The sequence below is a fragment of the Flavobacterium sp. MEB061 genome (assembly GCF_000834715.1).
Lineage (GTDB): Bacteria > Bacteroidota > Bacteroidia > Flavobacteriales > Flavobacteriaceae > Flavobacterium > Flavobacterium pectinovorum.
The window spans coordinates 57,672-115,342 of the sequence record NZ_JXQR01000022.1; the positions used below are offsets into that span (position 1 = coordinate 57,672).

Annotated in this window: 43 protein-coding genes and 1 other RNA gene (2 of these 44 cut by a window edge); 17 read left to right on the forward strand and 27 right to left on the reverse strand. The window is 33.5% G+C overall.

Annotated features, from left to right (window positions below; translation table 11 throughout):
• Together RT99_RS12045 and RT99_RS12050 are read left to right on the forward strand one after the other, a co-directional pair.
• On the forward strand, nt 1–449 hold the end of the coding sequence (locus tag RT99_RS12045) for a type IX secretion system membrane protein PorP/SprF (RefSeq protein ID WP_042565009.1). It extends 469 nt beyond the left edge of the window; 449 of the gene's 918 nt are visible here — the last part of the coding sequence; its start codon lies beyond the left edge, outside the window; its stop codon occupies nt 447–449.
• 11 nt (nt 450–460) lie between these two features.
• Complete coding sequence (locus tag RT99_RS12050; protein ID WP_042565010.1) at nt 461–2,386, forward strand: OmpA family protein; 1,926 nt, start codon at nt 461–463, stop codon at nt 2,384–2,386.
• A 124-nt stretch (nt 2,387–2,510) separates the two neighbouring features.
• On the opposite strand, the gene RT99_RS12055 is transcribed toward RT99_RS12050, so the two are convergent.
• From RT99_RS12055 to pyrR, 7 genes are all read right to left on the reverse strand, one after another.
• Nucleotides 2,511–3,014, reverse strand: a complete 504-nt coding sequence (locus RT99_RS12055) for a CAP domain-containing protein (protein WP_042565011.1) — start codon at nt 3,012–3,014, stop codon at nt 2,511–2,513.
• Between the two features lie 168 nt (nt 3,015–3,182).
• Nucleotides 3,183–3,827, reverse strand: coding sequence for a pyridoxamine 5'-phosphate oxidase (gene pdxH / locus RT99_RS12060; RefSeq protein WP_042565012.1), 645 nt, complete (start codon nt 3,825–3,827; stop codon nt 3,183–3,185).
• Nucleotides 3,828–3,980: 153 nt separating this feature from the next.
• The gene (locus RT99_RS12065; protein WP_042565013.1) at nt 3,981–4,886 is read right to left on the reverse strand and encodes a ribonuclease Z; all 906 of its coding nucleotides are present in this window, start codon (nt 4,884–4,886) and stop codon (nt 3,981–3,983) included.
• 134 nt (nt 4,887–5,020) lie between these two features.
• Nucleotides 5,021–5,353, reverse strand: a complete 333-nt coding sequence (locus RT99_RS12070) for a hypothetical protein (RefSeq protein WP_042565014.1) — start codon at nt 5,351–5,353, stop codon at nt 5,021–5,023.
• A gap of 261 nt (nt 5,354–5,614) precedes the next feature.
• Nucleotides 5,615–6,541 (reverse strand): aspartate carbamoyltransferase catalytic subunit, encoded by a 927-nt coding sequence (locus RT99_RS12075; protein ID WP_029273654.1) that lies wholly within the window; start codon nt 6,539–6,541, stop codon nt 5,615–5,617.
• A 49-nt stretch (nt 6,542–6,590) separates the two neighbouring features.
• On the reverse strand, nt 6,591–7,232 hold the full coding sequence (locus tag RT99_RS12080; protein WP_042565015.1) for a hypothetical protein: 642 nt from the start codon (nt 7,230–7,232) through the stop codon (nt 6,591–6,593).
• Between the two features lie 153 nt (nt 7,233–7,385).
• Complete coding sequence (pyrR, locus tag RT99_RS12085; RefSeq protein WP_042565016.1) at nt 7,386–7,925, reverse strand: bifunctional pyr operon transcriptional regulator/uracil phosphoribosyltransferase PyrR; 540 nt, start codon at nt 7,923–7,925, stop codon at nt 7,386–7,388.
• A 352-nt stretch (nt 7,926–8,277) separates the two neighbouring features.
• On the opposite strand from pyrR, the gene RT99_RS12090 reads away from it, so the two are divergent.
• The 5 genes from RT99_RS12090 (at nt 8,278) to RT99_RS25340 (ending at nt 11,257) form a co-directional block, all read left to right on the forward strand.
• Nucleotides 8,278–8,916, forward strand: a complete 639-nt coding sequence (locus RT99_RS12090; RefSeq protein ID WP_042565017.1) for a hypothetical protein — start codon at nt 8,278–8,280, stop codon at nt 8,914–8,916.
• Nucleotides 8,917–8,948: 32 nt separating this feature from the next.
• Complete coding sequence (locus RT99_RS12095) at nt 8,949–10,094, forward strand: AAA family ATPase (RefSeq protein WP_371198028.1); 1,146 nt, start codon at nt 8,949–8,951, stop codon at nt 10,092–10,094.
• A 132-nt stretch (nt 10,095–10,226) separates the two neighbouring features.
• A complete protein-coding gene (locus RT99_RS12100) occupies nt 10,227–10,820 on the forward strand; it encodes a dihydrofolate reductase family protein (RefSeq protein ID WP_042565019.1) in 594 nt (197 codons plus the stop codon).
• 12 nt (nt 10,821–10,832) lie between these two features.
• Complete coding sequence (locus RT99_RS25150; RefSeq protein WP_117614818.1) at nt 10,833–10,952, forward strand: type II toxin-antitoxin system ParD family antitoxin; 120 nt, start codon at nt 10,833–10,835, stop codon at nt 10,950–10,952.
• Between the two features lie 134 nt (nt 10,953–11,086).
• Nucleotides 11,087–11,257 carry a hypothetical protein gene (locus tag RT99_RS25340; RefSeq protein ID WP_165587198.1) on the forward strand — a complete coding sequence of 57 codons (171 nt, stop codon included), beginning with the start codon at nt 11,087–11,089 and terminating at the stop codon, nt 11,255–11,257.
• 59 nt (nt 11,258–11,316) lie between these two features.
• Here RT99_RS25340 and RT99_RS12110 read toward each other — a convergent pair whose 3' ends face one another.
• The 10 genes from RT99_RS12110 to RT99_RS12155 form a co-directional block, all read right to left on the reverse strand.
• Nucleotides 11,317–12,936 (reverse strand): ABC-F family ATP-binding cassette domain-containing protein, encoded by a 1,620-nt coding sequence (locus RT99_RS12110; protein WP_042565020.1) that lies wholly within the window; start codon nt 12,934–12,936, stop codon nt 11,317–11,319.
• Nucleotides 12,937–13,180: 244 nt separating this feature from the next.
• Complete coding sequence (locus RT99_RS12115; protein ID WP_042565021.1) at nt 13,181–13,951, reverse strand: TlpA disulfide reductase family protein; 771 nt, start codon at nt 13,949–13,951, stop codon at nt 13,181–13,183.
• 589 nt (nt 13,952–14,540) lie between these two features.
• Complete coding sequence (gene chiA, locus RT99_RS12120; protein ID WP_042565022.1) at nt 14,541–19,289, reverse strand: T9SS-translocated chitinase ChiA; 4,749 nt, start codon at nt 19,287–19,289, stop codon at nt 14,541–14,543.
• A 506-nt stretch (nt 19,290–19,795) separates the two neighbouring features.
• A complete protein-coding gene (locus RT99_RS12125; protein ID WP_042565023.1) occupies nt 19,796–21,862 on the reverse strand; it encodes a beta-N-acetylhexosaminidase in 2,067 nt (688 codons plus the stop codon).
• 162 nt (nt 21,863–22,024) lie between these two features.
• Entirely contained in the window at nt 22,025–23,962 is a 1,938-nt protein-coding gene (gene nagB / locus RT99_RS12130; RefSeq protein WP_042565024.1) for a glucosamine-6-phosphate deaminase, read from the reverse strand.
• Between the two features lie 115 nt (nt 23,963–24,077).
• Nucleotides 24,078–25,667 (reverse strand): RagB/SusD family nutrient uptake outer membrane protein, encoded by a 1,590-nt coding sequence (locus tag RT99_RS12135; RefSeq protein WP_042565025.1) that lies wholly within the window; start codon nt 25,665–25,667, stop codon nt 24,078–24,080.
• Nucleotides 25,668–25,677: 10 nt separating this feature from the next.
• Nucleotides 25,678–28,695, reverse strand: coding sequence for a SusC/RagA family TonB-linked outer membrane protein (locus RT99_RS12140; RefSeq protein WP_042565026.1), 3,018 nt, complete (start codon nt 28,693–28,695; stop codon nt 25,678–25,680).
• A gap of 338 nt (nt 28,696–29,033) precedes the next feature.
• Nucleotides 29,034–30,059, reverse strand: a complete 1,026-nt coding sequence (locus tag RT99_RS12145) for a glycosyl hydrolase family 18 protein (RefSeq protein ID WP_042565027.1) — start codon at nt 30,057–30,059, stop codon at nt 29,034–29,036.
• An 85-nt stretch (nt 30,060–30,144) separates the two neighbouring features.
• Nucleotides 30,145–31,665, reverse strand: coding sequence for a SusD/RagB family nutrient-binding outer membrane lipoprotein (locus tag RT99_RS12150; RefSeq protein WP_042565028.1), 1,521 nt, complete (start codon nt 31,663–31,665; stop codon nt 30,145–30,147).
• A gap of 11 nt (nt 31,666–31,676) precedes the next feature.
• On the reverse strand, nt 31,677–34,865 hold the full coding sequence (locus RT99_RS12155; protein WP_042565108.1) for a SusC/RagA family TonB-linked outer membrane protein: 3,189 nt from the start codon (nt 34,863–34,865) through the stop codon (nt 31,677–31,679).
• Nucleotides 34,866–35,133: 268 nt separating this feature from the next.
• Between RT99_RS12155 and RT99_RS12160 the strand changes: the two genes are divergently transcribed.
• From RT99_RS12160 to RT99_RS12170, 3 genes are all read left to right on the forward strand, one after another.
• Nucleotides 35,134–36,186, forward strand: a complete 1,053-nt coding sequence (locus RT99_RS12160; protein ID WP_042565029.1) for a sensor histidine kinase — start codon at nt 35,134–35,136, stop codon at nt 36,184–36,186.
• Nucleotides 36,176–36,877, forward strand: a complete 702-nt coding sequence (locus RT99_RS12165; protein WP_042565030.1) for a LytTR family DNA-binding domain-containing protein — start codon at nt 36,176–36,178, stop codon at nt 36,875–36,877. Before RT99_RS12160 ends, RT99_RS12165 begins: the two co-directional genes overlap by 11 nt.
• A 178-nt stretch (nt 36,878–37,055) precedes the next feature.
• A complete protein-coding gene (locus RT99_RS12170; RefSeq protein ID WP_042565031.1) occupies nt 37,056–38,492 on the forward strand; it encodes an MFS transporter in 1,437 nt (478 codons plus the stop codon).
• A 197-nt stretch (nt 38,493–38,689) separates the two neighbouring features.
• Here the strand turns inward: RT99_RS12170 and RT99_RS12175 are convergent, their stop codons facing one another.
• Both RT99_RS12175 and fsa read right to left on the reverse strand, forming a co-directional pair.
• Complete coding sequence (locus RT99_RS12175) at nt 38,690–39,184, reverse strand: hypothetical protein (protein ID WP_042565032.1); 495 nt, start codon at nt 39,182–39,184, stop codon at nt 38,690–38,692.
• 89 nt (nt 39,185–39,273) lie between these two features.
• A complete protein-coding gene (fsa, locus tag RT99_RS12180; protein WP_042565033.1) occupies nt 39,274–39,930 on the reverse strand; it encodes a fructose-6-phosphate aldolase in 657 nt (218 codons plus the stop codon).
• Between the two features lie 251 nt (nt 39,931–40,181).
• Between fsa and RT99_RS12185 the strand changes: the two genes are divergently transcribed.
• Nucleotides 40,182–41,489 (forward strand): ATP-binding protein, encoded by a 1,308-nt coding sequence (locus RT99_RS12185; protein WP_042565034.1) that lies wholly within the window; start codon nt 40,182–40,184, stop codon nt 41,487–41,489.
• A gap of 192 nt (nt 41,490–41,681) precedes the next feature.
• On the opposite strand, the gene RT99_RS12190 is transcribed toward RT99_RS12185, so the two are convergent.
• Both RT99_RS12190 and ffs read right to left on the reverse strand, forming a co-directional pair.
• A complete protein-coding gene (locus RT99_RS12190) occupies nt 41,682–42,485 on the reverse strand; it encodes an SDR family oxidoreductase (protein ID WP_042565035.1) in 804 nt (267 codons plus the stop codon).
• Between the two features lie 346 nt (nt 42,486–42,831).
• An RNA gene (gene ffs / locus RT99_RS24975) (signal recognition particle sRNA small type) lies at nt 42,832–42,929 on the reverse strand.
• Nucleotides 42,930–43,017: 88 nt separating this feature from the next.
• Between ffs and RT99_RS12195 the strand changes: the two genes are divergently transcribed.
• Nucleotides 43,018–44,070 carry a glutaminyl-peptide cyclotransferase gene (locus RT99_RS12195; protein WP_042565036.1) on the forward strand — a complete coding sequence of 351 codons (1,053 nt, stop codon included), beginning with the start codon at nt 43,018–43,020 and terminating at the stop codon, nt 44,068–44,070.
• A 164-nt stretch (nt 44,071–44,234) separates the two neighbouring features.
• Nucleotides 44,235–45,470, forward strand: a complete 1,236-nt coding sequence (hutI, locus tag RT99_RS12200; RefSeq protein ID WP_042565037.1) for an imidazolonepropionase — start codon at nt 44,235–44,237, stop codon at nt 45,468–45,470.
• 589 nt (nt 45,471–46,059) lie between these two features.
• Here the strand turns inward: hutI and RT99_RS12205 are convergent.
• The gene (locus RT99_RS12205) at nt 46,060–46,938 is read right to left on the reverse strand and encodes a hypothetical protein (RefSeq protein WP_042565038.1); all 879 of its coding nucleotides are present in this window, start codon (nt 46,936–46,938) and stop codon (nt 46,060–46,062) included.
• Between the two features lie 96 nt (nt 46,939–47,034).
• On the opposite strand from RT99_RS12205, the gene RT99_RS12210 reads away from it, so the two are divergent.
• Together RT99_RS12210 and RT99_RS12215 are read left to right on the forward strand one after the other, a co-directional pair.
• The gene (locus RT99_RS12210) at nt 47,035–48,072 is read left to right on the forward strand and encodes a formimidoylglutamase (RefSeq protein WP_042565039.1); all 1,038 of its coding nucleotides are present in this window, start codon (nt 47,035–47,037) and stop codon (nt 48,070–48,072) included.
• Nucleotides 48,073–48,197: 125 nt separating this feature from the next.
• Nucleotides 48,198–49,448: a DEAD/DEAH box helicase gene (locus RT99_RS12215; RefSeq protein ID WP_042565040.1), complete on the forward strand. Its 1,251-nt coding sequence runs from the start codon at nt 48,198–48,200 to the stop codon at nt 49,446–49,448.
• A 115-nt stretch (nt 49,449–49,563) separates the two neighbouring features.
• Here RT99_RS12215 and RT99_RS12220 read toward each other — a convergent pair whose 3' ends face one another.
• The 3 genes from RT99_RS12220 to aroC form a co-directional block, all read right to left on the reverse strand.
• The gene (locus RT99_RS12220) at nt 49,564–51,753 is read right to left on the reverse strand and encodes a response regulator (RefSeq protein WP_042565041.1); all 2,190 of its coding nucleotides are present in this window, start codon (nt 51,751–51,753) and stop codon (nt 49,564–49,566) included.
• A 129-nt stretch (nt 51,754–51,882) separates the two neighbouring features.
• Nucleotides 51,883–53,163 carry a dicarboxylate/amino acid:cation symporter gene (locus RT99_RS12225; protein ID WP_042565042.1) on the reverse strand — a complete coding sequence of 427 codons (1,281 nt, stop codon included), beginning with the start codon at nt 53,161–53,163 and terminating at the stop codon, nt 51,883–51,885.
• Nucleotides 53,164–53,214: 51 nt separating this feature from the next.
• The gene (gene aroC, locus RT99_RS12230; protein ID WP_042565043.1) at nt 53,215–54,273 is read right to left on the reverse strand and encodes a chorismate synthase; all 1,059 of its coding nucleotides are present in this window, start codon (nt 54,271–54,273) and stop codon (nt 53,215–53,217) included.
• Nucleotides 54,274–54,461: 188 nt separating this feature from the next.
• On the opposite strand from aroC, the gene RT99_RS12235 reads away from it, so the two are divergent.
• Together RT99_RS12235 and RT99_RS12240 are read left to right on the forward strand one after the other, a co-directional pair.
• Nucleotides 54,462–55,286: a UDP-2,3-diacylglucosamine diphosphatase gene (locus RT99_RS12235; RefSeq protein ID WP_042565044.1), complete on the forward strand. Its 825-nt coding sequence runs from the start codon at nt 54,462–54,464 to the stop codon at nt 55,284–55,286.
• Nucleotides 55,287–55,444: 158 nt separating this feature from the next.
• Nucleotides 55,445–55,942, forward strand: a complete 498-nt coding sequence (locus RT99_RS12240; protein ID WP_042565045.1) for a hypothetical protein — start codon at nt 55,445–55,447, stop codon at nt 55,940–55,942.
• 189 nt (nt 55,943–56,131) lie between these two features.
• Here RT99_RS12240 and RT99_RS12245 read toward each other — a convergent pair whose 3' ends face one another.
• A complete protein-coding gene (locus tag RT99_RS12245; protein WP_042565046.1) occupies nt 56,132–56,554 on the reverse strand; it encodes a protease complex subunit PrcB family protein in 423 nt (140 codons plus the stop codon).
• Between the two features lie 15 nt (nt 56,555–56,569).
• A protein-coding gene (bshA, locus tag RT99_RS12250; protein ID WP_042565047.1) for an N-acetyl-alpha-D-glucosaminyl L-malate synthase BshA crosses the window boundary here: on the reverse strand, nt 56,570–57,671 show its 3' portion. The gene runs 44 nt beyond the window's last position; the window shows 1,102 of its 1,146 coding nt (coding positions 45–1,146); the start codon falls outside the window, past its right edge; its stop codon occupies nt 56,570–56,572.

The window sequence follows — 57,671 nt, forward strand, 5'->3', positions numbered from 1 at the left end:
TTTATTGGCATTCTGATAAGGCTTATATCGGCTTATCTATTCCTAACTTCATCGAAACCAATCGTTATGATGATAATGATATAGCCATTTACAAAGATAAAATCAATTATTATTTAATGGGAGGTTATGTATTTGATCTTGATAAGTATCAGTACATTAAATTTAAACCGGCAGTTTTGGCCAAAATGGTAGAAGGTGCACCCCTGCAAGTTGATATATCTGCCAATTTTATGTTTATAGATAAATTTGTCCTTGGAGTTGCCTATAGATGGAGCGCTTCTGTAAGTGCTATGGCTGGATTTCAGATCACAGACGGTCTTTATATAGGATATGGTTACGATCGTGAAACTACGAACCTGAACAACTATAATTCAGGATCGCATGAGATATTTATTAGATATGAGTTTATCAAAAAGAACAACAAGATAACCAGCCCCCGTTTCTTCTAAAAATATTTATTATGAAAAATTTTATACTCTTTTACATAACCATTTTTAGTTTTGTTGCATTAGAGAGCAATGCCCAGCAGGCAAAAATAAAGGCAGCCAATAAAGATTACGACACCTATGCTTATATCGATGTGATAAAAACTTATGAGAAAGTAGCACTTAAAGGATACAAATCTGAAGATATGTTTAGAAAACTGGGAGATTCCTATTATTTTAATTCAGAATTTGAAGGTGCAGCAAAATGGTATGGCGAATTATTTGCCATGAATACAAATATCGAATCTGAATATTATTACAGATATGCCCAATCTTTAAGATCTACAGGGCAAATTGGTAAAGCTGATAAAATGATGGATGAATTTACTTCTAAATTTGAAAACGATACTCGCGGTAAACTCTACAAAGAAAATCCAAATTATATGGATCTGATAAAAGAAAATTCGGGACGTTATAAAATTGAAGATGCAGGTATCAATTCCAAATATTCAGATTACGGCACTTTTGTTTACAATAAAAAATTATACTTTACCTCAGCAAGAGATACCGGAAATTTTTCTAAACGAAAACATACCTGGACTGGTGAATATTTTACTAATCTGTATGTGTCTGATGTTGATTCTGCTAAAGTAAAAAAATTTAAATCTTCATTAAATTCTAAATTTCATGATGCCACTCCTGTTTTTACAAAAGATGGAAAAACAGTTTATTTTACAAGAAATAACTACATAAATGGAAAAAAAGGAAAGAACGAAAACAATACTACATTAGTAAAGCTTTACAAAGCTACTCTTGAAAACGACAAGTGGACAAATATAACCGCCTTACCTTTTACTAGTGACAATTATAGTACGGCGCATCCTGCACTTAGCCCGGATGAAAAAACACTATATTTTTCATCTGATATGCCTGGAACGTTAGGACAGTCTGATATTTTCAAGGTAGCCATAAATGATAACGGCGGAGGTTATGGTTCTCCCCAAAATTTAGGGCCAACAATTAATACTGAAGGGAAGGAAACATTTCCTTTTATAACCAATGAAAAAGAAATCTACTTCTCCTCCGATGGACGGCCGGGACTTGGTGGATTGGACGTTTATGTGGGTAAAATGGAAGATAACGGAGTGGTAAGTGAAATACAAAATATTGGTGCAGATGTCAATTCTCCAAAAGATGATTTTGCTTATATAATTGATCCGGTTTCCCGAAAAGGCTATTTTAGTTCTAACAAAATTGGCGGACAAGGTTCTGATGATATCTACAAATTCCTGGAAACCCGAAAACTTCAATGTATTCAGGAATTAAACGGAATTATTACAGATGCAGAATCAGGAATAATATTACCGCGTACAAAAGTTACTTTATACGAAAATCAAGTAGTAAAAAACACTATTCTTTCTGATGCTGCAGGCTTTTATATTTTTCCTGTAGAATGTGGAAAAACTTATAATGTAAGAGCCGAAAAAGTAGATTACTCCACAAAAGAAGTTACTATTACTATTGAAAAATTAAACGGAAAAACAAGTTTGCCAATAGCGTTAGATAAATCAAAATGCAAAGTCACAATTGGAGATGATCTGGGTAAATGTTTTGGAATAAAAATGATTTATTTTGATCTGGACAAATCCGATATTCGCACAGAAGCAGCTATTGATTTGGAGAAAATACTCGATGTATTAGATAGCCATCCTACAATGAAACTGGATATCCGCTCACACACAGATAGTCGACAAACACATAAATACAATGAAGCTTTGTCTAACCGAAGAGCAAAATCAACAATTGACTGGTTAATTAAAAATGGAATTAATGCAAACAGGCTGACCGGAAAAGGATTTGGAGAAACTCAGCTTGTTAACCAATGTTCAGACAATGTAATATGCACCGAAGAGCAGCATCAGGCCAATAGACGAAGTGAATTTATTATCACTGCATTATAACAAAAAAACAAGTGTAAAAAATTAAAAAGCTGTCTTTGGCCAAGACAGCTTTTTCTACAAAAAAAATCGTTGTAACTCAACAAAGAGCTACAACGACTAACTAAAAAACCAGTCCAATAAATCTTTATATTTTAGCAAATATATTTGTGTAATATTTTTTACCCGAAGCGTCTGTCGTTACCGCCAAGCCAAAATGAGTATAATCTCCTTCGATGTTTTCTTTGTGCCCTGCACTTTCTAACCAGCCTTTTAAAACAGCAGCAGATGTTTGGTAGCCATAAGCAACATTTTCACCTACTTTTTTTGCGCCTAATAATTCGATGATATTTTCAGAACGTGCCACAAAATCATTATGATTCATGACATTATTTGCTATCATATATTTATTATGTTCTTCACATTTATAAGAAATATGATTGATTCTTTCCAAAGGATTTAAACCAATACTTACTCTGTAATCGTTTATTAATTTCATGGTTTCCAACTCCGAATCATTGTAACTATAGCTAGTTATCAGAGTTTCTGTTGTCGCGCTACTATCTTGAGTTGCCTCGGCAGTGTCTGCAGTACATGAGTTCATTGTAATAAAAATTACAACGAACGTCATGATGCACATAATCTTTTTCATAATCAAAATGGTAGTTTAATTCTAAAGTAAATGTTGGGGCAAATGCTTTATATTTATTATGTGATAAATTCCTAATTCTGATTCAAACCTATTTAATTTATCGGTAAACTACAAAAATAATCGATTAAATACATGTTTTTAACTAAGATTGATATATTTTTCTTACAATTAAGAAGATAAGCGCTCGATTTTCCATGAAAAATCAGACTGACTTTGATAACGAATTCTGTCATGCAACCTGTTCGGTCTTCCCTGCCAAAATTCAACTTCTAAAGGAGTTACTAAAAAGCCTCCCCAATTATCCGGACGCGGAATTGGTTTTCCTGCAAATTCTGTTTCTAATTTCTTTAGATTTTCTTCTAAAAAAGTTCTGGACGGGATTACTTCGCTCTGGTTGGAAACTATTGCGCCCAATTTACTTCCGTCAGGACGAGAATCAAAATAACCATCGGATATGTTTTCAGACGTTCTTTGAGCAATTCCTTTAATAATTACCTGACGTTCCATTTCCTGCCAAAAAAAAGACAAACAAACATGCGGGTTTGCTGCAATTGCTTTTCCTTTTTCTGAATTATAATTGGTGTAAAAAATAAAACCTTCTTCTGAGAATTTCTTTAACAGAACCACTCTCGATTTAGGAAATCCATCCAAACCAATTGTAGAAACTGTCATGGCGTTTACTTCTCCGTTTGAACCAAAATCTTCTACTTCATGAAACCATCTGTTGAAAAGATTAATTGGATCTTCGGGAATATTAGTTTCTAATAATTCGCTTTTTTCGTAAGACTTTCTATAATTGCTTAAATCGTTCATGATTTATTATTTTAGATTGTTGACTTTAGATTTTAGATTTCTTTAGATTATCTAAAATACTAAAGGTTATATTTTTATTTTAGATTTTTGTCCCGAAGCCTCTGGATAGCAACTCAAAAACTTAGTCACTTAGAATCTTAGAACCTCAGCACCTTAAAATTCAAAACTTCTCCCGTCATCACCCAAAAGTACATTTGGGAAAATAGTTTCTGCCTCATCTTTAAAACGTTCAATTCCATCATATCTTGTAGAATAATGTCCTAAAATAAGTTGTTTAGCATTTGCTTTAAGCGCGATTGTTGCGGCTTCTTTTGCGGTTGAATGTAATGTTTTTAATGCTAAAGGAGCTTCTGATTCTAAAAAAGTAGATTCGTGGTACAAAACATCTACATTCTGTATAATTGGAATTATAGCTTCGTTGTAAACTGTATCAGAACAAAATGCGTAACTCATTGGCGCAATTGGATCAAACGACAACTTTTCGTTTTCAATTACAGTTCCATCATCAAGCGTAACATTTCCTCCATTTTTTATTTTTTGATAATAAGCCGTGTGGATTTCGTATTGCTGAACGGCATCGACATTCAGTTTTCTTTCAGCAGGTTTTTCCTGAAATAAAAACCCGTTAGTATAAACGCGATGTTTAAGCGGAATCGTTTTTACAATTACTCTGTTATCTTCAAAAATTACTTCACTTTTATCTGATTCCAGTTCATGAAAAAACAAATCATAAGTCGTCCAGGAATTTGATAATCGCAGTTGCAAAGTAATAATTTCCTTAACGCCTTTTGGTCCGTAAATATGAAGATCTGCAGTTCTGCCTAAAAGAGCAAAAGTCGAAATAGTTCCTATTAATCCAAAAAAGTGATCCCCATGCAAATGCGAAATAAAAATGTGATTAATTTTTGAGAATTTAATCTTGTTTTTACGCAATTGTACCTGAGTTCCTTCGCCACAATCAATTAAAAACAATCTGTTCTTAATTTCTAAAACCTGCGAAGTCGGATTGGTAATTGTTCTGGGAGTTGCGGCATAACAGCCAAGTATTGTAAGCTTCAATTTTTTGTTTATTCGTTTAATTGTTTTATTTGTTTAATCGGATAATTGTTAAAGTAGAAAATCGATTAATCGAATAAATTTCAGCCTAGCTAAAAATCGATTAAACAGTTAAACAAATAAACAATTAACCAATCTTAAAACCCTAAGTCTCTCTCTATTTCTTCCATTTCGATAATATCGTGTGCTTCTAAAAGTGAAGGAACCACGGCCAATTTATCAGAAATAGCATTAAAATCAAGATCAGAAACTACAATAATAAAGGATTTTTTTGCTTTTTTTTGTTGTTTCGAAAGTGGTAAAAAAAGTTTCACATCACTTTCGGTCAATTTATCATTAGCTGATAAATCAATTATAACATTTTGTTTTTCAAAGGTTTTAAATTGCTGCGTTACTTTTTCCAGAAAAGATTTAAAATCTCCCTGAGTATCTTTTATCGTAACGGTATGTCCTTTTTGATCTACTTTCATTTTATAATTTTGAGGCTAGTATAAAAATTGATTTCTTAAGCTAAGGTACGAAGTTTTTTTAGTTTCTGTTTTTTGTTCTGTTTTGTTTCAGGTGTCAGGTTTCAAGTGTCAAGTGTCAGGTTGAGCGTCCCGAAGCTTCGGGAGAAGCCCTTTTTAACTTACAAGCCTTCTCCCGAAGCTTCGGGACGCTCTGGATGACATCTGTAATTCGATACGAGACAAAGTTAAAACTGAAACCTGAAACCTGAAACAAATAAATCTTTACTGAATTTTCGACGCCAAAAGATAAATTACTGCCATTCTGATGGCTACTCCATTTTCTACCTGATTTAAAATTACAGAATGATCAGAATCAGCCACTTCAGAAGTAATCTCTACTCCCCTGTTGATTGGTCCCGGGTGCATGATTACGATTTCTTTTCCAAGAGAATCCAAAAGTGGTTTGTCTACTCCGTATTGCTGAGCGTATTCTCTTGTTGAAGGAAAGAAATTCACATCCATACGTTCGTTTTGTACACGAAGCATGTTCGCAACGTCACACCATTCTAATGCTTTTCTCAAGTTTGGTTCAACCGTAACACCAAGTGATTCAATATATCTCGGGATCAGTGTTTTTGGTCCGCAAACTTTAACTTCTGCGCCTTGCATCTGCAAAGCATATATGTTCGAAAGCGCTACACGTGAGTGCAGAATATCACCTACAATAACAACTTTTTTTCCGGCAACATCACCCAATTTTTCTCTGATAGAATAACTGTCTAACAAAGCCTGAGTTGGATGTTCATGTGCTCCGTCTCCGGCATTTACGATACTGGCTTTGACATTTTTAGATAAAAAATAAGCCGCTCCGGGATTGGAGTGGCGCATTACAACCATGTCAACTTTCATGGAAAGGATATTGTTTACAGTATCAATTAAAGTTTCTCCTTTTTTAACCGAAGACTGTGCGGCAGAAAAACTAATAACATCTGCAGATAATCGTTTCTGCGCTAACTCAAACGAAAGTTTGGTTCTGGTACTGTTTTCAAAAAATATATTGGCAATCGTAATATCTCGTAATGAAGGAACTTTTTTAATGGGTCTGTTAATGACTTCTTTAAAATGATCTGCCGTTTCAAAAATTAGGTTAATATCATTCTCGTTGATGTATTTAATTCCTAATAAATGATTTACGCTTAATTCTTTCATTTTTGTTTCTTTAATATTATTTGTCAATGCTTCTTTAACGAGAAGCTGTTTATTGAATCATTCTGTCTACAACTTCACTATAATCCTGTAGATCTCTCGCATCTTCATCAAAAATCTTCTGCCATCTGAAACCCGGAATTTCGATTTTAGTTCTTGCAGAGCCATCCCATTTTATTTTAAAATCGTTATTGATTAAAACTTCGGCAACACGTTTTCCAACTTCTATTGTAACTACATCATCAGCATTATCAACTTTCTGAAAAGCGATATACAAACCTGGATTTTCAGTATCAATCGCTCTTGCTAAATCTTGTTCATGGTAAAAACAATAACCATCAGACTCTACTTCATTTTCCTGTAAATCTCTTTCCACCTCAACTATTTCATATTCGCCGTCGGTTGTGGTGTAACCTGCATTATGTAGCGCAATGATATTTTCATCACACAATTCATCAAACGCATTTATAAGCCTTTCAGTATCTGTTGGGCTTTTCCATTGTTTACTTTCTGCAAGTAACTTTTGGTATTCCTCTCTTATTTTATCAAAAGCCCATTCTTCTGAGATTTCGTCTGCAAATTCGTTGTCCTCGATTTCTTCTATGATATTTTCCTGAATTTCATCAAGAGAAAGAAATCCCATTCTAACCTGATTAAAAATTGATTCATAAATAAACTTTTCGTTCTCTGTCATTCTTTATTGTTTATTCGTTTATTTGTTAAATCGTTTATTTGTTAATTGTTTATTCTTTTTTTTTCGATTAAACGGTTAAACGATTTACCCGATTAAACTTTTTTATAATCATCTCATTTTGCGATTTAACAATTAACCGATTTAACGGTTAAACTAATTGGTTATTAGGTAAACTGCATCTTCGCCTTCATTTTCTTTCCAACTTACTTTTACTTTTTCATTATTTATGGCATCTACCTGACGGCCGCGATAATCGGGCTGAATAGGTAAGTTGCGACTAAAACGTCTGTCTATTAACACTAACAATTCAATTTCTGATGGTCGCCCAAAAGACTGAATTGCGGTTAAAGCAGAACGAATGCTGCGTCCGGTAAACAAAACGTCATCTATAAAAATGACTTTTTTGTTTTCGACTATAAAATTGATTTGTGTCTTATTGGCTTCTAGCGGTTTATCAGTACGACGAAAATCATCTCTAAAAAAAGTGATATCTAAATATCCCAAAGGAACTTCAGGAGTTTGGTATTCGTTCTCTAAAATTTGTTTTAAACGTTCAGCTAAAAAAACCCCTCTTGGCTGTATTCCTACCAAAATAGTATCGGAGAAATCAAGATGTTTTTCGATTAACTGACAAGCCAAACGATGGAGTATGATAGTAACTTCTTTTGAATTAAGTAATACTTTTTGGCTCATAATTAAGTGTAATGTTTGGTTGGGCAAATATACGAAATCAGAATTTATTTGTTGGGGTGTTGGGTGGGGAAATATTTTTTTTTGAATATTCATAGTTTCACTTTAAGAAAATCTATACAAAAGTTATATTTTAGCGTAAGACAGATAAAATTTCTAACCCAATTAAAAATATTTTAAGATACTATATATGAGAATAACACTACAAGATAAATACAAATCTTTAGATCCTTTTATAAGTGATGAGTTAAACGATCTTACTGTAATTATTGGTAAAAATGGAAGTGGAAATCACAATTGTTAAATTTGATTTCAAATAAATTTCAAAAAAAAAGAAGAAGAAAAGAATATACGAATGTTTATTATTCCAGAACCAACGATTGTTCAATTTGAAGGAATTATTAAAAATAATCTTCAAAGCTTATCATACGAAAATTGGAAATCAACATTTCAACAATCACTTTTACAATTTAAAAGATTAAGCAAAAACAACTTAAAAATTCTTAAATATATAATTGACAATGACCTGCATAAAAATATTTTTTCTAATAATCCGGGAACTTTAATATCAAATGATGAAGAATATATAAACCTTTTAAGGATTAATATTTCTGAAGAAAGAAATATTAATGTTAATTCTCTTCCTAACTTAGAAAACTTTAGAGAAAGAAATTTCCTTCAAAAAATATATGATCCCAATGTACTTTCACTTTTTAAAATACTCAATCATTTGAGTGATAAATTACGAAAACCAATTGAAGAAATTGTTGAACTAGACTTTTATAATTCACCTATTGATGACAGCCTAATTGATGTCAATAATTTATTCAGTTCACAAATTGAATATATTTTCTACAATTATGCAAAGAGAAGAGATTTAAATAGAAAAAGTTGGTTTTATAAAAATGAAGATAAAGAGGAAAATGATTCCATTTCAGATGAGGAATTATTAATAGCTTTCCCCCTCCATGGAAGATTGTCAATGATATTTTAAAAGCAAATAACCTTGATTTTTATTTTAAAGATATTAATAAAAAAGAATTTAGTACAGACATCACAATAGATATCATAATTATAAAAAAATCAACTGATGAAAATATTCCTTTTATTGACTTATCTTCAGGTGAAAAAGTAATTTTTGGCTTAATTTTAAAACTTTTCACATCTGAATACTATCTAAGAAATTTAAATTTTCCTGATTTAATTATTCTAGACGAGCCAGATGCACATCTACATCCAGAAATGTCATACCTTCTTATAAATGTCCTACAAAACACCTTTGTTACAAAATTTGGCATAAAAATAATTTTAACGACACACAGTCCCTCAACTATTGCTTTATTAAATGAGGATAATATCTATCAAATTTCCAATGGACAAAACACTTTTCTAAAAAAGATTTCTAAAGACGATGCATTAAAATTATTAACTAGTTTTATTCCAACATTAAATATTGATTACAAAAATCATAAACAAGTTTTTACTGAAAGCCCTACAGATAGATTCTATTATCAGACAATATTTGATAAATTATCGCAACATAAAGATTATCCATTTAAACTTTACTTTATTTCAAATGGTTATGGGAAAGGAAGTAGTACTCAAGTAAAAGAAACCATAACCGCTATAAGAAACTCAGAAAACAAATCTTTCTTCGGTGTAATTGACTGGGATACCGAAAATAAGGATTCTGACAATGAATTTATAAAAATACATGGTGAAAATTCTAGATACAGTATTGAAAATTACGTTTATGACCCTATATACCTGATTATACAATTAATGGAATTAAAAGCTCACAATATTCACTCCTCGATTGGCATAGATGAAACTTATAATCAATATCAAATTGGAACTCAACAAGAATTAGGAAAATTGGCAATTAAGTGGTTTTTTGACAAATATTACACTAAATTTCCAATGCATGAGGATGCTAAAAATAATAAAAGAACAGTTAAATTCTTAAATGGGATTGAATATGAATTACCAATTTGGTATTTAGAATTTCAAGGACATGATTTAGAAATAAAACTTAAAGTAGTCTTTCCTGCACTTGAAAAATTTCGAGATGAAGGTGAATTGCAAAAAAATTTAAGTATAATATCCGCAAAATGTTTCCCTTTCGTTCATCTTGATACCGTTGAATTGTTTGAAAAAATAATAAGCAGCTAATAACGTTAAAGACCATATTTTAATCAACGATAACACAAAAATCATTTCCGTGTCCGCAAAGTATATCATTCATTTGACAAATGAGTTTTTCTATTTTCATTATATTTGATAAAACAAAAAACACCAAACATCATGAGAAAAATAATCGTCATAACCATGATTACAATCGATGGCGTAATGCAGGCACCTGGTGGTCCTGATGAAGATAAATCAAACGGTTTTGAATACGGAGGCTGGGTGGCACCTTTTGGAGATGAAGAATATGGTAACGTCATGCAGGAACAAATGAAACCTGCGGATATTCTGTTAGGCAGAAAAACATTTGATATTTTTGAAGATTATTGGCCCAAACATGCTGAAGGCTGGCCGGGAATTAATGACGTTACTAAATATGTTTTGTCTTCCACCAGAAAAAACTCTGATTGGCAAAATACCGAATTTCTTTCGACCATAGAAGATATCAAAAAACTCAAAAATTCTGAAGGCGGCGATATTAAAGTCTGGGGAAGCGCAACACTTGTTCAGCTTTTGCTTCAACATGATTTAGTTGACGAACTTGCACTCTTAATTTATCCCATAATTTTGGGCAAAGGAAAAAAACTATTCAGTGATAGCTCAACGCCTGCAGGATTTATATTAACAGAAAGCACTACTACACCAAGTGGCGTTATTGCGGTTAGTTATAAACGAGCCGGAGAAGTAAAGACAGGGACAATTGGTGAATAAAATAATTCTGATATGGAAAAAAGAAAAAAAGAAGATTTAAATAAGGAATTAAAGAAAGGTGAAAAATCCGGATTTGTTAAGAAATTTGATCGAGATTCTTTCATTAAAAACCTTCATAAAAAATACATGTAGAAAATAAACAATCCCAAAATCATAGAACTTTCCAATCAAATTATATAACACATTTTTTTGCTCTTTGAGGTAATTTTATTTTACGATAATTAGAATACAAAATTCTTTTTAAAACAAATTAAAAAAGCAACATCATGCAAAAAAACATTACACGTTTGTTAATGGTATTCGTAATACTGTTTTCATTTACAAGCTGCGAACTAGTTGGAGACATTTTTAAAGCCGGAATGGGTGTCGGAATTTTTATCGTCGTTTTTGTTATTGCGATAATAATCTGGATCTTTAGCAGGTTTTTCAGAAAATAAAAAACATAAAAAAATCCCGATCACTTTAGCGATCGGGATTTTTAGTATTATAAAAAATCTTATAGATTGTACATTTTCTTTCTTAATTCCTGAACTTTTTCATCATCAAGATATTCATCAAATGTCATGTAACGGTCGATTGCTCCGTTTGGTGTAAGCTCTACTACTCTATTACCAACCGTTTGTGCAAATTCGTGGTCATGTGTTGTGAAAATTACAGAACCTTTAAAGTTTTTTAATGAGTTGTTGAAAGCGGTGATAGACTCCAAATCTAAGTGATTTGTTGGCTCATCCAGCATTAAGATATTGGCGCGTTCCATCATCATTCTTGATAACATACAACGTACTTTTTCTCCTCCTGATAATACACGGCTTGTTTTTAAAGCTTCTTCTCCGGAGAAAATCATTTTCCCTAAGAAACCTCTAATGAAAACCTCATCGCGTTCTTCTTCTGTTTTTGCGTATTGACGTAACCAATCTACCAAAGTTAAATCGTTTTCAAAGAAGGAATGGTTTTCTGCAGGTAAATAAGCCTGATTTGTTGTAATTCCCCAATCAAAAGTTCCGGAGTCTGCTTTTTGCTGATTATTTAAAATTTCATAGAAAGCTGTTGTAGCACGTGAATCTTTAGAGAAAAGAACGATTTTGTCGCCTTTTGCCATATTCAAATCTACATCTTTAAACAAAAGATCTCCATCTATAGAAGCTGATAAACCTTCAACATTCAAAATCTGGTCTCCTGCCTCACGATCCTGATCAAAGATAATCGCTGGATAACGACGGCTGGAAGGTTTGATTTCAGAAATGTTCAATTTAGAAATCATTTTTTTACGAGATGTTGCTTGTTTAGATTTTGCAACGTTCGCACTAAAACGACGAATAAATTCTTCCAACTCTTGTTTCTTTTCTTCTGCTTTTTTGTTTTGCTGAGCACGTTGTTTTGCCGCTAATTGGCTAGACTCGTACCAGAACGTATAGTTTCCTGAATAGTGATTGATTTTTCCAAAATCGATATCAGAAATATGTGTACAAACAGCATCTAAAAAGTGACGGTCGTGAGATACTACGATTACAGTATTTTCATAATTTGCTAAGAAATTCTCTAACCAGGCGATTGTCTCGAAATCCAAATCGTTGGTAGGCTCATCCATAATAAGCAAATCCGGGTTTCCGAAAAGTGCCTGCGCCAAAAGTACACGAACTTTAATTTTTCCCTCCAGATCGCCCATTAAAGTATAATGATGTTCTTCGTTGATTCCTAAGTTAGATAACATTGCAGCAGCATCAGAATCGGCATTCCATCCATTCATTTCTTCAAACTGAACTTGTAATTCTCCAATTCGGTCTGCGTTTTTATCGTTGTAGTCTAAATAAAGTTCATCCATTTCTTTTTTAACAGCATACAAAACTTTATTTCCCATCAAAACAGTTTCCAAAACCGTATGCTCGTCGAACATGTTGTGATTTTGGTTTAAAACCGACATACGTTTTCCCGGTTCTAAATGAATGTGGCCAGAGGTTGGATCGATATCGCCCGAAATGATTTTTAGAAAAGTAGATTTTCCAGCACCATTGGCTCCAATAACGCCGTAAATATTTCCGTGAGTGAAAGTGGTATTTACTTCGTCAAACAAAATTCGTTTGCCAAATTGAACTGATAAATTATTGACTGTTAACATGAATGTCTTTTTAATTAATTTGGTGCAAAAGTACGGAAAAAGGTTCAAAAATGCAAAGGTACAAAGGCGCTAAGTTTTTTTATTGTAACCGAATATTTTTCCACCATATAAGTGATGTAAGTTCATTTAAAACTATACTTAATAATTCTGAAATACTGTGTGGCTAAAAATTCGAAATCATATAAGTTCGTAAATATTTAAACCAGACTTATAATATCTTATATCACTTATATGGTAAAAAAAATCAAAGTTTACTTTCCTTAGCCAAAGCTACTTCTAAACTTTCGAAATTGGGCAGGACTTTAGAAATCAAACCTTCTTTATTCAAAATGAAATGTGTTGGAAATGAATTCAATTGCAGGCTTTCATTCATATACACTTTCATATCCGGAATTACGGAATAGGATAATGGTTTTCTTGCTAGAAATGCTTTTAATTGTTCGGGTGAATCTTCGGCCAGACTTATAAAAAGAATGTCTTTTCGATCTTTGTATTCATCTGTTAATCTATTTACCTGTGGAAATTCTCTTATACAAGGCGTACAATGAATATACCAGCACTTTATCACGATGATTTTCCCTTTCATTGATTCGTTTGAAACTAGGTTTCCGTTTAAATCTGTGAATGAGAAATGCGGAAAAGCGGTGCCTTCCATTTTATAGTTTTTGTAGGCATCAAAACCAATTTGATTGATGGTAGCTTTTATACTCGTATCTGATTTTGGCTTAATTTTAAACAGTTTATAATAATAAATTGAATCGTCTGATTTTAATCGAATTGGGATGAAATTTCCGTTTGCTAACTGATCTAAAAAGGTTTCTTTTGAGATTTCTTTTGAAAGAATATCAAGCGCCACAAAATCTCTGGAAAGCATGATTTTTTTACTTTGATAGGCTGACCAATCTGTATATATTTTTTGAATTTGAATGGGATCTACTTCAGGGTTGCCAAATTTTGTTTGGGCGAAACTTGACGTGAATATTAGAAATAATAGTATGGTGATTGCTTTTTGCATTTTTGGTTTTATTGAAATTCAAAAATAGCCATTTTTTTTTAAAGCCTTGTCTTTTTAGAACGCGGATGACGCGGATTTGCTTTGCAAAGACACGGATTACCGCGGATTTTTTACTCGCACTTTTTTATTCGCACTTTTTGTCATCCTGAGCGTCCCGAGGCCTCGGGAGAAGGAAACGTAAGTAGCTCAACAAAGATTGGCGAATTTCTATACGGAGTTTCTTGTGTCCCTTCGACTTTGCTCAGGATGACAAACCAAACCTCTTATGAAACCTAAAGCCCTAGCCCTGATAGAAGTGGAAATCCTTTTGTGCCGGTCCCGAGGCTTCGGGAGCCACAAAAGATTGAAACGGATAGCAGGAAATAGCTCCTGAAAAAAATCATTATTCTGTTTATCAATTTAAACCATAAAAAAAACCCGGCAATAAAATTGCCGGGTTCATAATGCTCTCCTTCAGGTAAAAACCAAATAACAAATCAACTGAATTCAATGCATTTATTCGAAATAAAAACCAGATTAAAAAATAAATAACCAAACTCAATTTTAACCGTCCCAATTTTTCTATTTCTAAATTTTCTATTCATTGTAACTAGTTTAAAAAGTTTATTACTTTGAATGATTTTTTGTTTCCTGCTTTGTCTGTTACTACAACTATAAACATTTGTTTTGTTGAGAAACTTTGGTTTTGTAGCAGAATCTCTTTATTATTTTGGATGTTTTGGTGGTTTACCAAATTTTGTCCAATTGTATTAAATACGTCTACACGAGCAATATCTTCAGTTTCGTTTGTAACTGATAAGGCATTGTTTTTAAAGTAAACAATTGTATTGCTTTTTGCCTCAATTTTATCAACTGCCAATGTTTTTGCTGCTGACTGTGATGCGAAATAAGCTGCATACGCTTTAGACAATTCAGATGAATTACCACAAGAAGAGGCATCCCAGTTTACAGACCAAGTCATTAAACCTCTTAAAGAAGGATATGGTCCGCCTGGCTGCATAGTGTATGTTCTTCCTGAAAAAGTGGTTCCGGTTCTTAAATAATGCATAGCATTAATTCCTTCTGTCGGCGTTAAATAACCGCTACCTGCTGCACTTGGACAAGCTGGTAATGCAATAAGAACTTTTGAGGGCGGTAAACCATCAAAATGCATTCCTGTTGTAGCAATGTTATATCCTTTTATAATCATATCGGTTAGGGCTGTTACCATGTTTGATTTCTTAGCTGAACCATAATATTGACCATCTAATCCGTTTTCTCCTCCTGTATTATACAATTGTACCGCTAACAAATCCAATTCATTACGTAAGTTTTGAATGATTGGCAGGAAGGAACCAAAAGTATCCGTATAGGTAGAATATCCTCCTTGTACGTATTGTGTTTCCGGAGCTGCAGTTAATAAAAATCCAGGACCATAGTAAGCTTTTAATTCTTTGAAAGCATCTACTACGTTTTTTAATCTTGGATAAGCAGAAATACCCGCATAAGAAATATCTCTTAAGCCTCCTGCATTAAAATTCATCGATCCGCCTTCAAAATCAATGTCAACTCCATCAAATTGATACTCATCTATAATGGCTTTCAGACCATTAACAAAAATATTTTTTTGAGTTGCATTGTCCAAAACAACATGACCGTTTTGACCTCCGATAGAAACAATAACAGGAACGCCACTATCTCTTAAGGATTTTATATCGTTTTTCAACAATTGTTTATTGAAAACGCCATTGGTCAAGTATCTAGTGTCATTTGTAGTTAATACTGGCGTATAACCATCACGATTAACGGTTTCTACGAAAGAATAATCGACTACGTTAAACTTACTTCCTACCATTTGAGAAAAATATAAAAATGGAGCACCTGCATTTTCCCAGGAATGTGCATATCCTAAAATAATTTTAGATGGAAGCGGAATGAATCTATTAGTGCTCACCGGAGCAATTTTAATTGTATTGTTTAATGTAGTTACAGCAGCTTTATTATCTGTTGCTTTGATTACAACCGGATAATCCTGATAAGCAGATGGTGTAAAATTATACGTATAGGTATTATTTGTACCTGCTGTCATGTTAAATGTACCTCCATTTATTGTAATTGTAACACCTGAAACCGATCCGTCACTATCAACAGCTGTAACTGAAATTGGTACAACCTGAAAAGAACTTTGGTTTACAGTAGTATTCGATGGTGAATTCCAAGTAATTACAGGCAATGAATTCGGGCAGTTTGCACCTGAACAAGTTAATGTAAAACTATATGTTTTAGCTTCTGTTGTTCCGTTTGATGCAGTAGCCGTAACGGTTAACGTATGAGGAAGCGAAAACTGATTTGCTGCCGGTGTCCAAACCGATGTGTAAGTTCCCGAAGAATTGGTTGCACTCAAGGTTTGCCCATCTAAACTAAATACAACAGATGAAATTGTAGTCGCATCAGCAGCACTTAATCCTACACTTGCAACAAAATTAATTGCTGATCCTAAATTTATAGCAATCGCCGAAGCTGTTGGCGCTGTAATGGTAACTACTGGCTTAGTCGCAACTACCGCTTGTCTGTTAAAATTATAAACTGTTGGAGTTGTTGGAACTGCAAAGTTGGCTAAGTTATTTGGATAATAAGTCACTTCACCATTTTCCCATGAGTTTAATTTTAAACTCAAAACTTGTGTATAACCTGTTACAACTGCGTTATCGAAAGTATAATTTCCTGATGCATCTGTTGTTGCTAAAACACTTTTCCAGTTATGTGTATTATCTGTCCAAGGTAAAACTAATTCTACTTTTGCACCAGCAACCGGAGTTGTTCCGTTTTTAACTGATCCGCTAATCAAGTTTGCCGCTACCAATGCTGCTTTTGCAGTAGAACTTGTATTGAAGTTATAAACCGTTGGGTTTGCAGGAATTGCAAAGTTGGCCAGATTATTAGGGAAGTAAGCTACTTCTCCGTTTTCCCAAGAGTTTAATTTTAAACTTGTAGCGGTTGTATAACCTGCTACAACTGAATTGTCAAAGCTGTATTTTCCTTGTGCATCTGTTATCGCAATTACGCTTTTCCAGTTGTGTGTGCTGTCTGTCCAAGGTAAAACTAATTCTACTTTTGCACCAGAAACAGGAGTTGATCCGTTTTTAACTGTTCCGCTAATTTTACTTGAAGGAACTACAACAGCGTCCTGAGAAAAGTTTAATGTTTTGCTTGAAGTCAGATTTGTATAAACTGTTGAAGCCGGAGTAAATGTTTGTCCTGCTAAAGCTGCCGTTACAGTATAATTTCCGCCAGCAGGCAAATTAGCAATCGAATAAATTCCGCTTGAATTTGTAGTTGCTGTAAAAGTTCCGGTTGTTGAAGTTGCCGTAACTGTTACGCCTGAAACCGGAGTTGTATTATTTAAAACAGTTCCGCTTACTGTGTAATAAACCACTGGCGCACCCTGAGCAAAATTCAACGTTTTGTTAGCATCAATTGCTGTATAAACTGTTGAAGTTGGCGTGTAGGAGAATCCTGTTTTTGCAGCTGTAACGGTGAAGTTAAGCCCGGCTGTTAAACCTGCAACGCTGTAAACTCCGCTTGCATTAGAAACTGCCGTTAAAACTGTAGATCCAGAAGTTGCTGTAACCGTTACGCCAGAAACTCCTGTTGCACCGTTAAGAACTGTTCCGCTTACAGTATATGTAGGCTGAGATCCGTTAATAACAACTGCCGTTTGGTTCGTTGTTACATTCGTTAACGTTACGGGGGTAAAAGTATACGTCGCTTTTGCAGCTGTAAGTATATAATTTTGTCCCGAAGTTAAGTTGCTGAAAGTGAAATTTCCTCCTGTAGAAACTACGGTTTGCAATATTACATTGCTTGCATTACGCAAATCAACTGTAACATTTGGTACTAAAGCTGATCCGTTTTTTACAGAACCCGAAATACTTACTGTTCCCGGAACTACGCTTCCGAAAGATGTATCTACCTGAGTTAATAATGAGTTTGGAATTGAACCTCTTGTGTCCTGAGATAATTCCCAAACCATACCTCCGGCAAGATTTCTCGATTTAATATACTGCACTTTTAAATCCATTGATTGCTTATCTTCATAAGAAATAAACTGTTTTAAAGTAGCATTGTATAAATAAGGAACTTTTGTGGTATTATCAAAATAGCGTACCCATCCTGCAGAAGCTGCAGTTGGGGTAACTAACATGGTGTTTGGATCTAAATAAGCATGTGAATTTGTAACCGGATTTCCGACAAGATCACAAATTTCGATACTTCCTGATTTTTCGCAGGCTGCAGGGCCATCCCATGTTCCTGTTGGATTTTGCGGGTTTGTACATCCTGAAACGATGTATCTTGGTGCAGCAACGAATAATCCAGGTAAATTTGGATTGGTTCCGTTATTGGCAACATTATCGAATTTTTTTCCGTAAAAAGGCAATCCCATGATTAATTTATTCGCAGGAAAACCAACAACATTCAAATATTGATTCGTTAATTCGTCTAATGATTCTGATTGTGTTGCGCCGTAAAGAGGATCGTTTGTGTTTCCACTTGCATATAAAGGAGCATTGTAGCACGTTTTATCATACCAGTTTCCACCAAAATCATATCCAAAATAAGTAATGTAATCACAATAAGTCGAAATATCTTCTGTCATTCCGTATTGTGCTCTGTTTGATGGTCCTAAATATTGTTTGGCAACATTTCGAACATTGTTTCCGGCAGCAATAGTGACTAATTTATTTGGCATTGCCTGACGCATTGCTTTCAATAAATAAACCAGATTTTTGTTGTCGTCCGGGCTGTACTTTTGTGGAGGAATTGGCGCTCCGTTAATTACTTCAGTACCGTCTGTTCCTCCAGAAAGAGGATATTCCCAGTCGATATCGAATCCATCAATAAATGGGTATTTTACAATGAAGTTTGCCATATCTGCAGCCAAAGCAGCTCTTGCAACAGGACTTGCTGCAATTGGAGAAAGATCCTGTCCTTTTGTCCATCCTCCAACAGAAATTAAAATTTTAAGATGCGGATACTTTTCCTTAAGTTTCATTAAGTCATAAAAGTTCCCTTTTACAGGAGCATCCCACGGAATTCCGCCTTCCATATGCTCAAAATCGGCATAAGTGTCTAAACATAACAACTTTGTGTTTTCCGGATGAGCGGGATCATAAGTTGTTCCATAAAATGAATAATTCAAATGCGTAATCTTACTTCCATCTATCTTGGGCACATTGAAATCCCTTGCATAAATAGACCATTGCGCATAATACCCTACTACTTTTTTACCATGAGCTGGTTGTGCCATGGCGAGCAAGGGAAACAGTAACAATAAGAGCAATCTGTAATAATGTTTCATAATTAATAAATATTGGTTAATAGAAAATAATATTCCAATTATAGTAGATTACACGCCAACAAAGCATGCAAACGACAACAATCGGGATTCAATAAACTGCAGTCAAAAACACTACAATCTCATGGAAATTAATTCATCTTACGTTCTATAAATAAATATTACTATTACTGATTCTACCATAATCATTAGCAAATAGTATTGATTGATATTTATGTATAATTCTTTTAAAAAATTAGTATTACATACAAATGATAAATTTGGGAGAACTCATCAATCTAAATACTTGTTCTGTCATGTTTTTTATTCTTTTTATTTGGTTTTTTAAGGTTAATACTCTTTTTATGGTTATTTTTTAATGATTTTTTTGGTTAATTTTTTTGAAGTCCGAAAAAAAGTTTTGTACCATTAAAGTCTTATTATAATTACCTCTACTGAAATATTCCAGTAGAGATAATTAGAAATCTAAAACAATCATTGTAACTTACTAAACTAATTCAACTCAAACTTTATATTAATTTTTTCAGACTCGCATAAACTGCAAGCTCAACATCTGCATGATCTTTTGTGTTACATTGCTCAATTAAACTTTTTAAATCTTCTTTCTTTAAAATCGATTTGTTATCTAAAACAAGTAACAATTCCTGCGATGCATCATTTAATTTTTTTGATAAAGGTAAAATTGGCTGTATTAACGGCGCATTGGAACTCAACTCAACTAAACCTTTATTTACGGCAATCCATTTGTTTAAAAACCCCGCTACTTTTGCTTTGTTCTCAGGCGTTTTATTGGCCAGATATTGTGTTACTGCCTCATCAAAAGCCAAAGCATCTTTGGCATCCGGCGTACAGGCATCAGCAAAAAGTGTAAACGGAGAATACATTTGGTACTCTGTTCCTCCTTTATTTCTGGTATATCCTTTTAACGGTTCGCAAACATTTGCAAATTCGTTAAGGGATTTTATGTTTTGGTTATTGGCAATGTTTCTTAAAATAACCGCTTTGTTGCGAATGTGCGTTAATCCCAATTCTTCTAATCTAAAAGAAACTGTTTCCAGACGTTTGCGCATATTGGCAACATCTGTAATATCTTCGGCAGACCAAAGTCTTTCTGCAATAGCTGCTGTTCTTGGCCAAACTCTTGAATCTATTGTTGATGGCGTTGTAAGCTCTGTCCACATTGTGGCTTCTCCACCCAATATTTTTGCTTTTTCTTCTGCAGTTAAATCAGCACCTTTTGGCATTGGATCGTTTAAATAATGACTTTCAATTGGATACATCAAATCAATATAATATCCATTTGACAATACTGTTTTGTATCCTTTTTTTACTGCATCTACTAATGACTGACCTGCTACAACACCTTCATTTGGCCCTCTCCAGGAATGGATGATGGCTTCTTTTGACATGTTTTTTGTCAAAATTTCTTCCCAACCCATTAATTGTTTTCCGTGTTTTTTAAGCATTGGCACTAATTGCATCGTAAAATAGGTTTGCAATTCATGATTGGTTGTTAAATTATTTTTCTTTTTAAATGCCTGAATTTTTGGGTTTGCATCCCAATCTTTCCCCTCATTTTCATCTCCCCCGATATGAAAATAAGCTCCGGGAAATAAAGGGCAAACTTCATCAAAAAGTTCACTTAATAATTGATACGTTTTAGGATTTGAAGGATCTAATGTTGGCGAAAAAATACCTGCATTTCTTTCAACTCCATAGGTCGCAATTGCGGTTCCCTGAATATTTTTTTCTGAAGTTCCACCTGTCAGCGTAATCACTTTGCTTCCTATTTCCGGGTACGCCGTAAGAATTGCAGATCCGTGACCTGGAACATCTATTTCAGGAACGATCAAAATACCGCGCTCATCAGCGTATTTTACGATATTTTTAATTTCCTCTTGTGTATAATACATTCCATCCGAAGCTAAATCGATTAATTTTGGATGTTTTTTCATTTCTATTCTCCAACCCTGATCGTCTACTAAGTGCCAGTGAAAAACATTCATTTTCATGGCAGCCAGTCCATCAATATTTCTTTTGATAACATCAACCGGCTGAAAATGTCTTGCAGCATCTATCATTAAACCTCTCCATGTAAATCTTGGAAAATCTGAAATTTGTGAGTTCGGAAAATAAAATGATGTGCTGTTATTCTGCAACATTTGCAATAACGTTTCAAGGCCGTGTAAAGCCCCTAAATCGCTGGTTGCATTAATTGTAATTTGGTTTTGTTTGATGTCTAAATGATAACTTTCATCTTCATATAAACCAATTTTTCCGCTTTTGGTACAGTTTATCTGAAGTTGAGCTGAGGGAAATTCATTTAGTTTCGTAATAAAACCCTGTTCGAAAAAAATACCGGTTCTACCATCTAAACGACGTAAAAAACGTGTTACCCCTCCAAAAATTCTTGGATTTGGATTTCCGGTAATATTTACTTTAAAGTTTTTGGTTAAAGCAAAATTTCCGTCGTTTAAAACAACGCTTTGAGGCCATGGCATAAGATTTAGCTGCTCCTTCTTAATTTGAGCAGTAGAAGTTAAACCTGCTAATAGTAGGACTAATAAATATTTCATTTTAATTTGTTTGAAAAGATGTCACCGAAGTAACATTAATAAATTGGATAACGGAAAAACAAATTCAGACGACTTTCTAGAAACCCTCACAAGTCGCTATGAAAGTCAATCTGAATTTTGTAGTTTGATTCGCTCTCACCCGAATCCTTTTTAAAAACAACGCTAATAGTCAAAACGTTTAAACGCCTCGATAGCTTCATACTCAGCCAAACCTAAATCATCGTATAAGATGGCTGTATTTTTATTACGATCTTCTGCCCTAACCCAAAACTCTCTGGAGTCGTTTCCCTGAAACATTACTCTGTCTTTTTGAGACTGGTGGTACAAAATCGCGTGACGTTTTAATAATACTTCTGATGGAGAAAGCGGAACTGCCATATCAATTTCATGGATGTCCCATTCGTGCCATGCGCCTCGGTACAGCCACAACCAGCAATCATCCATGTATTTCTCCGGTTTCAATTGTTTCATCGCGGCGAAGATTGCGTTTAAACAAACTTCATGCGTTCCGTGTGGATCTGCCAAATCTCCGGCTGCAAATACCTGATGCGGTTTTATTTTTGCAATAATATCTTTTACAATTGCAATGTCTTCAGGCCCTAACGGATTTTTCTTTACTTGTCCTGTTTCATAAAATGGAAGATCCAGGAAATGTGTATTTTCATCTTTTAAGCCAATATATCTTGTTGCTGCATAAGATTCTCTTCTTCTGATTAGTCCTTTTAATTTTCGAACTTCCAAAGAATCAATTTGATTTTCTGATTTGCTATTCAAAAAGTCAATAACAGATTTGAAGTTTATTCCGCTGCCGGCTTCGCCAATAAAATCTTTGGCAACCTCAGCAAATTTTAATGCTTCGTCATCTGTAACAGCTATATTTCCGGAGGTTTGATATACTACGTGTACATCGTGACCTTGTTTTATCAATTTTGAAAAAGTTCCTCCCATAGAAATCACATCATCATCTGGATGCGGACTAAAAAGAATCACTCGTTTTTTTGCAGGATTTGCTCTTTCCGGACGATGTGAATCGTCTGTATTTGGTTTTCCACCCGGCCATCCTGTGATGGTATGCTGCAATACGTTGAACATATTGATATTCAAATCATAAGCAGAACCTTCTTGCGCCAAAAGATCAGACATTCCGTTATTATTGTAATCACGGTCTGTTAATTTTAATATCGATTGTTTTGTTTTTTGGCACAACCAAACAATCGCTTTGCTTTTTAATTCTTGTGTCCAGATACATTCTCCCACAAGCCATGGCGTTTTAAAACGCGTTAATTCTACCGCTGCCGACTGATCTAAAACGAAAGTCGCATTGGGATGGTTTTGTAAAAATGTCGCAGGAACTTCTGAACTTATATCACCCTGAATAGTTCTTTTGATGATATCGGCTTTGTTTTGTCCCCAAGCCATTAATACGATTCTTTTTGATCTCATAATCGTAGAAACCCCCATAGTAATAGCACGTTTAGGAACGTTGTCTATACCATTAAAATCTGATGAAGCATCTACTCTCGTAATGTGATCCAGTGTAATAATTCTGGTTCCGGAGTTAATGTGCGATCCCGGTTCGTTGAAACCTACGTGACCGGTACGCCCGATACCTAATAATTGAAAATCAAGTCCTCCTGCATTTTTAATATTCATTTCATAATCGATACAATATTGATTTAATTCATCAATAGATACGGTACCATCAGGAATATTAACATTTTCAGGTTTAATATCAATATGATTAAAAAGATGCTGATGCATGAAATAGTGGTAGCTCTGATTGTTCTCTTTTGTCATCGGATAATATTCATCCAGATTAAAAGTGATTACATTGCTAAAACTTAGTCCTTCTTCTCTGTGCATTCTCACTAATTCTTCGTAAACTTTTATAGGAGAAGAACCTGTTGCCAAACCCAATACACAAGATTTATTTTTTTCTTGTTTGGTTCTGATTAATTGTGCAATTTCCTGGGCAACGATTATTGAAGCTTCGGCAGAACTTTTGAAAATTTCATTGTGGATTTTCTCAAATCTGGTCTCTTCAAATTTCCCTGCACTTTTATAGCTGATATCAGGTTTTATTTCTAAAGCACTTTTCATTTTTTTCTTTTTTTGGTATGTACAATTTTGGTTTTTGAAATGGTATAAGCAATTTTCACTGCTTATACCATTTACTAACCAAACTTAAAATCTTATAATTCTTTGATATTTTATTTTAGAAATTTGGAGCAGTAGTATCCCACCATAGTCTGGTTCCTCCTGTATCAGGACCTCCTAATTTAGAAATTCCACTATCTACACCACCTTGATTACTTGATTTCTCAGATTGAACAAAGTTGATTCTTCTAACACCAAACTCAGTTGTAATGGTATTTCCACTGTAATTTTTAAGTACCGGGAAAAGTTTTGGGTAACCAGTTCTTCTGTAATCAGACCATGCTTCTTGTCCTTCCGGGAAACCTGCAATCCATTTTTGAGTAATAATTTTTTGCAGTTTAACTTCGTTAGTTGCAGCTTCATCCCAGGCAACAGTAACATTATTAACTGCAGGAGAATTATTTACAGGAAACTTAGGATCAACATAATCTTTAGGCAATTTTACATTATCAGCCATATAAGCTGCTACACCTGCCGCATCTCTTTGTCCGAATGACGCAGCAATACCTTGCTCATATAATGATTTGGCATCACCTCCCATATCCCATCCTCTTAATGCTCCTTCTGCTCTTAAGAAATAAGCTTCAGCAGTTGTCATTAAAACAATTTCGTTAGATTTTGCAACAGTTCCAAGACCAGAAAAATCCTGGTGATCTGCTTTTGCAGCAATATCAATTCCAGTACGAACACCTTTGTATTGACCAGGAAATTGAGATGATGTATCAAAATAATTTTCCATTCTTGGATCTTCGTATCCACCCATAATTGATTCCATATCAGCAGACATACGAATATCTAACCATGAACCACTAATTGTTGCAAGTGGATTTGTATAAACTGGCGATACAATTTTAAATAAATCACCGTTTGACTGCATCACACCAAATTTATGAGATACCGCTTTTTCAGCCTCAAGTTTTGCTAATGCAGGGTTTACTTTTACTATACGCATTGCTAATCTTAGACGCAAAGTGTTAGCAAATTTTACCCATTGTTTGTATTTTCCTTTGTATCCTGATAAATCAGTAGTTTTAAAAGTACTTTCTCCACTATCTCCATCATCAACTCTTTTTGTTAAATCTGCAACTGCAATATCTAATTCATTAAAAAATTGATTGTAAACTTCTTGTTGGCTGTCATATTCTGTTGGACTTGAGTTTCCGTATTTAGAATATATAATTGGACCAAAAGTATCTGTTAGCCTGTGCATTCCTTCAACTTTCAAAATCAATGATAAAGCATAAAACTGATCGAATTTTCCTTTTGATTTCTTTTCGATATCTACAGCATTATACATTACATTTTTATAGGCATAATCCCAGATAAAACCATTCCAACCATCAACTAATGAATAAGTTGTATTATTAATACCTCCTGCAAAACCTGTTGGGGTAGCCATGTAACCTGACCAAATATCACTATTTAGGTTTTGTTGCAATTGGTATACCCACTCAAAATTAGCAGTGATTACCTGAATGTTATTAAAAATAGGCGCAAAACCTTGTTTGATATGATTAAAATCCTGCTCTAATAATTCTGGTGTAATACCTTCCTTATTAGTATTAATTTCTTCAAAATTGTCTGTGCAACCAAACGTTGTCAACAATGAAATACAGACAGCTGCTTTTGTTATATTATTTAGTTTCATGTTTTTAATTTTAGAAAGTTACGTTTAAATTAAGACCGATACTTCTAGTAGATGGTAAACCATAAATATCTACTCCTTGTAACCCTTGACCTGTACTTAATGCAATGTTTGGATCAAATGGCGCATCTTTATAGATAAAGAATAAGTTTCTAGCAATTAAAGAGATACTAGCAGATTGAATAAAAGGTAAAGCTTTTGGATTAAAATTATAACCGATAGAAACTTCTCTAACGCTTACATTTGTAGCATCATAAACATATTCTCCTGTAATACCTGCTCTACCTCCAACTTGTGTATAGTAAGATTGTGCGGTTACATTTGTTACTGCTACGCCATCGCTTGCTCTAACGCCATTTATTGCTACTCCACCTGCATTTCTTGCATCTCCAGTTGCTTTTGAAACTCCAAATGAATCATTTTGAGCTTCTGTTAAACTCATTACATCACCTCCAAAACGACCATCAATCAATACATTAGCAAAGAAAGATCCAAATTTGAATGAGTTTGACCAACCTAACATGAAATCCGGATTAGAATTTCCAACTTCTTCGAAATCAGTTTTTTGAAAAGTTCCGTCATCATTTAATAAAATTCTACCCTGATCGTCTTTTTTAAAGTTGATTCCTTCAATTACTCCATAAGGTTTTCCTTCAACCAAAGCATATCTATAGCTATTTACACCTGCTTCTGTTAAATTCACTCTACCTCCTAATTCAGTAGGGATTTCTTTTACCTTATTTTTGTTTTGAGAAAAATTCACAGCAGTATCCCAAGAAAATTTCTCTCCTCTGATGATTCCTCCACTTAAAACAACCTCAATACCTTTATTTTCTATACTTCCTGCATTAATTCCATAAAAATCATAACCTTGATCGTTTACCGGAGCTACTACTTGTAAGTATTGGTTTTTAGTTTCTGAGTTATAGTAAGATATTTCAAAACCTAATCTGTTATTAAACATTCTCCACTCAGTACCAAATTCAAATTCAGATTTCAACTCTGGTTTTAATGTTTCACCTGGTCTTGGTCCTACTTTAGGATTTATTCCTGAAATTCCCGGCTGAGAATAATATGTAGGATCAGTAACGAAAGGATAAATATCATTACCAACTTGTGCGTAAGTACCACGAACTTTAGCATAGTTAATCCATTCTGGCAATGTTGTCATTTCGCTAATAAGAGCTGTTACACCCACAGATGGATAAAAATAAGAATCATCTACTGTAGACGACCAGTCATTTCTTCCTGCAAGATCTAAGAATAACATGTCTTTATATCCAAAAGTAGTAGCTGCAAAAACTGATTGCACTTCTCTTTGAGAATCTACTGTTTGATAGTTACCTGTGTTGTTATTAAAATTATGAAGTGTAAACCAGTTTGTAATATTCAAACCTCCACTAATTCCAGAATCTAAAATTGTTTTTTGATTCGTTAGTGTATTTGTAATACTTGTACCAATATTTGCATTGAAGGTAAAATCTGAACCAATTTTTGTGTTAATTGTCGCGATTAAATCAGCATAACGTTGTGTACTTAAAGAATTTTCATTGATATATCTTCCGTTTACATGAGAAAGCGTTCCTTGTGTTGTAGCGTATATTTTTTTATCAAAAATACTTGTTACTCTATTATAACTATATCTAGATGCAATACTTAACCAATTGTTCGCTTTATACGTTAAAGATAATGCTCCATTAAAGAAATCGTTTTTATCTTCAGATCTGTTTCTGTTAATTGCCCAATATGGATTTTGCATAATATCTCTATTAGTCATCCAGTTTTGCGCCATTAAGTTTCTCGTAGGATTAAATACTTCATAATTATCTCTGTAATAATCAAAATCATTTCCTCTTGGCATTAAATAAACTCCTGTTAAAGGGTTAAAGTAAAATCCGTTTACTGGTTTATTTGCAATTGTTTGAGATGTATAATTTGCATTAGCAGAAAATATCAATTTATCTTCAAAAAATTTAGCTGTTTGTCTAACTCCAAAGTTGTTTTTCTTTAAGCTGTTTCCAGGTACAATTCCTGTAGCCGAAGTATTTGCATAAGAAAATGCCGTAGAAGAATTTTCAGAACCTATTGAATATCCTATTGAAGTAATTTGAGTGGTTCCTGTATTGAAGAAATCTTTTACGTGATCTTTTGTTTTTCCTGCTGGTCCCCAAGACTCATCAGCACCTGGAGCTGCAACATAATCTGTTTGAAATTTAGGCATATAAGCCGCTTCTTCAAAAGTAGTAACAGATGAAGCAGAAATATTAGCTTTTCCTGTTTTGGCTTTTTTAGATGAAAGTAAAATTACACCATTAGCTCCCTGAGATCCGTATAATACAGAAGCTGCAGCACCTTTAAGAACTGTCATTCCTTCGTAATCATCCGGATTTATTAAAGATACAACATCTCCACCATCACGGTTACCACCTGATAAACTACCAAATGAATCATTTGGCTGACCTGAACCTGAATTTAACATCGGGATACCATCAATTACATATAAAGGCTGACTGTTAGAGATTGAAGAATTTCCACGAATAACTACTTTTGTAGATCCTCCAGTTCCACCAGAACTTTTAGTTACGGCAACACCGGCTATTTTACCAGCGATAGTATTAATAACGTTTGCATCTTTTACACGAGTTAACTCTTCACCTTTTAGCTCCTGAGCAGCATATGTTAAAGATTTTCTCGTTTTCTTAATACCTAATGAAGTTACTACAACTTCGTTAAGTGCGTTTGATGCTGCTTGTCCCATTTTAACGTTAATTGTAGCGGCATCACCTACAACTATACTTTGTGTTTCAAGACCAACATAGCTAAAAACTAATGTTTGTCCTTTTTGTGCTTCAATTGAATACAAACCGTCAAAATCGGTACTTGCACCTTTTTGACCTCCTTGTACTGCAACAGACGCCCCTGGTAACGGCATCCCATCAGAATCTGTAATCACACCTTTGATACTTTTTACCTGAGCAAGCGAAACTTGCGCCGTAAAAGCAATCATAAAGATTAAGAAAATTTTTTTCATGTTAATTTATTTTGTTAGTTATGGTGTAAATTTATTCTTAAGGGATTGTTAAAAAAAATTATTTATACAAACAGCTTTATTTTTTAAACCAACGACATAAAACATTCAATAATGCGTTTCACGAAAACGTTTTCCAATCAATAAACACTAACATTTTTAGCAATTATTAGAATTATATTTAATAAAAAAGAGCATTTGCTTAATAATTGTGTATTATCGTTTTTTCAGCATTGAAACCGATATTTATATAATAATGAAGATATTAAGTAAACCGAAACTAAAAAATTAACAAAATTTAAAGAATACTACAGAAAGTGATTAAGAACAATTATTGAATATCAATTGCCACATAAAGCTGTTGTTTTTATTTTTAACGATGTATATTTTTGATGAATAACATCTAAAAGCGAATACGCATCAAAAGAATCCTGGGCAATTTCCCAAATCATAATTCCGCCTGTGTTTTGAGAAGCAAATTCTACTTTTTGAGTTATTGTAGGTCTTCCGTTATAATAAATTTTTCCAACCTCATCCTGATCTGCAAATTGAGTTCCTGCAGATATAATTTCTCCATAAGTCGAACTTGTAACTTCTTTATAAGTAAAATTATAACCATAAAAAGGAACTCCCAAAGTCAATTTTTCGCTTGGCACATTTTGCAGTTTATGCCAAAAATCTATTCCGGCTTTTGCGTTTTCAAAAGAGCTGTGTTGCCCGGGATTATCCGGTGTCCAGGGTCCGGTACTATCATATGACATGATATTTAGAAAATCAAACGCATTTAAAGCTTCCTGACTTATATTTTCGAAACGCGAATTATTAGGCAAGGCCGCTGTTAAAAGTTTATTTTTCGTTGTGAGTTCTTTTCTTAATTCTAAAACAAAACCGCTGTAACCTGTTGTCACTGCCTCCCATTCGAGATCAACATCTACTCCATCCAAATGATGAAGTTCTGTAAAATTTATAATGTTCTGAATTAAATTTGGCCTGTTTTCGGGATTATCAATTAGATATTTCCAATTTGAAGCTACTTCTTCAGATAAAACTCCGCCTGCGAGCGAAATGCTGATTTTAATATTAGGATTAACTGATTTTACATATTTAACAAGCAAATCAATATCTCCTGTAAAATTCAAATTTCCATTTTTATCCGGATTTGCAAACGCTAGATTGAGATGTGTTAATTTACAAAACTGAATCAAATTCATTTTATCAAAATTATCCGAAGATAAATACCCCACTACTCTGGCTGTTTTATTCTTTGAATTTTCCGGATCAATTTCTTTTTGATGTGAACAGCTATAAACTGAAAAAAGGGAACTTAGAAAAAAAAGGATGCCTAACAAGGCTTTATTTTTTATCATAATTTTTAATTTTAAACTATTGTTTTTAATTTAATTAGAATGAAAATAATACCTTATTAGGCATAACTTTATGTTTGATATTTTTTTAGTTTACATCCCACCAAACTTTACCAAGCCAGTCATTTTTTCCTCCCATTCTTGATAAGGCATCTAAATAGTTTTTCTCATTTTTTTGCATTTCATCATTCGGATAATACAAACGTGTTGGCACAACACCGCCGGTTCCAGAATCTGAATTTGTTATGGGCACTAAATGAGGATAACCTGTTCTTCTCCAGTTTGAATAAGCTTCGATACTATTGAATAAATAGGTAACCCAAATTTGTGTTCCTATTTGCTCTTTTTCTGTTCCGGCTACCAAAGGATTTGCATTTACATATGCATCTATATTTGCCTGAGTTGCAGGCGCAGCTCCATAAATTTCCATTTGTTTAATCCCTGCTTCAACCCCATTTTTATAATAATCAGCGGCAGAGCCTGAAACCCAGCCTCTCACAGCTGCTTCGGCCAATAACAATTGTGTTTCTGAATAACTAACATGCAAAAAAGGAGTTGTTCTTAATTTTAAATAAGGCTGTATTCCAGAGGCTGAATTTGATCCACCGGGAAGATCCCATCTAAACATTCCCGGCTTCACACCTTCATATAGTGTTTCACCCGGCTGTATTGGCGACCACGGAACCACGCTGCTGCTTGTTTTTGGAGTTGCGATCATGGTTAATCTTGGATCGCCATTATCTCTTAAAAAATCTATTAATAAAGAACTAAAATGGTCTCCATGCTCATCTGAAATAAAACCGTAAGACAATCCATTTCCCCTATAATCCAATCTGGATGGATCATCACTAAAAGGAAAATCCAAATGATGCATAATACAGTTGTCATCATTACTGGCAAAAACTCCATTTTGAAAAGCGGCTTTTACTTGTTTTTCAGCTTCTGCAGGATTTACTTCAGAGATTCTCATTGCTAAACGCAAACGCATGGTATTGGCTAATTTTTTCCATTTTGCAATATCTCCATTATAAAACAAATCTCCTTTTACTGCACCTCCTCCGGCATTTAACTGATTAAAAGCTTCGTCTAATTCTTTGAAAAAAGAATTATAAATATCTTCCTGTTTATCATATTTTGGTGTTACAATTCCTTGAGAAAATCCCAAACCGGCTTCTGAATAAGGTACATCACCATAAATATCGGTTAAACGATGTGCGATCATTACTTTCATAATTTTAGCAACAGCATTCATGTTCACAGCAGCGGGATCTGCACTGGTATTATCCAGAATATCAACAATACTTTTTATTTCATGGGCATAAACATTTCTCCATAAAGCGACTGCATACTCTTCGTTATTTTTAAATTTGCTGCCATATTCTGTTACTGCCCAAGAACCTGAATAATGCTGTACAAAACCTCCGGCATATATAAGGTTGGTTCTGTGTTGATAATATCCATCTCCAGACATACACAATTGAGTAAAGGTGAGCTGTCCTGCCGGATTTGGAGATAACGCCACCGGATCTTTTACCAGTTCGTCAAAATTTTCTGTACAGCCAACTACCGTAAATACTGCAAGTATGGCTACTATATATTTAATTTTCATAATTTACTTTTTTAGAATGTAACTTTAATATTAAAACCATACGATTTTCTTGACGGTAATGAACCATACTCAAAACCTTGTCCGTTTCCGGAAGTGTACATAGACTCAGGATCAATATTTGGTAAATCTTTATTAAATGTCAATAGGTTTCTGGCAAATGCCGAAATATAGATTGAACTTATTTTTGAGCTGCCAAAAACACTTCTAGGTATTGTATAGCCTAAACTTACCTCTCTTAATTTAACGTAAGATGCATCATAAATAAAAGGTGCCGGTGTATTTTCAGTAACATTTGACCAATATGTTTGAGGATCTACAGGAGTCGTATTTTTTACGTAAACCGGATTTTCGGCCGTTCCCGTATTTACAACTCCGTTTGCTACATAACCTGCTGTTGGAGTCCAATTCCCTACATTAAAATTTGGATCATTTGCAGCGGCTTCTGCTCTTGCAGCATTGTAAGCATCTCTTCCTTCTGTAGTTACATCCAAAAGCCCTTTTCCTGCAGCAACAGAGTTTGTCATAGAATATACATCCATACCAAACTTCATATCCAATAAAAACTGAAGCGTAATTCCTTTATAAGAAAATCTATTGGTTAAACCTGCCGTCCAATCCGGAAGCCCTTTTCCTAATTCTACTTTTGTATCTGTGTAAACAGGAAGACCGTTTGCCCCTACAATCATTTCTCCCGAAGGTGTTTTTTGAAAATCTTTTCCAATAATAGTTCCGTATTGTCCGCCAACCTGAGCTACAATTGCTGCTCCGGCCCAGCGAGCCTCAGAAATAGTATAAGTATTAATATCGGGATGTAAAGAAAGAATTGAGTTTTTATTCTTAGAAAAATTCAAATCAATTCCCCACTCAAAATTTTTAGTTTTAATTGGCGTACCCGATAAAAATATCTCGATACCTTCATTTCGTAATTTCCCTGCATTTACCGAAAGAAACTCATAACCTGATGTTGCAGAAGATGCTAAATCAAGCGTTTGATCTGCAGTATCTTCACGGTAAACTGTTATATCTGCTTTTAATCTGTTTTTAAAGAAAGCTGTTTCCAATCCAAACTCAATTCCTGTTTTTGATTGAAAAGTAAGATTCGCGTTTGGTGCCGATGAATTTTTAATATTCACAACACTTTGTCCGTCGTAAGCAGAATAAGTAGTATAATTTAATGCATTTTTATAAGCACCCGGTGCATTCGAAACTTTTGCCCATGATGCTCTCAATTTACCATAAGAAAAAGTATTGCTCTGAATAGCAAATGCATCTGAGAATACAAAACCTAACGAAGCTGCCGGATAAAAAGCATCTTTGGTTATCACACTAAACCAGTCATTTCTTCCTGTAAATTCAGCATATAAATAACCTTTATAATCAAATTTTGCAGAACCGTAAACAGAATTTGTTCTTGTTTTGGTTTCTGATGGTGCGTTGATTGTCTGAGTCGAAAAATTACTAATATATTCTGTTCCCGGCTCAATAATATTTGTTCCCTGGCTAGAATTTTCCTGTCTTCTAAAATCTCTTCTGCTTGTTCCTAAAATTCCTGAGAAAGTCAAGTCATTAGCCAATTTAATATCGCTAAAAGTAGCTATGATATCAGTATTCATTTCAGAAACCGTAATATCATTCAATCCAAGATAACCTGTATCTCTTCCCGGCCAGGTGCTTCCAGCCACCATAAAATCTTTAGTGCCAAAATTATAAGTATCTAAACCGGTTCTAAAAGTCAATCCAACCCATTTTTCAAGTTGATACGTTCCCGTAACATTCCCCATAAAACGATTTTTCTTAGAGGTGTTATGATTGGCATCTACCGTAAAATAAGGGTTTAATTGATAAATATTATTATTCCACTTGTAGATTTCTCCTGTATCCGGATCCTGATAATTTTTCAACCAGGCCTGATCTATATTGGGCGCCAAACCACTCAAAGAATAACCTACATTGTTTGGAGAATCTCCCAAACCAGGTCTGTTTTCGGTATTTTCAACCATGTAATTTACATTTGCCGCCAAAGTAAATTTTTCTGATTTTAAAGTAGCATTCAAACTGGCATCATTTCTTTCTAAACCTGAACCCGGAACAACATCATCATTTTTAAGATTGTTGAATCCAAAACGAATATAAGCATTCTCACTTCCGCCAGAGAGCGAAATTCCGTTAGTTGTTGTAAATCCCGTCTTAAAAAAATCCTGAATATTATTGTCTACTTTGGCATAAGGTTTCATAGAACCATCAAATATTATAACCTGCTGCCCAACTGTTTCCGAGAATTTCGGTCCCCAGGCACTTGTAGTATATCCGTAAATTTCAGAAGGCGCTTTTGAAGGGTCCGGCAAAATCCCGTGAGATCCCGTTCCATAATCACTTTGAAAATCCTGATATTTAGCATTTACTCTGTCAAAACTAACACCGCTGGTAAGTTCTACCTGTAATTTACCTTTGCTTCCTTTTTTGGTTGTAATCAAAATTACACCATTCAAAGCTCTGGAACCATATAAAGCAGATGCTGCTGCACCTTTTAATACAGTCAGACTCTCAATATTATTTGGGTTTATGCTTGAAATTCCGTCACCGTTATCTCTTCCATCAAACCATTTGCTTGAAGCTGCAGTGTCATTAGACAACCCTGTATTATCAATAGGAACTCCATCTACAATATAAAGCGGCTGGTTATTCTCGCCTATACTCGAAATACCCCTAATAATAACCCTTGTACTTCCGCCGGCACCTGTGGCTGGTATAGAAACATCTACACCCGCAATTTTACCAGAAAGTGCTGTCGCTACATTGGTTGTAATTACCTTATTCAACTGGTCGCCTTTGATGTCCTGAACTGCGTAACCCAGTTCCTTCTTTTGTCTCTTAATACCTAATGCCGTAACTACAACTTCATCTAAGTTTTGGGCATTTTCTTCAAGCGCCACGTTTACTTGGGGAGAATCTCCAATTGTTACAACTTTAGTTTTAATTCCAATGTATGAAAATACTAAAACATCTCCTTTTGATGCCTCAATACTGTACATCCCATCATAATCTGTTTGTGCTGCCTTCGCTGTTCCCTGGATAAGAACAGTAACTCCTGGCAACGGCAGTCCTTTTTGATCGCTTACTAAACCTTTTATTGTTTTTACTTGTGCAAGAATAACCTGCGACGTAAAAAAAACAACAAAGATTAATACAATTTTCTTCATTTTTGTCATGGTTTTGTTAGTTAAGCGATAAATCTATTGTTAAAATTAACATAAATAAAACTTTTTAAACAAACTACCCTAAACCTTAAACAAACAACAGAAAACAATCAATAATACGTTTTACGAAAACGATGCCTTTAAAAAATAATCGACGAAATGCCATTTTTGATAAAATTTTATTCAAAAGAATTGCGTTTTACCAACTAATTGTTTAAAGTTGCAAATTATTATTCCTAAGAATAATTACATTAACCCCCAATAACCAAAATTGAACGAAATTCAAAAATTAAAATTTGAAATAAAACTGCAAAATCATATTTGGTTTTGGGGAAGTTACTTTACTCTTAACTTTTTAAGATGGGGAGCCTATTTTAATGATTATCCTTATTCATTCAAATCGAACCTGATTGAATTTTCATTACACATTCCGTTAGTCTATTTTAATCTTTTTGTTTTGGTACCGAAATTTGTACTAAAACAGAAATACATTCAATATACTTTTGCCCTAATTTTAAGCCTGTTCGGCATTTATTTATTAAAAACCGCACTTACCTATTATATTATATCTGAGAATATCTGGCCGGAAGCCAACAGAGAATATCATCCGTTTGAAATCAATCATATTGTTGCTGTTTGCATTGGCGAATTATATGTATTGGCCATGGCTTCATCTGTTTACCTGACTTTAACCTGGCTAAGGGAAAGAGAAAGAAACAGATCATTAAGAGAAAATCAGTTTAAAATCAAATTGAAATATTTGGAGAATCAAATTCAGCCGCATTTTTTCTTCAATACCTTAAATAACTTATACGCCTTATCTTTAGAATCTTCAAATAAGGTTCCTGACGTAATTATTAAGTTATCCAATTTGATGGAATATGTCTTGTATGATGTTAAAGGAACCAAATTTGTTCCGCTTATAAAAGAAATAGACTATATTCAGAATTATATTGAAATTGAGAAGTTACGTTTTGAAAATGTAGAAGTTACGATAAATCTTGAGTCGGATATTGAAGATATTGTTGTGCCTCCGCTAATATTTATTTCGCTGGTTGAAAACGCCTTTAAACATGGCGGACTGAACAACAAAAACTTAAAAATCAAGATCAATTGTAAAGTTATTGATAATAAAAGGTTAGATTTTGAAATCTTAAATAATTTTGTAATTTCACAAAATCTTAACCCGAAAAGTGGTATTGGATTAGTCAATACCAAGAAAAGACTGAAATTAATTTATAAAAATGATTTCAGCCTAAAACACAAAACTAAACTAAATTACTATATAATCCGCTTGCAAATACCTATTCATAATGAAGATTAAATGCGTATTGATTGATGATGAGCCTTTGGCTATCAAAGTCTTGCAAAATTATTTCAATAATTTTACAGATTTTGAAGTGATCGGTACATTCAATAATTCTCTTGAAGCACTTGATTTTATCAACAGCACAACTGTTGATGCTGTCTTTTTAGATATCAATATGCCAATGATGACAGGATTTGAATTAATTAGCTTAATCGAAAACAAAACCAAAGTCATTATCACAACAGCTTTTAGGGAGTTTGCAGCCGAAAGTTACGATCTTGATGTTCTTGATTATTTAGTAAAACCCATTCCGCTGCCCAGATTTATAAAGTGCATTAACAAGATTACTACCGAGTACAATTTAAAAAACAATATTAAGGTCGAAACCACAAAAGGTGATTCTCATATTTTTATTAAGGTTGATAAAAAAATGATGAAAATCAATATTGAAGAAATCCTTTTTATCGAAGGAATGAAAGAATATATTAAAGTTGTTACGCCTGATAAAACCTATATTACCCATAAATCCCTCACTTCTTTGTCTGAAGAATTACCGGCAGATCGTTTTTTAAGAATTCATAAATCGTACGTTATCGCCCTAAATAAGGTGAAATCTATCGAAGGAAACCGCATACAGATCCAATCTTACACCATTCCTATTGGTAGAAATTACAGTAAAGATGTTAAAAACAAAATTTTAGAGTAAATACAATTTCATTTTTCATTTTCTAAGTAGGTTAAAATTAACACATTGTTGAAAAAATGATGCCGTTGGTTTAAATTTAACATTATTTGTGCCTTTTTATTTTTTTTTGAAACACTTAACAAATATATTTACGGTCTTCAAAAAACAATAAAATTAAAAAATTAACCTTATCACAATTATGAGTTCAGAAAATGTGCAAACTAAGTGGGGACAGTTTATTCCTCTAGTTATCGTATTCTTCTTTTGGGGTTTTGTCGCTGCAAGTAACGACATCTTGATTCCTGTTTTTAAAACAGCCTTCAACTTATCTCAAGGAGAAAGTCAATTAGTATCTTTAGCTTTTTATATCGCTTACACCGTAGGATCGCTAATATATATGGGAATCTCCGCTTTAATCAAAGAAGATTTAGTTAACAGAATAGGATATAAAAACGGTCTTTCATTAGGTTTACTTATTTCTGCTCTTGGAACATTATTATTTTATCCGGCTGCAAATACAGGATCTTTTCCTTTAATGTTATCTGGGTTATTCATTGTAGCACTTGGTTTTTCATTACAACAAACAGTTGCAAACCCTTTAGCAATTGCTTTAGGACCAATTACAACAGGATCTCAGCGTTTAACATTAGCAGGTGGAATTAACAATTTGGGTACTACAATCGGACCGCTTATTGTGAGTTTTGCAATCTTCGGATCAAGCACAGGATCATCTACTTTAAGTATCGAGAGTGTAAAAATTCCTTATTTAATACTTGGTTTAGCCTTTTTATTAGTGGCTATTTTATTAAAATTCTCTTCATTGCCAGACAGACCTGCTCTAATCGAAGAAGAAATTGCACATGATGGCGCAACAGCAAAAAATTCCGCATTACAATATCCACAATTGGTAATGGGAATGATCGCTATCTTTCTTTATGTTGGTGTAGAAGTTTCTACTGCAAGTAACTTACCAGCTTATATGGAAAGTAAATTAGGATTTTTAACTCAGGAAGTTGCTCCTTATATCTCTTTATATTGGGCAAGTTTAATGATTGGTCGTTGGACAGGAGCTATTGAAGCTTTTACTGATAAAGCTAGTTTACAACAAATATTACGTTTTGTAGCACCATATTTAGCATTTGGAGTATTTCTGGCTGTAAATGCAATTGCAAAACACGATTTAACACCGTTTTATATTTACGGATTAATCATTTTAGTATTAATTGCTGCTGATATTGCAAGTAAAGGAAATCCTGCTAGAATGTTATTAATTTTCTCTGCATTAGGAATTGTTGCCTTAGCTATCGGAATGTCGACTAGCGGTATTGTGAGTGTTTATGCTTTTACAAGTGTTGGTTTATTCTGTAGTACGCTTTGGCCATGTATCTTTACATTAGCAGTAAGCGGACTAGGAAAAAATACAAGCCAGGGAAGCAGCTTCCTAATCATGATGATTATGGGTGGTGGAGTTATCAGCTGGTTACAAGGTTTTGTTTCTGAATTCATTGGTATTCAAGCAAGTTACATTGTAGGTATCTTATGTTTTGCTTACCTTGCGTTTTACGCATGGAGCGTGAGCGGAATTCTTAGAAAACAAGGAATTAACTTTGACAAAAAACTTTCAGGAGGGCACTAAACTTCTTTAAATAACAATATAAAAAATCCCAAATTCCAATTTTATAGATTGGAATTTGGGATTTTTTAGTTTTATGATTTACGTCTTGTAAGCAAACCCAACAGGTTTTAAAACCTGTCTGGTTTATCGCCGGGTTTGTCGATAAAAAATTCCACCCGAAATTTGGAATTTGGAATTTATTTTTTGGAATTTAAACTTTATTTCGCATTAATAATATTCTTCAAATTCTTTTTAAAAACAGCTTTATTTTGTTCCGATAAAGTATATACAACATCTTTATCGGCATGAATAATCACTTTATCTATATTCGTCGCTAAAAGCGCTTTTGGATCCTTAATTTTTAATGTACAGGCACCATCAAAATAACCATCTTCTTCGATTGTTTTTTTGGCAGCCAGAACAGTTCCGTCACTCAAAACAGCCGAAATTGTCATTGTACTATTTAATGTATTTGAATAAAAACCATCCATTACCAACAATAATCGGTATGAATTTTTCATTTCAGGACCTCTAAACTCGTGACGTGTAATATTATAACGTAAACCTTTTGCCAAAGTCTGAAATTTTGAAGTACAATCTAATTCAAAAGTAGCCACATCTCCGGCTTCGTTTACAGATGTTAATACTTTTGCCTGGGAATTTGCAGTGATATTTACTGCCAAAAATGCGAAAATCAGAATAAGTTTTTTCATATGTCATTCTTTTTGAGACACATAAAGATAAAAAAAATCACCATCTTTCTTACAAAAATGGTGATTTTTAATTATTTATTTAAAGTAAACTATTTGTTTCCTTTCTCAAAATCAGCAACAAACTGAGCTAATCCAATATCCGTTAAAGGGTGTTTCAACAATCCGTAAATTGCAGAAAGTGGTCCAGTCATAACATCAGCTCCAATTTTAGCGCAGTTCACAATATGCATTGTATGACGCACAGAAGCAGCTAAAATTTGAGTTTCGTATCCGTAGTTATCATAAACCAGTCTAATTTCTTCGATCAGGTTTAAACCATCTGTAGAAACATCATCAAGACGACCAATAAATGGAGAAACATAAGTAGCTCCAGCTTTTGCCGCCAAAAGAGCCTGACCAACAGAAAATACAAGTGTTACATTTGTTTTGATTCCTTTATCTGAGAAATATTTCGCAGCCATAACACCTTCTTTTGTCATTGGCAATTTAACTACGATTTGATCATGTAATTCAGCTAATTCTTCACCTTCCTTAATCATTCCATCATAATCCAACGCATTTACCTCAGCACTTACATCACCTTCTACAAGATTGCAGATGTCAACATAATGTTTCAGGATATTGTTTTTTCCTGTAATTCCTTCTTTCGCCATCAATGACGGATTAGTCGTTACACCATCCAAAACACCTAAAGCCTGTGCTTCTTTAATTTGAGCTAAATTAGCTGTGTCAATAAAAAATTTCATAATTATATCTATTTAATTGTGTTGATTCTATTTGATGTCTTCGGCAACCGTAATCCGGTTTTTGCCGTTATCTTTTATTCTTTTTAATTCACAAAGAATGAGCCTGCTCACCTTACATAAATTTCGGTGCAAAATTACAACTTATAATTTTCCCAAAATTAAAATCTTAAAAATAATTCTACATTTTGACATTCCTCTTTATATAACCTTCATTAAAAAAGCGTATTTTTAAAGTCAAAATAAGTCCAAAAGTGCTAGAAGAGAATTTTCAACAAGACGTTACTAATATCCAGAATATTACAATTGTTCCAACTTTACTAAATGTAATATGCCAAACAACCGGAATGGGTTTTGCAGCCGTAGCAAGAGTTACAGAAGATCGGTGGATAACCTGCAGTGTTCAGGATAATGTTGCATTTGGTCTAAAACCCGGAGATGAATTACAAGTAAAAACCACAATTTGCGACGAAATTCGCCAGGACAAAAGAGCAGTAATAATAGACAATGTTAGTGAAGATCCTGAATTTCGTTATCATCATACTCCAGCAATGTATGGACTTCAAAGTTATATTTCGGTTCCGATTATGCTTAAAGACGGAAGTTTTTTTGGAACACTTTGTGCCATCGATCCGAAACCAAATAGCTTAAAAACATTCAAAGTCCGCGAAATGTTTAATTTGTTTGCTGATTTAATTTCATTCCACATCACAAGTATTGAAGAAGCAAACGAAAGCAAAACGATTTTAAGAGAGAAAGACAATCTTCTTGAAAAAACCGAAATTGAAAAACAAAAAGCTGTAAAATCAAAATCAGACATTGAGAAAAAACTTATTGAGAAAAACATCTCTCTTGAAAAAATGAACAATGAACTCGAAGCATTTAATTATATTTCGAGTCATGATTTACAGGAACCTTTGCGAAAAATTCAGCTCTTTACAGATACTATTGAACGTGAAGAAGTAAATAATTTATCTGAAAAAGGCAAAACTGCATTCAATAAAATCAAGACTTCGGCTTTTAGAATGCAAAATCTAATCAATGATCTTTTAATTTATTCTAAAACAAAATTTGACGATAGAAAATTTGTACTTAAAGACTTAAATGAAATCACCAGAGACGTTATCGAAGATCTTACAGATGAGTTTGAAAATAAAAATGTAGTTTTTGATATACACGGTTTAGGAAAACTTTCTGTAATAGAATTTCAATTCAGACAGCTTCTTTATAATTTGATTAATAATTCAATGAAATTTGCAAGTCCTGATCGAAATTTAATCATTACAATCTCATCAAAAATCACAAATGGAATACTCGAGAAACTTTCTCCTCTTACCAAATATTACCAAATAACCATTGCAGACAATGGCATTGGGTTTGATCAATCTTATAACGAAAAAATATTTGGACTTTTTCAGGCCTTACACACAAAGCCGATAAAAAGTACCGGAATAGGACTTACAATAGTCAAAAGAATTGTAGAAAACCATAACGGCTTTATTAGAGCAGAAGGAATTTTAAATCAAGGAGCAAAATTTGATATTTTTATTCCATTAGAGTGAAATAAGATAGCGTTTTTTTTTTACCGCAAAGAACGCAAAGGTTTTTATCTAACTATACTTTCTAAAAACACAAAGTTCGCAAAGCTAAGTAAACACAAAGCTTTGCGAACTTTTTATTTATTCTAATAAAAACTAACTGTAAAAAATCCTTGCGAACTTTGCGGTTAATTTTTTTTCATTACAATTGAATAATTATAGTTTATAATGGTTCATTAGCATTTTTTCATACATTTTATCCGGAAGCGCACGTTTTAAAACGATCGAGAATTTCTGCATAAAAACGCCTACTTTATAATGCACTTTTGGCTTTTTTTGCTGAATAATTTTGTAAACTGCCTCAGCCATTTCATTCGGATTACTTCCAGCATCAACATGTTCGTTCATAGTAGCAAGCACATCTCCATAAACTTTTTCATAAGCAGAACCTGAAATAACCGGTGCATGATAACGTCCTGAAGCAATATTAGTAGCAAAATCTCCAGGTGCTACGTTGGTGATCTCAATCCCAAAAGACTTTACTTCCATTCTTAAAGCTTCGGTAATTAATTCTAAAGCTCCTTTTGATGCAGAATAAACACTTCTGTACGGCAATCCCATATAACCGGCAATTGAAGTAATATTAATAATCAAACCCGATTTTTGCTCACGCATTTGTGGCAAAACCGCTTTCATCACTTCTATTGGTCCAAAAAAATTGGTTTCGAAGTTATTCTTGATTTCTTCAGTCGGAATTTCTTCCAAAGGCCCCGTAATTCCAACTCCGGCATTATTAATTACAATATCCAATCGCCCGGAAGTTTGAATAATTTTGGCTACCGCCGATTTAATAGATTCGGTATTTCGAACATCTAAAGCCACGAGTGGAAAAACAGAATTTAATACTTTTTCAGGGTTTCGACTTGTTCCATAAACAACGAAACCTTTTTGATGCAAAAATTCTCCAATAGATTTCCCGATCCCTGAAGATCCTCCGGTAATTAAAACGACTTTATTCATATTATGGGGTACTAGGTTATTTGTTATAAATTAAGAGATCTTTAAATTATTTTTTACCGCAGAGGGCACAAAGGTTTTTCGCAGAGTTCACTAAGATTGAAGTTGTGTTTACACAATCTGAGTCCACAAAGCTTTGCGTCCCGAAACTTCGGGATGCCTTTTCACAAAAGCTGAGAGTAAAAAATCTTTGCGAGCTTTGCGGTTAAATTTATTTACCCCTCCACAGGTTTTAAAATTCATCCAACTTTCCTCAGTACCAAAAATAAAAAAATCCTCCAGAAGGAAGACTACTTTTAAATTAATTCTAAAAAAAAATCCTGAAACATTTCAGGACATATAAAATAAAAAATGGCAAGCGACCTACATCGCACCGCTCAACCACGTACCCTTGCTATGTTCCCATCCTGGGGGAGTCTGCAGGAGCTGGTCGTGTAGGACTTGCCGGTGCAAATATACAATCTTTTTATATTTTTGCAAGACCTTTGTTGCTATAAAAATATCGTCGTATATTGGCTTATTCAAATTTTTAACTATGAAAAAATATAACTTCCTAACTTTCATTTTATTAGGAATCACATTAATTGGATGTGGAGATACAAAAAAAGGTGAAAATTCTTTATTTAACATCGATGATTCCGCTTTTCCTGCTCATTTTTCGTCTCAGGAATCAGTTTCTATTGGAATTTTAAACCCAAATTCGAAAGAAATTGATAGTATCGCCTACTTTGTTAATGACAAAAAAGTGGGTAGCAAAAAAGGAAATGAAAAATTTAAATTTGAATTAAAAGATCAAAAATTAGGATATCAATATCTAAAAGCTACCGTTTATTTTGGTGGAGATTCATCTGATGCTACAAAAAGAATCGAATTGGTTTCGAATGTTGAACCAAAATTATTGAAATATAAAATCGTAAATACATATCCGCACGATACAAAAGCTTTTACAGAAGGTTTAGAATTTCACGACGGTGTTTTATTTGAAAGTACCGGGCAAAAAGCAGATTCTTACTTTAGATCTGTTGATTATAAAACCGGAAAAGTGATTCAGCAAGTTGATCTTCCAAAAGAATATTTTGGTGAAGGAATTACTTTTATAAATGGCAAATTGTTTCAATTGACATGGCAGGAAAAAACTGGTTTTATATACGATGCAAAAACGCTTAAACTGGAAAAAACCTTTAAATACGATAAAGATATTGAAGGCTGGGGAATGACGCATGATGATAAATATATTTATCGCTCTGACGGAACGGAGAAAATCTGGAAAATGGATCCTGAAACCCAAAAAATGATTGATTATATTAATGTCTATTCCGGAACTTCAAAAATTAAAGTTCTGAATGAGCTAGAATTAATCGACGGAAAATTCTACGCAAATGTTTGGCAAAAAGATGCTATTGCGGTTGTAAATCCAACTTCGGGAGCTGTTGAAGGAATTCTGGACATGTCTGGTTTACGCAAATTTATCAAACATCCTGAAGCAGAAGTTTTAAACGGAATTGCTTATAATCCTGCAACAAAAACCATTTTTGTAACGGGTAAATATTGGGAAAAAATGTTCGAAATAACAGTTTCAGAAAATTAAATTCCAATCCCGACACATCGGGATAAATTCCAAATTCCAATCAACACGAATTTCACAAATTTTCACGAATTGATTAGTGTTAATTTGTGACCCGAGACCGTAGGACGAACTGGCGAAGCAAATTTGTGTTTTATATAATTACTATAATAATTAAATTCTTAACAATGATTACTTTAATCACAAACATAAAAGAATTACTTCAGGTTCGTGAAACGTCTGTTTCTAAGGTTTCTGGTGCTGAAATGGCGGTTCTTCCCACTATAAAAAATGCTTATTTAGTAATTGAAAATAATCTAATTGCAGATTTTGGTTTGATGGAAAATCTTCCCGAAATCAATGCTGATGAAGTTATTGATGCCACCGGAAAAATCGTTTTGCCATCCTGGTGCGACAGCCATACGCATATTGTATATGCAGGAAATCGCGAGCAGGAATTTGTAGATCGAATTAACGGATTCTCTTATGAAGAAATTGCCAATCGCGGCGGCGGAATTTTAAACTCTGCTAAAAAATTAAACGAAACTTCTGAAGAAGAAATTTATGAGCAGTCAAAAGTTCGTTTGGAAGAAGTAATGCATTTAGGAACGGGAGCTGTTGAAATAAAATCCGGTTACGGACTTACTATTGAAGGTGAGTTAAAAATGCTTCGCGTTATCAAAAAACTGGCAGCAAATTATCCTATTTCAATAAAAGCAACATTTTTGGGCGCTCATGCATTTCCTTTACATTACAAAGAAAACAAACAAGGTTATATTGATGAAATTATAACCAAAATGCTTCCGGAAATCGCTCAAAATAAACTGGCAGATTATATTGATGTATTTTGCGAAACCGGTTATTTTTCTGTTGAAGAAACAGAGAAAATAATGGAAGCCGGAATTCAATTCGGCTTAAAGCCAAAAATTCATGTGAATCAATTTAATTCTATTGGCGGGATTCAGTCCGGAATTAAATTTAATGCGCTTTCAGTCGATCATCTTGAAGTTATGAAACCGGAAGACATTCAAGCCTTAAAAGACACGGAAACGATGCCTGTGGCCTTGCCGTCCTGTTCTTATTTTTTAAGCATTCCTTACACTCCTGCCCGCGAAATGATAAAGGCCGGTTTACCACTTGCATTGGCAACTGATTTCAACCCTGGCTCTACTCCATCGGGAAATATGAATTTTGTTGTTGCAACGGCGTGTATCAAAATGAAAATGACTCCCGAAGAAGCGATTAACGCAGCAACAATAAATGGCGCATACGCAATGGGAATTTCTGAAACCCACGGAAGTATTACAAAAGGAAAAAAAGCCAACCTTATCCTCACTAAGCCTATTTCATCTTATTATCAGATTCCATATGCGTTTGGCAGTAATTTAATAGAAAGTGTTTTTCTAGAAGGTGAAATTTTGTAAAGGCAATTCATAAGTTAAAAAATACATAAAAATCTTACAATAAAGATTTTAAGTAAAAGAATTGTCTATATTTACAAATCAGATTTTTTAAATATGGAAATGTTAGTTCACATAATAGATTTAGGCAAATTTGGTTTAAAACAAAGTGTTTTAAGTACCAAAATAAGCTTGTATTCGAACAAGAACATTTCTGTATTATCTTCTTATAAATTAAAAATCTTCCCGAATTGTTAAGCACCAGCGAGTGTGCTTAATAAAATCCTATAAAACTTTTCTAAATATGCTATTCCAATCTTCATTGGATATTGGCTACTCGCTATAAAGTTTTTTTTATTACGAATAAATTATAGAATCATCGGCTTTACACTATTTTTTAATAATTAAAACAAGAAGATCATGGCAAAGGTTAATAATTTAAAAACTCCGTCGACAGATTTAAAAGCAAAAAAACAAGAGAAAATTTTAAAAAAGCTGGAAGAGCAACAAACCAGAAAAAGAAAATAGATATTAAATTATTGTGATTTTTAATTTAATAAAAAAAGGTCTGTGAAGAAATTCACAAACCTTTTACTTTTACTTTAAATAATTCTTATCTTAAAGAAAAACTAGTTTTAGAAACTAATTCGTCATTATCAAAAACATTGATAAAATAAGTTCCTTTTTCGAAGTCTTTACCTGGTAAATCTTCAGAAACCTGTACAGTTTTGTTTTCGTACTGAATTGTTTTCTTGAAGCTGTAAGTTAAAGTATTGTCTCCAAAACTTTCTGTTTTCTTATCTCCTAAAACATTGTTTTTAGCATCGATAACCTGAATATAGTACGTTTTATCTCCAGATTTTGCAATTTGATTTTCAGCAATAGTAAAACTTACTTTTAAAACGTCAGCACGGCTTGCTTTATCTGTTTCAATTTGTTTTCCTGAGCTTTTCAATTTGTAAGCTGCAGTTTTTGTATTCAAAATTGATAATTTAGAACCCTTTTCAACTGTTTTAGCCAATTCTTCGTTTTGACCAACTAAAACTTCGTTGAATTTTTTAGATTCTCCTAAAACTACAATAGTACTATCTCTCTGAACTGTTAAAACACCATTTTGTTTTTTCAATTCATCGTTTTCAGCAACTAAAGTTTTCATTTTAGCCTGCATGCCTACAACTTGATTTCTGTATTTAGATACATCTCCTTTAGATTTATTTAAATCATCCATCAAAGCTACTACTTTATCTCTTTCCTGAATTAATTCATCAGACATTGAAGTGTTTTCTGCAATTGCAGCATCGTAAGTTGCTTTTAATTCCTGCAAATCTTTCATAACAGATTCTTTCTCTGTTAGAGTTGTGGTAAGTTCAGTTTTAACTACATCTGTATCAGATGATAATTTAAAAATATACACTAAACTTCCAATTAGTAGTACTGCTAAAACAGCGATTACCGCCTTTAGACTTGAGTTGTTTTTGTTTGGGTTTTCCATATTTTAATAATTTTCTTAAAAACAAATTTAATAATTAATATATCGTTATAACGTAAGTTACTACAATTATATTATTTTTGAACAATATTTTTTTTTATGGAGAAACTAATCCCATTTACTATTAATGATTTAGCTAAAGTAACCAACCATCGAAGTGGTGAAATTAAGTTTGGAGAAAAGATGATTATCATTCCAAATGGAGTTGATAAAGTCAATTTCCTGAAAGAAAGTGAAGCTAAATATGTACTTTTAGGAATTCCTGAAGACATTGGCGTGCGTGCTAATTACGGAAGACCGGGAACGGCATCTGCATGGGAAAGTGCCATAAAAAGCATTGCAAACATTCAGCATAACCGTTTTGCCAAAGGCAGCCAGATTATTGTTTTAGGACAAATTAATGTTTCTGCAGAAATGCGTGATGTTGAAAATCTTGATTTTAATGATATTGATGACCGCTCAAAATTAAGCCAGCTTGTTGAAAAAGTTGATAAGGAAGTTTCTCATATTATCTTTACTATAATAAAGGCCGGAAAAACGCCAATTATCATTGGAGGAGGCCACAATAATGCTTACGGAAATATTAAAGGTTCCGCTTTAGCAAAAGGAAAGCCAATAAATGCTATTAATTTTGATGCGCATTCAGATTTCAGGATTCTTGAAGGCCGTCATAGCGGAAATGGATTTTCTTATGCGTACGAAGAAGGTTTCCTGAAAAAATATTTCATTTTTGGACTTCACGAAAATTATACTTCAAAAAGTGTTCTTGATATAATTAAAAAATTAGAAGATCGTGTACGCTATAATACTTATGATAGTGTAAATATTCGCAAAGAAAAAGATTTCGACAGAGAAATGGCTTTGGCTTTAGAATTTATCAAAACAGATTCATTTGGTATCGAGATAGATCTGGATGCAATTCCGAATATTGCCAGCAGTGCTATGACAATCAGCGGGTTTTCAATAGAAGAATTACGTCAGTTTGTTTCATTTTTCGGACAGCACAGAAATGCCGCCTATTTACACATTTGTGAAGGTGCACCAGACTTAGATCAATCGCCAAATAATCATCTTATTGGAAAATTAATTGGTTATTTAATTACTGATTTCATAAAAGCAAACAACGAAAAAATTTAACTTATACCAGCTGAAAATTAGATCATTTGCCAAATAAACCCCAATTCAAACAGACCATTGGCTGAATAAACCTATCTTTGCACAGATTTTTAGTACTTAAAACTAAATTTCTTAATACCTAAGATATGTTATTTGAAGATTTATCACTTTCCAAAAGTATACAAAAAGCCGTATTTGAAGAAGGCTATTTAAACCCCACACCTATTCAGGAGCAATCTATTCCGATCGTTTTGGCCGGAAGAGACCTTATTGGCTGTGCACAAACAGGAACAGGAAAAACAGCAGCATTTGCTATTCCAATCATACACCAATTACACCGAATTGTAGGTTCATCAAAAAAAGCCAAGGTAATTCGTGCCCTTATAGTTACGCCAACCCGTGAACTTGCAGTTCAGATTGGGCAAAGTTTTGACACTTATGCCAAATATACCAACCTGACGCAATTAACGATTTTTGGCGGCGTTTCTCAAAATCCGCAAGTTGATACTTTGAAAAAAGGTGTTGATATTTTGGTCGCAACCCCGGGAAGATTACTGGATTTACAAAAACAAGGTTTTCTTGATCTTGATCATTTGCATACTTTAGTTTTAGATGAAGCCGATCAAATGCTTGATATGGGTTTTATTAATGATGTAAAAAAGATTGTAAAACTAACGCCTAAAAATCGTCAGACTTTATTATTCTCGGCTACAATGCCTATCGCAATTAGAGAATTGGCCGAAATGTTTTTGCAGGATCCTGCAAAAGTAGAAGTTTCGCCTGTTTCATCAACAGCAGAAAATGTAGAGCAGCGTGTGTATTTTGTTGAAAAAACAGAGAAAAGAAATTTACTTTATCATTTAATAAAAAACGAAAACTTATCGAATGTTTTGGTTTTTTCGAGAACCAAACACGGAGCTGATAATGTTGTAAAAGCATTGCGCAAAAAAGATATCCCTGCAGAAGCAATTCACGGCGATAAATCCCAAAATGCAAGACAACGTGTTTTGGATGCTTTTAAAAATAAAGAAGTTGGTGTTCTTGTTGCTACAGATATCGCCGCAAGAGGAATCGATATTGATCAATTGCCTTTTGTAATTAATTTTGATTTGCCGAATATTCCTGAAACTTACGTACACCGAATTGGTAGAACGGGACGTGCAGGAAATGGCGGAATCGCAATTTCATTTTGCAGTAAAGATGAACATCCTTATTGGAAAGACATTCAGAAATTGATAAAAGTTGATGTAAAAACAATTACAGATCATCCTTATCAATGGCACGCAGGAAGTCCTGAAGCAACTGCTGAGAAACCTAAAAACTCAAACCGCAGTGGTGGCGCTCATAAATCGAGAAAGTCAAACGCATCCAAACAAAATAAAAAGCGCTGGTATTAGGAGATAAAATTCAAACACGAATTTCACGAATTTACACTAATTATTACTTTGTGAAATTAATTTCACAAAGTAACTTAACTATTAGAATTTGTGTAAATTAGTAAAATTCGTGTTTTTAACATCCTACGTTTTTTGTTTCATAGATTAAGTAATTCATAATCTTAAAGAGTTTTACAGGCTCAAAAGGTTTTATGATAATATCGTTCATGCCCGAAGATATTGCTTCATCTGTAATTTCATCTTTATCAAAAGCTGTCAAGGCAACAATAGGAGTCTTGATTCCTAATTGGCGGATTCTTTTTGTGGTTTCAAATCCATTCATTAATGGCATGTTTATATCCATCAAAATAAGATCAAAATCTTCGTTTTCGAGTATTTGCAAAGCGCCAAAACCATCATCAACCACTTTGCATATATAATTATTTTTTTCAATAATTTTTCTGGTCACTAATTGATTGATAAGATTATCTTCGACAATTAAAATTTTATATATTTCATCAGAAGTTAAATCAACCTGAATTTCATCAATAATATCCTTTGTTTTTGCCGGATTACATTCAAAAGGAATGGTGAACGAAAATGCAGTACCTTCACCTATATCACTTTGCAAAAGTATCGTTGTTCCAAAAAGTCCTAATAATCTTTTTACAATACTTAAACCCAATCCTGTTCCCTGATAATCTTCGTCTTTTCTTCCAACCTGAACAAATTTTTCAAAAATCTTGCCTTGGTCAGCAATGGCTATTCCTACTCCATTATCTTTTATATGAAATTCTAAATAATGGTATTTCCCTTCTGTTTTTTTAAGGTTTACAATAATTTCAACTTCACCATCTTTAGTAAATTTCAAGGCATTACTAACTAAATTCATCAGTATTTGAGCCAATCTTAATTTATCTCCAATTAAATATTCCGGAATGTCCCGGTCAATGCTGACTGAAATTTTATTATTGTTTTTTTGCGATAAAAACGAAAGTGAGTTTTTAATCATTGCAATTTCATCAGAAATATTAAATGTCAGGTTTTCCAAAACGACTTTGTTTTCTTCTATTTTATTAATTTGAAGAATATCATTTACCAACGATAATAAATATCTGGCAGAGAATTTTAAGGAACTCAAATGCTGACTGTTTGATAATTCTTTATGTTCTTCGAGCAGCATATTTGTTATTCCCACGACTCCATACAAAGGCGTACGCAATTCGTGGCTTATAGTAGAAATAAATTGTGTTTTAAGTAAAGATGCTTCTTCGGCGATTTCTTTGGCTTGTAAAAGCTCTAAATTGTGTTTTTTCTTGTATCGGATATTCTTGATCAGCGTAATAATCAGTAAAAGGAGAATAAACGAAATTACGATAAACAAAATAACAATAAGTCTCGATTTTTTCAGGCTCTGATATTGTGATATTTTTTCGTTTTCAATTTTATCAATCTGTCTTTTGTATTCGTCCAATTCGAGATTAAACCCGGCAATAGAAGCCTTTTTTAATTTCTCTTCATTATATAATTCTTCGGTAATTTTATTAAATGCAGAAAGATTTTCATAAGCTTCCTTGTATTTTTCAATTTTGGTTAAAAACTTAGAATATTCTAAATGACTATATGACAAATCTGATTTTTCCACGCTGTTTTTACCCGCTTCAATCGCTTTTAAAAAGTAGGCATTTGCAGTATCATTATCTTCCTTATAACTGGAATACATGCCGTTAAGCATATTTACAACCACATCTGTAGATTCGTCACCGTATTTTTTTTTATTAGCGTCGATATATTTCAAATACGGATATCCTTCTTTAAAATTACCATAATCAAAATTAGCCCAGGCAATATTTACGTTTGTAAAATATACCTGATTCAAATCATTGATTTTTAAACCATATGCAATTGATTTTTTATAATAACGAATCCCTTTATCAAATTGCTTTCTTTCAAAACAATATATATTTCCTAAGTTATTGTAAAGACTATATTTTATAGAATCGTTATTGGTTTTATTAGCGTAAAACAAACTTTTGTTGTAGAAAAAAATAGCCTTGTCAAACTCTGATAATTCGCTATAATTTCCTGCAATGATTTTATACGAACGAGCAATTAAGTAGTCGTTTTTTAGAGCTGTTGCATAATTTAAAGCTACACGGGAAGTAATTAAGGATTTTTCGAAATTAGAATCTTTATAATCGAACCAGGCCTGTTTTACAAGTTTGTTTATCTTGTCTTCAGAAATAATTTCAGATTGTGCAATCGCCAAATTGTCAGCACAATTCAGAATTAAAAGTAGGGTTAAAAAAATGCGTATTTGGGGCATAAATAGGCTAGTTTCATTCAAATATACGTTTAAAAATAAAAAAAAGCTGTATTTCAAATAAAAATACAGCTTTTTTCTTATTTTAAATATTCTAAGGAAAACTACAACGTTTTTCTCAAGAAGAAAATTTTAGTTTTCAGAAACAATATCAGATTCTTTATCGTTCTCCCATTGTCCTACAACTGAAGTTGCCAAAGCATTTCCTAAAACATTGGTTGCACTTCTAAACATATCACAAAAGTGATCAATTGGCAATATTAAAGCAATTCCTTCAATAGGAATATCAAACATACCACAAGTCGCCGCTACTACAACCAAACTTGCTCTTGGCACACCTGCAATACCTTTACTGGTTAACATTAAAACTAAAAGCATTACCATTTGAGTTCCCAGATCTAAATGAACACCATAAAATTGTGCGATAAAAATACTGGCAAAAGTCATGTACATCATACTTCCATCCAGGTTAAACGAATATCCTAGCGGTAACATAAAAGATACGATTCTGTCTTTTACACCAAAACTTTCTAACTCTTCTGTTAATTTAGGAAAAACGGCTTCACTGCTTGTTGTTCCAAAGGCAATTGCCAACGGGCCAACAATACGTTTTAATAGTTCTGTCATTCTTCCTTTTAGGAAAATATAACCCACAGCGATTAAAACAGCCCATAAAGTACTTATACCTATTAAAAATGATCCGAAGAATTTAAAGTACGTAATCACTAATTCTTCTGTATCTCTAATTGCAAAAACTCCTGCAATGGCACCAAAAACCCCTATTGGAGCAAAGTTCATTACATAATTTACCATTTTTAAAACAATATGCGAAACTTTATCCAAAGCATTTATAACCGGCTTTACAGTATTTCCTAAAGATGCAGCGGCTAATCCAAAAAAGATAGAAAATATTACTATCTGCAAGATTTCATTTGTTGCCAATGCTTCAAAAATACTTTTGGGAACAATATGTTCTACGAAGTTATCAAAAGATAATGTTTTTGTTTTACCGGTTACTTCTGAAGCAGAAGCCATATCAATATGCTCTAATTTTATACCAACTCCCGGCTCTAAAACATTTACATAAAACAACCCGATTAATAATGATATAAACGAAGCAGTAAAAAACCATGCTAATGCTTTTCCTCCAACTCTTCCAACTGTTTTTATATCTCCCAGTTTTGCAATACCAACTACTAAAGTAGTAAATACTAAAGGCGAAATAATCATTTGTACCAATCGGATAAAAATGGTCGCTAACATTTTTATTTTACTACTAAATGATTGTGCTGCCTCAGTTGAAATCGAATTGTGCAATATAATTCCGAGAATAGCCCCAAGAACCATTGCTACTATAATTTGACCCGTTAATCCTGAAAGAAATGATTTTTTTTTGGTTTCTGTAACTTGCATTAAATAGTTTTTTAGATTAAAACATTAAGACCCTCACTGTCTTAATTTTTATTAATATGTTTTGTTGATCAAATAAAAATCAGCCAAAACAATCGCTGCCATTGCTTCAACAATAGGCACTGCGCGAGGCACAACACACGGATCATGACGGCCTTTACCGGTCATTGGTGTGATATTTCCTTTATTATCAAGTGAATCCTGAGTTTGCATTATAGTAGCAACGGGTTTAAAAGCTACTCTGAAATAAATATCCATTCCGTTGCTTATTCCTCCCTGAATTCCTCCGGAAAGATTTGTTTTTGTAGTTCCGTCAGGATTGTATAAATCATTGTGTTCGCTTCCTTTCATTTCAGAACCAGAAAATCCGCTTCCGTATTCAAAACCTTTTACGGCATTTATAGAAAGCATTGCTTTTCCTAATTCAGCATGAAGTTTATCAAAAACAGGTTCGCCTAAACCAACCGGAACATTTTGAATCACGCAGGAAACAACTCCGCCAACAGTATCTCCTTGTTTGCGAATATCACGAATATATTCTTCCATAATCGCTGCTGATTTTTCGTCAGGACAACGAACAGGGTTACTTTCAATTTTCGAAAAATCCAATTCCTGATAAGGTGTATCTAAATGAATAGGTCCAACAGAAGAAACGTAAGCATTAATTTTAATTTTCGGTAACATTTGCTTAGCAATTGCACCTGCAACTACTCTGCTTGCTGTTTCTCTGGCTGAACTTCTTCCGCCACCGCGATAATCACGAAAACCATACTTTTGATCATACACATAGTCTGCATGGCTTGGTCTGTAATTGTCTTTTATATGAGAGTAATCGTCTGATTTTTGATTGGTATTCGGAATAATAAAACCTATTGGAGTTCCCGTAGTTTTACCTTCAAATATTCCTGATAAAAACTGAACCGCATCCGGTTCTTTACGTTGGGTTACGATTGCAGATTGTCCCGGTTTTCTGCGTGACATTTCAACTTCAATCGCTTCTAAGTCAAGTTGTATTCCCGACGGGCAACCGTCTATAATTCCGCCTAAAGCTTCTCCGTGTGATTCTCCAAATGTGGTTACTTTATATAGTGTGCCGTAGCTATTTCCTGCCATTGTAATTTGTTTTGAGCAAATGTAAGTTTTATGAATTAAATTAAAAAATTTAAAATTGGTATTATTAAATAAAGGTTAAGTTGTTTAAAAATCACAATTTATTAAAATTGTGGTCAAATTGGTAACCTTTTGATAAAATAAATCTCGCGTTAGATTCTTTTATTTGTTAAACTTCAAAATAAGAAAAATTGAAAAAGAGAAATGTCGAGTTGGTCATTCTATCAGATGTCCATTTAGGAACTTACGGTAGCCACGCCAAAGAACTAAACAACTATCTGTCAAGTATAAAACCCAAAACATTAGTTTTAAATGGCGACATAATTGATGCCTGGCAATTTAGAAAATCATACTTTCCAAAAGCTCATTTAAGAGTTATTCAAAAAGTAATCGGAATGGCTTCAAAAGGCACGAAAGTGTATTACATTACCGGAAACCACGACGAAATTCTGAGAAAATTTACAGATATGAATATGGGCAATTTTGCTCTTGTCGATAAATTAGTTTTAGAATTAGACGATAAAAAAGCATGGATTTTTCACGGAGACGTTTTTGATGCTTCTGTACAACATTCAAAATGGATCGCAAAATTGGGTGGTTTAGGTTATGATTACCTCATTCTTACGAACCGTTTTATCAATTGGATATTATCTAAACTGGGGCGCGAACCTTATTCATTTTCCAAAAAAATAAAAGCAAGCGTAAAAAAAGCAGTTAAATTCATTTCTGATTTCGAAACTACAGCTACAGATTTAGCTATAGAAAAAAACTACGATTATGTAATTTGCGGACATATTCATGAACCTAAAATTATCAAAAAAGAAAACAAACACGGTTCTACATTATATTTAAATTCAGGAGATTGGGTCGAGAATTTAACAGCTTTAGAATACCACAAAAAACGCTGGAAATTATTTTCGTATTCTCAAACTAACTTCACAGAAGAAGAAAATCTTTTTGAAATGGAAGACATTCTGAGCAACCATTTAATTACCTCTATTCTAAAACAAAAATAACGCTCAGTTAATAAACTGTTTAGAGCTTTATAGAGCAAATTGATTTTTAAACAGACTTGCAAATAAGTCAAAATGTAAATTATATAACAATTTTATAGAATCTTATACGTTTTGACTTTTAGAGTAATTGTAAGTTTGAATAAAAATTAATAACAATCATGAAAAAAATCATTTTATCTGCCTTTATGCTGTTAGGTTTAGCGTTTACGGCGCAATCACAAGAAATTTCAAAAAATGCACTGGGATTACGTCTGGGCGACAACAACGGTTTTGGAGGCGAAGTATCTTATCAATTGGGATTAAACCAAAAGAACAGGCTTGAATTTGATTTAGGCTGGAGAAACAGCAGCGATGTAGATGCTATTAAGGCTGTTGCACTTTATCAATGGGTTTGGAATATCGATGGAGGTTTTAACTGGTACGCAGGTGTCGGTGGAGGTGTTGCCGCTTGGGATCATGATTATTACTACGACAACGGAAGATATAATGATAGCGGAACTTATGTTTTTGCAGCTGGAGATATTGGTATAGAATATAGATTTTCTGAAGTGCCAATTACATTATCATTAGACGCAAGACCTGAAATTGGTTCCGGATATTATGACGATGACAATTTTGGATTTGATGTAGGTTTAGGAGTTAAGTTCAGATTCTAAAATATTAAAGTAAAAAATAATTGTAAAAAAGAAACCTGTCGCTTTAAAACGACAGGTTTTTTTTATGCTTTAATTTTGTTTCAAATTTCAGGTTCTGCTAATTGTCAGGCTGAGCGGAGTCGAAGCCTTTGTTGCGTTGACTTCGACTCCGCTCAGCCTGTGACAACAATAGCGTTTTACCTCAAAAAATTATTTAACAATAATTTCTTTCTTAGAATGAACTCTCACAACTGTATAAGGATAAGTAATTACCTGCATCGTCATAGCGTCTGCAGCCGGACCTTTTTCTTTCACTGTAATAATGATATTTTTATCCGTTTCTTCTACTTTTTCAACACTAATCGAATAACCGCCAGTGTTCTTTTCTCCCATATTCAGAATAACATAATTAGAATTATTTATATCGGCCTGTTTCATTTTATCAGCCAAAAGTGGGTCATTCTCGAGCATTTTAATTTCATTTGGCTCTGTTAAGATTTCAAAAAACTTAATATTTCCGCCACCATCAGATTGTTCTGTTAAAACTTCATAAAGTGCTTTTGAATCAGATCCTTTTTTTGCTCCGCAGGAAATTAAGACAAAAACTGCTAAAACCGAAATAACTTTTTTCATCTGTTTATTTTTTAATTACTGTTTTTCATATTTATAATCATCAATTGCTCTTTGGTAAAGTGCTTCGTATTTTGGCAATATATTTTTAATATCAAATTTTTTCGCAACCTCTAAAGCATTTGCTTTAAATTCATTCAAAACAGCATCATCTTTTAAGATTTTAATAGCGTTTGCAGCCATTTCATCGACATCTCCAACATTGCTCAAGTAACCAGAGTAACCATCAAAATTTACTTCAGGCAAACCACCGGAATTACTCGAAATAACCGGAACGCCGCATGCCATAGCTTCCAAAGCTGCCAAACCAAAACTTTCTGTTTCTGATGGAAGTAAAAACAAATCGGTTAAAAGTAAAATTTTATCAATTTCATTACTATTACCAAAGAAAATAACCTTGTCGTGAATTCCTAATTCCATACATAAAGCTTCTGCTTTTTCTTTTTCAGGACCATCACCAACCATCATTAATTTAGCTGGCATTACTTTTTGAATATTGTAGAAAATTTTAATAATATCCGGAATACGTTTTACCTTTCTAAAGTTACTGATATGCGTAATAATACGCTCATTTTCCTTTGCCATAACAGAACGATGACAAGGCGCTAACGGATCTTTTTTAACTTTATCCAGTTCAATAAAATTCGGAATCACTTTTATTTTATTCTTGATTTTGAATAATTTCAAAGTATCATCTTTCAAACTCTGCGAAACCGAAGTTACATAATCTGATTTATTAATACTAAAAGTCACCGCCGGTTTATAAAAAGGGTGATTCCCTACCAGTGTAATATCAGTACCGTGAAGTGTCGTAATCATCGGAAGATTAATTCCTTCATTTTTCAACATTTGCTTCGCCATATAGCCCGCATACGCATGCGGAATAGCATAATGTACATGCAGTAATTCAATCTTGTATAATTTCACCATATCAACCAATTTGCTCGATAAAGCCAACTCATAAGGCTGATAATGAAAAAGAGGATATTCAGGAACGTTTACTTCGTGATAATGAACATTAGGATTTAAAAGTGCCAACCGAACGGGCTGACTATAAGTAATAAAATGGATTTCGTGTCCGCGTCTGGCTAGTTCAAGGCCCAATTCTGTGGCTACAACC

Excerpts from the sequence above, each read along its gene's own strand:
- RT99_RS12050 (WP_042565010.1), top strand. The coding sequence starts at position 461 with ATGAAAAATTTTATACTCTTTTACATAACCATTTTTAGTTTTGTTGCA.
- RT99_RS12055 (WP_042565011.1), bottom strand. The coding sequence starts at position 3,014 with ATGAAAAAGATTATGTGCATCATGACGTTCGTTGTAATTTTTATTACA.
- pdxH (WP_042565012.1), bottom strand. The coding sequence starts at position 3,827 with ATGAACGATTTAAGCAATTATAGAAAGTCTTACGAAAAAAGCGAATTA.
- RT99_RS12070 (WP_042565014.1), bottom strand. The coding sequence starts at position 5,353 with ATGAAAGTAGATCAAAAAGGACATACCGTTACGATAAAAGATACTCAG.
- RT99_RS12075 (WP_029273654.1), bottom strand. The coding sequence starts at position 6,541 with ATGAAAGAATTAAGCGTAAATCATTTATTAGGAATTAAATACATCAAC.
- RT99_RS12080 (WP_042565015.1), bottom strand. The coding sequence starts at position 7,232 with ATGACAGAGAACGAAAAGTTTATTTATGAATCAATTTTTAATCAGGTT.
- pyrR (WP_042565016.1), bottom strand. The coding sequence starts at position 7,925 with ATGAGCCAAAAAGTATTACTTAATTCAAAAGAAGTTACTATCATACTC.
- RT99_RS12090 (WP_042565017.1), top strand. The coding sequence starts at position 8,278 with ATGTTTATTATTCCAGAACCAACGATTGTTCAATTTGAAGGAATTATT.
- RT99_RS12100 (WP_042565019.1), top strand. The coding sequence starts at position 10,227 with ATGAGAAAAATAATCGTCATAACCATGATTACAATCGATGGCGTAATG.
- RT99_RS25150 (WP_117614818.1), top strand. The coding sequence starts at position 10,833 with ATGGAAAAAAGAAAAAAAGAAGATTTAAATAAGGAATTAAAGAAAGGT.
- RT99_RS25340 (WP_165587198.1), top strand. The coding sequence starts at position 11,087 with ATGCAAAAAAACATTACACGTTTGTTAATGGTATTCGTAATACTGTTT.
- RT99_RS12110 (WP_042565020.1), bottom strand. The coding sequence starts at position 12,936 with ATGTTAACAGTCAATAATTTATCAGTTCAATTTGGCAAACGAATTTTG.
- RT99_RS12115 (WP_042565021.1), bottom strand. The coding sequence starts at position 13,951 with ATGCAAAAAGCAATCACCATACTATTATTTCTAATATTCACGTCAAGT.
- chiA (WP_042565022.1), bottom strand. The coding sequence starts at position 19,289 with ATGAAACATTATTACAGATTGCTCTTATTGTTACTGTTTCCCTTGCTC.
- RT99_RS12125 (WP_042565023.1), bottom strand. The coding sequence starts at position 21,862 with ATGAAATATTTATTAGTCCTACTATTAGCAGGTTTAACTTCTACTGCT.
- nagB (WP_042565024.1), bottom strand. The coding sequence starts at position 23,962 with ATGAAAAGTGCTTTAGAAATAAAACCTGATATCAGCTATAAAAGTGCA.
- RT99_RS12135 (WP_042565025.1), bottom strand. The coding sequence starts at position 25,667 with ATGAAACTAAATAATATAACAAAAGCAGCTGTCTGTATTTCATTGTTG.
- RT99_RS12140 (WP_042565026.1), bottom strand. The coding sequence starts at position 28,695 with ATGAAAAAAATTTTCTTAATCTTTATGATTGCTTTTACGGCGCAAGTT.
- RT99_RS12145 (WP_042565027.1), bottom strand. The coding sequence starts at position 30,059 with ATGATAAAAAATAAAGCCTTGTTAGGCATCCTTTTTTTTCTAAGTTCC.
- RT99_RS12150 (WP_042565028.1), bottom strand. The coding sequence starts at position 31,665 with ATGAAAATTAAATATATAGTAGCCATACTTGCAGTATTTACGGTAGTT.
- RT99_RS12155 (WP_042565108.1), bottom strand. The coding sequence starts at position 34,865 with ATGAAGAAAATTGTATTAATCTTTGTTGTTTTTTTTACGTCGCAGGTT.
- RT99_RS12165 (WP_042565030.1), top strand. The coding sequence starts at position 36,176 with ATGAAGATTAAATGCGTATTGATTGATGATGAGCCTTTGGCTATCAAA.
- RT99_RS12170 (WP_042565031.1), top strand. The coding sequence starts at position 37,056 with ATGAGTTCAGAAAATGTGCAAACTAAGTGGGGACAGTTTATTCCTCTA.
- RT99_RS12175 (WP_042565032.1), bottom strand. The coding sequence starts at position 39,184 with ATGAAAAAACTTATTCTGATTTTCGCATTTTTGGCAGTAAATATCACT.
- fsa (WP_042565033.1), bottom strand. The coding sequence starts at position 39,930 with ATGAAATTTTTTATTGACACAGCTAATTTAGCTCAAATTAAAGAAGCA.
- RT99_RS12190 (WP_042565035.1), bottom strand. The coding sequence starts at position 42,485 with ATGAATAAAGTCGTTTTAATTACCGGAGGATCTTCAGGGATCGGGAAA.
- RT99_RS12195 (WP_042565036.1), top strand. The coding sequence starts at position 43,018 with ATGAAAAAATATAACTTCCTAACTTTCATTTTATTAGGAATCACATTA.
- hutI (WP_042565037.1), top strand. The coding sequence starts at position 44,235 with ATGATTACTTTAATCACAAACATAAAAGAATTACTTCAGGTTCGTGAA.
- RT99_RS12205 (WP_042565038.1), bottom strand. The coding sequence starts at position 46,938 with ATGGAAAACCCAAACAAAAACAACTCAAGTCTAAAGGCGGTAATCGCT.
- RT99_RS12210 (WP_042565039.1), top strand. The coding sequence starts at position 47,035 with ATGGAGAAACTAATCCCATTTACTATTAATGATTTAGCTAAAGTAACC.
- RT99_RS12215 (WP_042565040.1), top strand. The coding sequence starts at position 48,198 with ATGTTATTTGAAGATTTATCACTTTCCAAAAGTATACAAAAAGCCGTA.
- RT99_RS12220 (WP_042565041.1), bottom strand. The coding sequence starts at position 51,753 with ATGCCCCAAATACGCATTTTTTTAACCCTACTTTTAATTCTGAATTGT.
- RT99_RS12225 (WP_042565042.1), bottom strand. The coding sequence starts at position 53,163 with ATGCAAGTTACAGAAACCAAAAAAAAATCATTTCTTTCAGGATTAACG.
- aroC (WP_042565043.1), bottom strand. The coding sequence starts at position 54,273 with ATGGCAGGAAATAGCTACGGCACACTATATAAAGTAACCACATTTGGA.
- RT99_RS12240 (WP_042565045.1), top strand. The coding sequence starts at position 55,445 with ATGAAAAAAATCATTTTATCTGCCTTTATGCTGTTAGGTTTAGCGTTT.
- RT99_RS12245 (WP_042565046.1), bottom strand. The coding sequence starts at position 56,554 with ATGAAAAAAGTTATTTCGGTTTTAGCAGTTTTTGTCTTAATTTCCTGC.